Origin of the sequence: Paenibacillus antri, from assembly GCF_005765165.1 — a bacterium.
In the GTDB taxonomy this organism is placed as follows: Bacteria; Bacillota; Bacilli; order Paenibacillales; family YIM-B00363; genus Paenibacillus_AE; species Paenibacillus_AE antri.
The window spans coordinates 113088-157097 of sequence record NZ_VCIW01000021.1; the positions used below are offsets into that span (position 1 = coordinate 113088).

Annotated in this window: 37 protein-coding genes (1 of these 37 cut by a window edge); 31 read left to right on the plus strand and 6 right to left on the minus strand. The window is 62.2% G+C overall.

The window, feature by feature from the left end; all coding sequences use genetic code 11:
• The 5 genes from FE782_RS25490 to FE782_RS25510 form a co-directional block, all read left to right on the plus strand.
• Positions 1-1336, plus strand: the 3' portion of a protein-coding gene (locus tag FE782_RS25490; RefSeq protein WP_138197187.1) for a DUF4855 domain-containing protein. It extends 1142 nt beyond the left edge of the window; the window shows 1336 of its 2478 coding nt (coding positions 1143-2478); its start codon lies beyond the left edge, outside the window; its stop codon occupies positions 1334-1336.
• A gap of 48 nt (positions 1337-1384) precedes the next feature.
• Positions 1385-2695 carry an ABC transporter substrate-binding protein gene (locus FE782_RS25495; protein WP_138197188.1) on the plus strand — a complete coding sequence of 437 codons (1311 nt, stop codon included), beginning with the start codon at positions 1385-1387 and terminating at the stop codon, positions 2693-2695.
• Positions 2696-2774: 79 nt separating this feature from the next.
• Positions 2775-3698, plus strand: coding sequence for a carbohydrate ABC transporter permease (locus FE782_RS25500; RefSeq protein ID WP_138197189.1), 924 nt, complete (start codon positions 2775-2777; stop codon positions 3696-3698).
• Positions 3698-4534, plus strand: a complete 837-nt coding sequence (locus FE782_RS25505) for a carbohydrate ABC transporter permease (RefSeq protein ID WP_138197190.1) — start codon at positions 3698-3700, stop codon at positions 4532-4534. The genes FE782_RS25500 and FE782_RS25505 overlap by 1 nt, the downstream gene beginning before the upstream one ends.
• Before the next feature lie 27 nt (positions 4535-4561).
• Positions 4562-6484, plus strand: a complete 1923-nt coding sequence (locus FE782_RS25510) for a hypothetical protein (protein ID WP_138197191.1) — start codon at positions 4562-4564, stop codon at positions 6482-6484.
• A 123-nt stretch (positions 6485-6607) separates the two neighbouring features.
• On the opposite strand, the gene FE782_RS25515 is transcribed toward FE782_RS25510, so the two are convergent.
• Together FE782_RS25515 and FE782_RS25520 are read right to left on the minus strand one after the other, a co-directional pair.
• Positions 6608-7048 carry a bactofilin family protein gene (locus tag FE782_RS25515; RefSeq protein WP_138197192.1) on the minus strand — a complete coding sequence of 147 codons (441 nt, stop codon included), beginning with the start codon at positions 7046-7048 and terminating at the stop codon, positions 6608-6610.
• Between the two features lie 78 nt (positions 7049-7126).
• The gene (locus FE782_RS25520; RefSeq protein WP_138197193.1) at positions 7127-7720 is read right to left on the minus strand and encodes a thymidine kinase; all 594 of its coding nucleotides are present in this window, start codon (positions 7718-7720) and stop codon (positions 7127-7129) included.
• Between the two features lie 79 nt (positions 7721-7799).
• On the opposite strand from FE782_RS25520, the gene FE782_RS25525 reads away from it, so the two are divergent.
• The 14 genes from FE782_RS25525 to FE782_RS25595 all read left to right on the plus strand — a co-directional run bounded on the left by FE782_RS25525 (position 7800) and on the right by FE782_RS25595 (position 25044).
• A complete protein-coding gene (locus tag FE782_RS25525; RefSeq protein WP_138197194.1) occupies positions 7800-8666 on the plus strand; it encodes an AAC(3) family N-acetyltransferase in 867 nt (288 codons plus the stop codon).
• Between the two features lie 102 nt (positions 8667-8768).
• The gene (locus tag FE782_RS25530; RefSeq protein ID WP_138197195.1) at positions 8769-10919 is read left to right on the plus strand and encodes an Ig-like domain-containing protein; all 2151 of its coding nucleotides are present in this window, start codon (positions 8769-8771) and stop codon (positions 10917-10919) included.
• Positions 10920-11054: 135 nt separating this feature from the next.
• Positions 11055-11486 carry an RrF2 family transcriptional regulator gene (locus FE782_RS25535; RefSeq protein ID WP_138197196.1) on the plus strand — a complete coding sequence of 144 codons (432 nt, stop codon included), beginning with the start codon at positions 11055-11057 and terminating at the stop codon, positions 11484-11486.
• 101 nt (positions 11487-11587) lie between these two features.
• Positions 11588-11935 (plus strand): IDEAL domain-containing protein, encoded by a 348-nt coding sequence (locus tag FE782_RS25540; protein ID WP_158299546.1) that lies wholly within the window; start codon positions 11588-11590, stop codon positions 11933-11935.
• Positions 11936-11989: 54 nt separating this feature from the next.
• Entirely contained in the window at positions 11990-12307 is a 318-nt protein-coding gene (gene trxA / locus FE782_RS25545) for a thioredoxin (protein ID WP_138197198.1), read from the plus strand.
• A gap of 64 nt (positions 12308-12371) precedes the next feature.
• A complete protein-coding gene (locus FE782_RS25550) occupies positions 12372-13019 on the plus strand; it encodes a nitroreductase family protein (protein WP_138197199.1) in 648 nt (215 codons plus the stop codon).
• Between the two features lie 1554 nt (positions 13020-14573).
• Positions 14574-16019, plus strand: coding sequence for a PAS domain-containing sensor histidine kinase (locus FE782_RS25555; protein ID WP_138197200.1), 1446 nt, complete (start codon positions 14574-14576; stop codon positions 16017-16019).
• Complete coding sequence (locus FE782_RS32430; RefSeq protein WP_158299547.1) at positions 16016-17980, plus strand: methyl-accepting chemotaxis protein; 1965 nt, start codon at positions 16016-16018, stop codon at positions 17978-17980. Before FE782_RS25555 ends, FE782_RS32430 begins: the two co-directional genes overlap by 4 nt.
• Before the next feature lie 24 nt (positions 17981-18004).
• Positions 18005-19420 carry a chemotaxis protein CheW gene (locus FE782_RS25570; RefSeq protein WP_138197201.1) on the plus strand — a complete coding sequence of 472 codons (1416 nt, stop codon included), beginning with the start codon at positions 18005-18007 and terminating at the stop codon, positions 19418-19420.
• Positions 19421-19453: 33 nt separating this feature from the next.
• The gene (locus FE782_RS25575; RefSeq protein WP_158299548.1) at positions 19454-20512 is read left to right on the plus strand and encodes a protein-glutamate methylesterase/protein-glutamine glutaminase; all 1059 of its coding nucleotides are present in this window, start codon (positions 19454-19456) and stop codon (positions 20510-20512) included.
• The gene (locus FE782_RS25580; protein ID WP_138197203.1) at positions 20502-21095 is read left to right on the plus strand and encodes a HEAT repeat domain-containing protein; all 594 of its coding nucleotides are present in this window, start codon (positions 20502-20504) and stop codon (positions 21093-21095) included. The genes FE782_RS25575 and FE782_RS25580 overlap by 11 nt, the downstream gene beginning before the upstream one ends.
• Positions 21092-21922, plus strand: coding sequence for a CheR family methyltransferase (locus FE782_RS25585; protein WP_202914607.1), 831 nt, complete (start codon positions 21092-21094; stop codon positions 21920-21922). The genes FE782_RS25580 and FE782_RS25585 overlap by 4 nt, the downstream gene beginning before the upstream one ends.
• 6 nt (positions 21923-21928) lie before the next feature.
• Positions 21929-22318 carry a response regulator gene (locus FE782_RS25590; protein WP_138197204.1) on the plus strand — a complete coding sequence of 130 codons (390 nt, stop codon included), beginning with the start codon at positions 21929-21931 and terminating at the stop codon, positions 22316-22318.
• Complete coding sequence (locus tag FE782_RS25595) at positions 22315-25044, plus strand: chemotaxis protein CheA (RefSeq protein WP_138197205.1); 2730 nt, start codon at positions 22315-22317, stop codon at positions 25042-25044. The genes FE782_RS25590 and FE782_RS25595 overlap by 4 nt, the downstream gene beginning before the upstream one ends.
• A 729-nt stretch (positions 25045-25773) precedes the next feature.
• On the opposite strand, the gene FE782_RS25600 is transcribed toward FE782_RS25595, so the two are convergent.
• Genes FE782_RS25600 through FE782_RS25610 form a run of 3 tightly spaced genes read right to left on the minus strand, consistent with a single transcriptional unit; the run spans position 25774 to position 27757 of the window.
• Positions 25774-26466, minus strand: coding sequence for an LrgB family protein (locus FE782_RS25600; protein ID WP_138197206.1), 693 nt, complete (start codon positions 26464-26466; stop codon positions 25774-25776).
• Complete coding sequence (locus tag FE782_RS25605; protein WP_138197207.1) at positions 26463-26801, minus strand: CidA/LrgA family protein; 339 nt, start codon at positions 26799-26801, stop codon at positions 26463-26465. Before FE782_RS25605 ends, FE782_RS25600 begins: the two co-directional genes overlap by 4 nt.
• A gap of 56 nt (positions 26802-26857) precedes the next feature.
• On the minus strand, positions 26858-27757 hold the full coding sequence (locus tag FE782_RS25610) for a GNAT family N-acetyltransferase (protein ID WP_138197208.1): 900 nt from the start codon (positions 27755-27757) through the stop codon (positions 26858-26860).
• Between the two features lie 238 nt (positions 27758-27995).
• Between FE782_RS25610 and FE782_RS25615 the strand changes: the two genes are divergently transcribed.
• The 11 genes from FE782_RS25615 to FE782_RS25665 all read left to right on the plus strand — a co-directional run bounded on the left by FE782_RS25615 (position 27996) and on the right by FE782_RS25665 (position 42764).
• Positions 27996-28667, plus strand: coding sequence for an ABC transporter ATP-binding protein (locus FE782_RS25615; protein WP_138197209.1), 672 nt, complete (start codon positions 27996-27998; stop codon positions 28665-28667).
• On the plus strand, positions 28660-29697 hold the full coding sequence (locus FE782_RS25620; protein WP_158299549.1) for an efflux RND transporter periplasmic adaptor subunit: 1038 nt from the start codon (positions 28660-28662) through the stop codon (positions 29695-29697). The genes FE782_RS25615 and FE782_RS25620 overlap by 8 nt, the downstream gene beginning before the upstream one ends.
• Before the next feature lie 24 nt (positions 29698-29721).
• A complete protein-coding gene (locus FE782_RS25625) occupies positions 29722-32616 on the plus strand; it encodes an ABC transporter permease (protein ID WP_138197211.1) in 2895 nt (964 codons plus the stop codon).
• Between the two features lie 3 nt (positions 32617-32619).
• Entirely contained in the window at positions 32620-33507 is an 888-nt protein-coding gene (locus tag FE782_RS25630; RefSeq protein WP_138197212.1) for an ABC transporter ATP-binding protein, read from the plus strand.
• A 314-nt stretch (positions 33508-33821) separates the two neighbouring features.
• Complete coding sequence (locus FE782_RS25635; protein WP_158299550.1) at positions 33822-35495, plus strand: sensor histidine kinase; 1674 nt, start codon at positions 33822-33824, stop codon at positions 35493-35495.
• A 4-nt stretch (positions 35496-35499) separates the two neighbouring features.
• Positions 35500-36285, plus strand: coding sequence for a response regulator transcription factor (locus FE782_RS25640; protein WP_138197214.1), 786 nt, complete (start codon positions 35500-35502; stop codon positions 36283-36285).
• A 92-nt stretch (positions 36286-36377) separates the two neighbouring features.
• The gene (locus tag FE782_RS25645) at positions 36378-38051 is read left to right on the plus strand and encodes a type 2 periplasmic-binding domain-containing protein (RefSeq protein WP_138197215.1); all 1674 of its coding nucleotides are present in this window, start codon (positions 36378-36380) and stop codon (positions 38049-38051) included.
• Between the two features lie 87 nt (positions 38052-38138).
• The gene (locus tag FE782_RS25650; RefSeq protein WP_138197216.1) at positions 38139-39035 is read left to right on the plus strand and encodes an ABC transporter permease; all 897 of its coding nucleotides are present in this window, start codon (positions 38139-38141) and stop codon (positions 39033-39035) included.
• Positions 39036-39048: 13 nt separating this feature from the next.
• Positions 39049-39930 carry a carbohydrate ABC transporter permease gene (locus FE782_RS25655; protein WP_138197217.1) on the plus strand — a complete coding sequence of 294 codons (882 nt, stop codon included), beginning with the start codon at positions 39049-39051 and terminating at the stop codon, positions 39928-39930.
• Positions 39931-39973: 43 nt separating this feature from the next.
• On the plus strand, positions 39974-41653 hold the full coding sequence (locus FE782_RS25660; protein WP_138197218.1) for an alpha-L-rhamnosidase-related protein: 1680 nt from the start codon (positions 39974-39976) through the stop codon (positions 41651-41653).
• A gap of 34 nt (positions 41654-41687) precedes the next feature.
• Positions 41688-42764 carry an alpha/beta hydrolase family protein gene (locus FE782_RS25665; RefSeq protein ID WP_138197219.1) on the plus strand — a complete coding sequence of 359 codons (1077 nt, stop codon included), beginning with the start codon at positions 41688-41690 and terminating at the stop codon, positions 42762-42764.
• A 105-nt stretch (positions 42765-42869) separates the two neighbouring features.
• Here the strand turns inward: FE782_RS25665 and FE782_RS25670 are convergent, their stop codons facing one another.
• On the minus strand, positions 42870-43319 hold the full coding sequence (locus FE782_RS25670; RefSeq protein WP_138197220.1) for a MarR family winged helix-turn-helix transcriptional regulator: 450 nt from the start codon (positions 43317-43319) through the stop codon (positions 42870-42872).
• Between the two features lie 179 nt (positions 43320-43498).
• Here FE782_RS25670 and FE782_RS25675 point away from each other — a divergent pair, with 179 nt between their 5' ends.
• On the plus strand, positions 43499-43876 hold the full coding sequence (locus FE782_RS25675) for a hypothetical protein (RefSeq protein ID WP_138197221.1): 378 nt from the start codon (positions 43499-43501) through the stop codon (positions 43874-43876).
• Positions 43877-44010 lie beyond the last annotated feature (134 nt).

The following is a 44010-nucleotide window of genomic DNA, read 5'->3' on the forward strand; positions in this document are numbered from 1 at the left end:
CGAAGGCAGAGTGCTTGACGCGGAAGGGCGTCCGATCGCCGGCGCGACGGTGACCGGCGAAGACGGGTACGCCGCCGTGACCGACGCGGAGGGACGCTTCGCGGCGAACGATCGGTTCGCGATCCGGCAGACGTTCGCCGTCGCGAAAGACGGGTATCAGAGCCGGACGGTGCGGCTGCAGGCGTCGGAAGGAACGACGATCCGCAAGGATATCGCGTTGGCGCGCAGCGGCGGTCCGGTGCTCGAACGATACGCCGTCGAGGATTTCGAAGGAAGCTTCGACGTAGGCGGGAACGGGGTCGTGTCCCGGTCGTTCGAGGCGGCGCCGGAGTTCGTGTATGCGGGCGCTCAATCGCTTAAGGTCGGGTACCCGAGCGGCTGGGGACCGGTGCGCGCGTTCATCGATTCAAGCTCCGAGGCGTTGGCCGATTCGGACCGGCAATTCGCGAACTACGAGAACACCGATTGGAGCGGCTACGACGCGATATCCATGGAAGTGTACAACGCCACGAACGCGGAGCAGAAGCTCGATCTGGAGTTTATGTACGACCGGTACAGCTGGGGGTCTTCGAGGGTGAAGCAAGTCCTCCTCTCGCCCGGGCAATGGAACCATGTGGAGATTCCGCTGCGCGAGCTGCGGGAAGCGGGCGTTAACCTTAGTAATGTGATTCGGCTTTCTTTGCGCATGAGCGAATTCGCGACGGACGGAGCGACGATGTATTTCGACGACGTCGCGCTGCTGAAATACGAACGTCAGGATCAGCCGGCGGACACCTTCGCGGCGCTTCCGTCGGCGGTGCCGACGATGGACGTCGGCGCTCGTTGGACGCCGGTCGTGAAGGACCGGTCCGCGATCGACGCGCAAGGGAACCCCGCAATCGTCCCGGACGCCGTATTCGAATCATCCGATCCCTCGGTCGTCGAGGTGCGCCCGGACGGAACGCTGCATGCGCTCGCGCCGGGACGGGTTACGCTTCGGGCTTTCGCGAACGGCGTCGAAGCCGAGTCGACCGTAATCGAAGTGTCGGGACGGACGTTCCACGAACTGAAGGGCGGGCGCTCCAAGCTGTCGCCGGGCGAAGCGGCTCCGATCTCGCTTCGCAGCTTCTTCGATAACGGCTATCTGATCCCGTGGGAAGAAGCGACGTACCGCTGGTCCGTCGATGGGAACGCAGTCTCCCTAAGCGACAAGCTGCGGCCCGACGGTACCGTCGTCGCGAACGAGAAGACGTTGGTCGGCGTTCGGAACGGTAGCGCGAAGGTGTCCGTCACGATCGAATACAACGGCAAGTCGGAGACGTTCGAGCGTCTAATCGTCGTGACGCCGAACCCGTAAACCGCACCGACAGAGCACGACCAAATTCTTATTAAAGGGTGATCGCGAATGCAACGAAACATGACAAAACCGTTCAAATTAGGCCGCGCCGCTTCGGCGCTGCTGCTCGCGTCGGCGCTGGGCGTCTCGGCTTGCTCCGACGCGACCTCGTCGAAGGAAACCGTGGAAATTCAATTTTGGAACCCGTTCACGGGCGACACCGCGGCGGTCGTCGACGACATCGTGGAGAAGTACAATGCGAGCCAGACGAACATATCCGTCAAGTCGCTCAGCAATCAAGACCCGCAGAAGCAATTGACGGCAATATCCGGCGGCAACGCGCCGGACTTGGTCATTACGTACTGGAACAACGTCGGCCCTTGGTCCGAAGCGGGAGCCGTGCAAAACCTGGAAGCTCTCGTGCAGTCTTCGGATTTCGACGCGTCTCGGATCATTCCGGCCGCGCTCGACCGCATGAAGGTGGACGGGGAAATTCACGGCTTCCCGATCTCCATGAGCATGGCCAACAAGCTGTTCTACAATAAGAAGGCGTTCGCCGACGCCGGTCTCGCGGCGGCGCCGGAGACGCTGGAGCAGATGTTCGAGTACGCGAAGCGGCTCACGAAGAAGGACGACGCCGGCAACATCACGCAGATCGGATTCATTCCGGACTATCCGTGGATCGACAACGTCTTCTGGCCGATTATCTTCGGCGGCTCTTGGGACGACGGCAACGGGAAGCTGACCGCGAACCAGAAGGCCAACGTCGACTCGATCGCGTACCAGGCGTTGTATTATCAGGAATTCGGCGTGGATGGCATCAATAAATTCAAGTCCGGCATGGGACAGATGAATACGCCGCAAGATCCGATCATCACCGGCGATTTGGCGATGATGATCGGTTGGGAGAACTGGTACAACGACAAGCGCGGCGAGAACGGCGAAATCGGCGTCGCTCCGTTCCCGTATCCGGAAGCTCGGCCGGAGTTGAAACAGTCCGGCATGGTCAGTCCGGTGGCGATGTTCATTCCGGCGAAGTCGAAGCACCAAGAGGAAGCATGGGAATTCATGCAATACCTGCTGTCCGAGGAGGTGCAGATCGAGTATGCGATCCGAAACAAGACGATTCCGGTGCTGCTCGGCGCGCTGGACAATCCGGAACTGACGGAGAACGAGTCGACGGCGTCGCTGAAGGAATTTTTCGAAAGCGCGAAGAGCCCGAACCTGAACGGCTTCCCGAACAGCATCTATATTAACGAATACTTGCAAGCGTTGAACGAGGAGACGGAGAAGGCGATCAAAGGGCAAATCTCGGCCCAAGAAGCGATGGATGCGGTCGTCGCGAAGATGCAGCCGAAGGCGGACGCCGCGAAGAAATAAAAGAGCGGGCGGCAGCGGAAACGGACGGGCGGCTGCTCGCCGTTTCCGCTCGGTCCGCAAGGATAGGGAGGTGACGACGATGACCGGCAATGCCATCGGGATCCGAAAGCGCGAACGGAAGCGGCTCCTCGTCGGATTGTGCTTTATCAGCCCTTGGCTGATCGGATTGATTCTTTTTCAACTGTACCCGATATTGTCTTCTTTCTATTACAGCATGACGAATTTCAACCTGTTCCAGCCGCCCGAGTGGGTCGGATTCGGCAATTACGCGGAGATGGTTCGGGACGAGAAGGTATGGCTTTCCCTGTACAATACGTTGTTCATGGCCGTCTTCGGCCTGTTTCCCCACCTGGCGTTCGCTCTCGCGATCGCGCTGCTGCTGAACAAGAACGTTCGCGGGCAGTCCGTCTACCGGACGATCTACTTCCTGCCGACGCTGGTGCCGACGGTCGCGGCGACGCTGCTATGGATGTGGCTGTTGAACGCCCAATACGGGCTGATCAACGAGCTGCTGGGCCGAATCGGGCTGCCGCAGCCGGTCTGGCTGCTCGATCCGCTGTGGACGAAGCCGTCGCTGATCATGATGGGCTTCTGGGGAACGGGGACGACGACGATCATGTATTTGGCCGCGCTGCAAGAGGTTCCCAAGCTCTATTACGAAGCGGCGGAAATCGACGGCGCCAACGCCTGGCATAAATTCCGGCATATTACGCTGCCCGCGATTTCCCCGATGACGCTGTTCCATGTCATTATGGGGCTGATCGGCGCGCTGCAGCTGTTCACGCAAGGCTATGTCTTTACCGAAGGGAACGGGCAAGCGATGGGAGGACCCGAGAATTCGCTGCTCTTCTTCGCCATCTATTTGTACCAAACCGCGTTTTCCTTCTTGAAAATGGGGTATGCCTCCGCGATGGCGTGGCTGCTGTTCCTCCTCGTCTTCCTGCTGACGGTCGTCGTGTTCAAGACGTCGGCGAGATGGGTGTACTACGGAGGTGAACGCTGATGGCCGGAACCCGCGCCGAACGGCCGAAGCCGTTCGCCCATGCGATGCTTGTCCTGATCGGCGTCCTATTTTTGATGCCCTTCGTCTGGCTGCTGATCACGTCGCTGAAGACGGACGAAGAAATTTTCGTCGTCCCCGTCCGGTGGTGGCCGAGCGAACTGCAATGGACCAATTACGTCGAGGCCATTCAAGCGATCCCGTTCTTCCTTTACACGTTCAACACGGTTTGGATCGCGGCGTTATGCGTCGCGGGCGTCGCGGCGATCGCTCCGCTCGTCGCCTACGGCTTCGCAAGAATCGACTTCAAGGGCCGGAACCTATTGTTTTTAATTATGATGAGCACGTTGATGCTTCCGTTCCAAGTGACGATGATTCCGATTTACGTAAGCTTTAATAAGGTGAACCTTGTGGATTCGTATTGGCCGATCGTGCTGTCCTCGTGGTTCGGGACGGGGATGGCGTACTATATTTTCTTAATGAGGCAATTTTTCATGGGCATCCCGTACGAGCTGACCGAATCGGCCAAAATCGACGGGGCGTCGGAGTTTCGAATTTTCGCCGGAATCATGCTTCCGCTTTCGAAACCCGCGATCTTGACCGTGGGGCTGTTCACCTTCCTCGGCGCCTGGGGGGACTTCCAAGGACCGTTGATTTACTTGAACGACCCGGACAAGTGGACGCTCTCGATCGGCCTGAAGCAGTATATTCGCGAAAATACGGTCGCTTGGGGCCAGCTGATGGCGGCCTCCACCTTGTTCACGCTGCCGATCGTCGTTCTGTACTTCTTCGTGCAGAAGAAGTTCATCGAGGGCATCTCGATCACGGGCATGAAGTAAATGAGATTCAGGCGGGAGGTGTAGCCGATGCAAAACAGAAACGTAGCGATCATCACCGCGGAATCCAGCGATTTGTCGGAATTGATGCTGGCCTTCGATCCGGCGGCGACGCTCATCAAGCCGGGGGAGGTATCCCGGTACGACTTGGATCGCTTCGAAGCGATCGCTCTGCTGGGAGGCGTCTCGGAGAAACCGCTGCTGCTCGCCCCGGAAGAGAGAATTCTGGTGGAGAAAGAAATTCGGAAGGGCAAGCGCGTGTTCGCCGAATACGCGGCCAGTATCGGCCACATGTATGCGTCTCCGCCGCAGAGCACGCGGTTCGAGCGCTTGGTCTATTGCGCGGAGAGCCCCGGCATAGACGGATTGTCCTTAGGCGACGTGTTGGACGATCAGAGCGGCATGCGGATCAAGCCTCACGATATCGCGTGCTCGCACGGGAGACCGATCCTAACGTTCGCCTCGGTGAACGTCCACGGCTCCGCGGAAGTGACCGACGAGATGCTCGGCCGCATATCCGATCGGGCGCTGTGGTTCGAGGAGCCGGATCGGCTTCTGGTCTGTTCGTTCCGCTTATGCCGGTTCCGCAAGGCGAGGTTCGCGCCGCATCGAAAGGTCGCCGCGTTGATCTCGTACATCCTCGGATGGTTGTTTCGCGCGAAGGTCGACTTGGGGCCGATGCGCGCGGCTTATTCCTTCGTTCATGCGGACGGCGGCTCGGCGACGCTCGAGAGCAGAATCGCGCACAGCGTCGAGCGGGCGATGGCGTGGTTCGAAAAGTCGGGCGTGCTGCGCGACGAAGGCCGCGGCGGCGTGTGGGAGGGCATGGGGACGGAAATCGCGCCGGACGGGACGCAACGCGTCAGCGCGATCCGCCGCGTCGACTGCATCGGCGAAGCGGCCTTGCCGTACTTCCTGCACTATCTGCACGCCTCGAACGAGCGGGATTTGCTTGTTTCCGAGCGGCTTCACGATTACGTGTTCGATTATTTTCTGAATAAGGAACCGGGCGAGCTGTACGGCATGATGCGTTGGACGGAGGAAGCGTGGGGCGTCTGTTATCAGGACGATGTCGCGCGCGCGCTCATCCCGCATCTGCTGAAGTGCTTATACACCGGCTCCCGGTATCGGCTGAACGAGGCGGCGGACGCGCTTCGCTTCCTAGTCAAGACGACGGGAACCGACGGGACGCGGGTGTTCCGGACCGACAACCTCGCGCTTACCGAGGAGAAGCTTAGGGCGCTGCGAAGCGAGCCGGGACGGCTGCCTTCGGCGCACTACAACGGGTACTATTGGGCGGCTCTGTTTTTGGCTTACAAGCTTACGGGGGAGCGAACCTTCCTCGAGACCGGCGTGCGCGGCATGGAGACGCTGCTGGCCGTGTACCCGGATACCGTTCGAGAGCAGAGCCAGACGCAAGAATATTGCCGGCTCATTCTCCCGCTGGCCTGGATGTACTGGGCGACGGGGGAGGAACGGCACAAGGATTGGTTGTACCGGGTCGCGGAGGACCTGCAGTCGTTCAAGCATCCGTCCGGCGCCTACCTTGAATGGGACGAGGGATATCAAGCCGCGATGCGGCACGGGATGGGCGAGGGGGAGAGCTCCTTGCTGACCAAGAACGGCGATCCGGTCGCCGATCTGCTCTACTCGAACAATTGGCTGCCGATCGCGTATATGCAGGCGTACTTCGTCACGAAGGACGAGCGGTTTTTGCGCCGGTGGGAGGAGCATGCTGCCTTCCTCTCGTCCGCGCAGCTCGCCGGCGATAATCCGCAGATCGACGGGGCTTGGGCGCGGGCGTTCGACGTCGAGCTGCACGAAGTGTACGGCAATCCGGCGGACGCCGGCTGGGGACCGTGGGCGATCGAATCGGGGTGGACCGTGGCGGAGATCGCCTCCGGCTTGTTGATGGGTCTCCTGAAGCATCGGCTGCGGCCCGCTTACGAGTGAAGAAGAGCAAACAACATAGGGGATGTCTTCGAGTAGCGAACTACGTGAACTACGCGAGGACCGCCCTTTTTTTTTTGCAAAAAAATAGACCGCCCATTAAGGCGGTCATCCCATCGCATCGCGTCAGGCGGACGCTTGCTTCGCGTCTTGCCCTTTGTCCTTGCCGTGGTGCTTCTCCTTCTCCTTCGTCGGGCGGAGCTCGCCGCCCCGCGGCAAGTCCATGGCGCACTCGCCCTTGAAGACGGCGCCCTCGGAGACGTGCAGCGAACCCGCGTTGATGTTGCCGAGGACGCGCCCCTTGCTGGTGATCGTCATCTTGCCCTTCGCGATGACGCTGCCCTCGATCGTCCCGGCGTTGAATACGCTGCGGGCGGCGATGATGGAGCGTACGATGCCTTTCTCCCCGATGGTGACGTCACCCGAGCATTCGATGTCGCCGACGACGCTTCCTTCGATGCGCAGACTCGCCGTGGTCACGATCTTGCCCTCGACGATCGTGCCTTCGCCGATGAACGTGTCGGTGACGCTTACGTTGCCCGACGATGATTTGCGTTTGCCGAACATGGCCCGTCAACCCCTCTCCTGCGGATGGTCAGTCCACATCTACTATATGAGAGAGAGGGATCGTTTAGACGCGAATCGCTAGACGTTCGCGCCGGCTGCTTCGACGAAACGCGTGCGCGCTTCCTTATAACAGCGGCGGCATACCGGCAGATAGCTTTCGTTGCCGCCGATCTGAATTTGTTCGCCGTGGAAGACGGGGATGCCGTCTTTGTACCGCATGTTCATCAGCGCCTTCCGATTGCAGTACCAGCAGATCGTCTTAATCTCCTCGATCTTGTCGGCCCAAGAGAAGAGCGCCGTGCTGCCCGGGAACAGACGTCCCATGAAGTCGGCGCGCAGGCCGTAGCATAAGACGGGGATCTTCAACCGATCCACGATTTCGGTGAGCTGGAGCACTTGCGCCTCGGACAAAAACTGCGCTTCGTCCACGATGACGCAATCGGGCATCGCTTCGCAGGTCAACGCGACCATATCCGTGTCGTCGCCGACGATCGTCGCTTCCTTATGCAGTCCGATGCGGGATGTGACGACGCCCGTGCCGTACCGGGAGTCGATCGACGGAGTGAAGAGGAGCACGGACTTGCCTTGTTCCTCGTAATTGTGGGCCACGCGCAGCACTTCGATCGATTTGCCGCTGTTCATCGTGCCGTATCGGTAATACAATTGTGCCATGAGTGACTTCCTTTCGTCGCCTTCGCGCAAGTCTATTAATTATATCAAATAATTTCGAACAGAGGAGTTTTTACAGAAAATGTCCCGCGAACGAGAGCTTATCGAACGCACGCATCAAGCGTTGGGCCGCCCGGTCACGCGCTCGTCTTTAGTCGAAGATTTCCGTCGCCTCGGCGTCGAAGAGGGCATGACGCTCCTCGTCCATTCCGCGATGTCGACGGTCGGTTGGGTGGCCGGAGGCGCGCAGGCCGTCATCGAGGCGCTGCAGGGCGCGGTCGGCGAGACGGGCACGCTCGTCATGCCGACCCATACCGGCAATTTGTCCGACCCGTCCCGTTGGCAAAATCCGCCCGCCCCCGAGTCGTGGTGGGAGGCGATCCGCGCGGAGACGCCCGCCTTCGATCCGGACGTTACCCCGGTATACGGCATGGGCGTCATCCCGGAGACGTTCCGCCGGATGCCCGGCGTCCGCCGGAGCCGTCACCCGCAGTTATCGTTCGCCGCATGGGGATCGAAGGCGGAGGCGGTGCTCGCCGGCCACGGCGAGGACCCGGACCGCTTGGCCGAGCCGCTCGGGGACGCATCGCCGATCGGGCGGGTGTACGAGCTCGGCGGGTACGTGCTGCTGCTCGGCGTCGGCTACGAGAACAATACGTCGCTGCACCTGGCGGAATACCGGGCGAAGTACGGTCCGAAGGCCGTCGAAACGTGCCAAGCGCCCGTCCTCGCGAACGGCGAACGCCGCTGGGTCCGGTACGTCGACCTGGCGTTCGACACGGACGACTTTCCTCGCATCGGCGCGGAGTTCGAGCTCGACGCGGGGCTCGTCCGCATCGGCCGGGCGGGCATGGCGCCGGCGCGCCTTATGCCGCAGCGGCCGCTCGTCGATTACGCGACGAGCTGGATGGAGCGCCATCGGGGCGAAAATCCGGCGCCGAGCGCGTAACCTTTTTTCCTTCCTTGACGTCTTTAATAATTGGCAGGGTTTACCGATATTATAGGTAACCATTAACCAGCTAAAGAGAGAAGCAGGAGGAGAAACCGAGAGATGCCGTTCGTTCCAGCTCGACGCAGCAATCTATTCATTGCGCTGCTATTACTTATTACGTTGGTATCTGGGGTTCTCGCCCCCCCGGCGAATGCCGCCGAAGTCGTGACGGCTTTGGAAATCGAGAACGACGACGAGGTGCACTTGTACGTCGATCATGACACCGCGCAGCTGAAGGCGCTCGCGACGCTCGAAGGCGTCGCGACGAAGAAGGACGTCACGGCGACGGCGGTCTGGGCGACGACGAGCGCGACGATCGTCAAGGTAGACAAGGGGAAGCTGACGCCGGTAGGCGCCGGCTCCGCCAAGGTGACGGCGAAATACGAAGGCAAGACGGTGGCCGTGAACGTGAAGGTCGACTTCTTGTACGACGCCGTTCGGCTGAGCGCGGACGGAACGGTCGCCGTCGAGCTGCAGGATCAGCCGCTCAGCCTGACGGCGAGCGCGGTCGAAAGCGACGGTACGTTGTTCGACGTGACGACCGCGGCGGTCTGGTCGTCCAGCGACCAGGCGGTGGCGACGGTCGACGACGGCAAGGTGCAGCTGCTGAAGAAGGGCACGACGACGATCACGGCGAAATACAAGGGCCGCAGCGACTCCGTTACGTACACGGTCGCTTCGCCGTATAAGGCGCTGAACCTTGAGTACGATGGCGAATACGAGTTTACGGTCGGACAAGCTCCCGCCCAGTTGGACGCGATCGCCACGCTGACGAACGATCTGAGCGAGAGGGTGAACGATAAGGCCGTCTGGTCGTCCTCGAATTCGGCGGTCGTCTCCGTCGACGACGGGAAGCTGACGTTCAAGGGAGCGGGGGTCGCCGAGATTCAGGCGTCGCGTTACGGGTTGACCGCCAAGGTCAACGTCGTGGTGCGCCTGCCGTACCAAGCGTTGATGCTGACGCCGTCGAAGCCGGTTCATATGTTCCTCTCGGACGAGCCGGTGCAGGTGGAAGCTCATGTCGCGAACGACTTCGACACGAAGCTCGAAGTGACCGGCGAAGCGGAATGGACGACGTCGAATCCGCTCGTCGTTTCCGTCGACGACGGCCGGTTGAAGCCAAGAGGCGCCGGCGCTGCGGAAGTCGTCGCGACGTATAAGGGGCTGCAGAAGAAGATCGACGTGACGGTCATGCCGGTCGTGAACGGGCTGCATCTCGATGAAACCGAGATGACGCTGTTCAAGGGCGAAGTCGCGGCGCTGCCCGACGTCTACGGCGAAGACTTGAACGGCACGGAATATTCGTTCGCGGACATCGCCGAGTGGACGTCAAGCGACGAGGCCGTCGTCGTCGTCGAGAACGGCAAGCTGAAGGCGAAGAAGCCGGGCGTCGCGACCGTCTCCATGACGATTCGCGGGGAGACGGACGCGCTGGAGGTGACGGTGCGGGAGAAGGCGCTCGCGCTGCTGCCGCAGACGTCCGCGTACTCGCTCGTCAGAGGCGAGACGACGTCGCTGCCGAAGGTGACGGCGCTGCTCGAGGACGGAACGGAGCTCGATATTTCGGGGGCTATCGAATGGACGACGTCCTCGCCGAACTTGCTGGTCGCGGGAACGACGATGAAGGCGCTGCTGAACTCGAAGGTGACGCTGACGGGATCGTACTTGAACAAGAAGGTTACGATTCCGGTGACGATCGAGGACAAGATGACGAACGTCGTCGTCGAACCGACGGCGGTGACGCTGAACCCGAAGCGCAGCCAGACGATCAAGGTGACCGGCAAGGATTCGACGGGCAAGACGGTGACGTTGACCCGCAGCATCGTCTGGACGTCTTCGAATCCGGCGGCCGCGACCGTGAGCGGCTCGACCGTTCGCGGCGTCGCGGAGGGAGCCGCGACGTTGACCGCGACGTACCAAGGGCAGTCGCTCGCCGTCAGCGTGGCGGTCGAGCCGCGGCTCGAGAAGGTCGTCCTCTCCGAGAAGTCCGCGAAGCTCGCGGTCGGCGGATCGACGACGTTCGCGTTGACCGCGTATTACGACAACGGCGCGACGAAGGACGTCACGCATCTGGCGACGTGGACGTCGTCCAACGTCTCGGTCGCGTCCGTCGCGTCCGGCAAGGCGACGGGCCTTAAGAAGGGCAGCGTCTCCGTGAAGGCGAAATTCGACAACAAGACGGCGACCGCGCGCGTAACGGTCTCCCAATAGAGCGATCCGGAATCCCGGCGTCTTGCGACGTCGGGATTTTCCTTTTTCCCGGGCGAGCGCCCTTGACAGAATCAACTGTAATTAATAAAATAACAGTAGTAAGACGCCGACGACAAGACGAGGAGACATGGAACGATGAACAGCGAATTCACGATCGCGGTACACAGTCTCGTCTTCCTTGCGTACACGCCGGACCATATGGCGACGAGCGAGAAGCTCGCGTGCAACGTCGCGACGCATCCCGCGAGGGTGCGCAAGGTGATGGGCTGCCTGCGCAACCGGGGATACGTCGTCACGAAGGAAGGTCTCGGCGGAGGATATTCGCTCGACTGCGATCCGGATGCCGTCACGTTGGCCGAGATTTATCGGGTCATGTGTCCGGGCTCGCTGAAGCCGTCATGGACCTCGGGCAACCCCGAGGAGAAGTGTATGGTCGCGGGCAACATGCAATGCGTCATGGATCGGATTTTCGCGGACGCGGAGCGGCACTTGGAGGCTTACTTCGAGGGGCTGACGATCGGCGACGTGCTAAGGTCGATCCGGGATTCGCAGAAGACGAAGGGATAGGACGGAATGGGGATGCGACTTCTTGCGGAAGACGGCGCCCTTTTCCGAGATAACTGTCACAGGTTTGGTTACAAATTAGATTCATGCGAGGAGGAAGAGACATGTCGGAGCAGCTTAAGCAAGCGAGACTGGCGGAGGGCGATTGGGTCGCGGGGACGTCGGTGAACGACGAACGGATCCGGGGGTATGTACGCAGCTGCGACCCGTTGGACGGAATCGTAACGGTCGCCGTCGTCGAGTCGGATCGCGCGGAGTCGGTCGGGAAGACGGTGTATGCGAAGGAGGCGCAGCTGAAGCGGCTGCCGGACGACGTGGCGTCCGACCCCGAAGCGCTGCGCGAGCTGATCGACCTGGCGCTGTCGGCGCGGGACGAGGCTTGGTTTTACGAGCTGACGGCGGAGCTGATCGCGCTGACGGCGGTGCGAGGGATGTCCGCGGCGCCGGCGTAAAGACGGCGAACCGCGTTAATTATATACATTATCTATAGGGTAGGAGGGTTTTCTATGTCGTTGCAACAAGTGACGGATCAAACCTGGGGCGAGGTCGTCGGTCGAGACGGATTGGTATTGGTGGATTTCTGGGCGCCTTGGTGCGGACCGTGCCGGATGATCGCCCCGGTGCTCGAAGAAATGGCCGCGGAGGCGGGCGACAAGCTGACCGTCGCGAAGCTGAACGTGGACGATAATCCGGAGTCGGCCGCGGCGAACGGCGTCATGAGCATTCCGACGCTGAAGCTGTTCAAGAACGGCGTCGAGGTGGATATGATCGTAGGCTTCCGAGACAAGACGCAGCTGAAGCAGTGGGTCGAACAACATATCTAATAGAAACAAGAGAACAATAGAGACGAATTAGAGACGGATCAAGCGGAGAGGAATGGGAGAACTTATGGAACCGACTGTAATCGAAAAAGCCCCGCGCACGCCGGAGACGATCCGCGTGATGGAGGAACGGCATTCGGTGCGCGCATACGAGCCGGGAATCGCGATGCCGAGGGAGGACCTCGACGCGATTCTACGCGCGGCCGGGACGGCGCCGTCGTCGTGGAACCTGCAGCCGTGGAAGTTTCTCGCGATCGAGGACGCGGCGCTTCGCGAGAAGCTGCTGCCGATCGCGAACCATCAGCGGCAGGTCGTGGAGAGCTCGGCGGTCGTCGCCGTGCTCGGCGATCTGGAGGGGCACCGCAACGCGGAGCTCGTGTACGGCGAGCGCGTCAAGTCCGGCGCGATGAGCGCGGAGATCAAGGATACGCTCGTCGGGCAGGTGGAGCGCGCCTACGGGAGCGGCACGTTCGCCCGGGACGAGGCGTTCCTGAACGGCGGCTTCGCCGCGATGCAGCTCATGTTGGCCGCCAAGGCGCTCGGGTACGAGACGTGCCCGATGGGCGGGTTCCGCAAGGACGCGTTCATCGAGGCGTTCCGCGTTCCGGAGCGGTACGTTCCGTTGCTGCTGATCTCGATCGGCAAGCCGGCGAAGGCGGCGCACCCGTCGACGCGGTTTCCGTTGGAGGAGACGGTCGTGCGGGATACGTTTTAAGTTTGAGAGGAGGGGGGCGGAAGCCCTCCTTTTTTTGTGAACGCCTAGCTCTACCGCTGCCCGTCGGACACCGATTTTTGCGGTGGCTATTGCACCGCCGTGGTGCACTTTTCGCACCATACCGGTGCAATATGTGCACCACCGTGCAGCATTGCAGCCGTTCCGCCGAGCATGCGGACACCGATTCCGCGGCGGTTGCACCGCCGAGGTGCACTCTTCGCACCATACCGGTGCAATATGTGCACCACCGTGCAGCATTGCAGCCGTTCCGCCGAGCATGCGGACACCGATTCCGCGGCTATTGCACCGCCGTGGTGCACTTTTCGCACCATACCGGTGCAATATGTGCACTATCGTGCAGCATTGCAGCCGTTCCGCCGAGCATGCGGTCACCGATTCCGCGGCTATTGCACCGCCGTGGTACACTCTTCGCACCATATCGGTGCAATATGTGCACCGCCGTGCAACAGTGCAGCCGTTCCCCCGTGCCAACGGACACCGATTCCGCGGCTATTGCACCGCCGTGGTGCACTTTTCGCACCATACCGGTGCAATATGTGCACCACCGTGCAGCATTGCAGCCGTTCCGCCGTGCCAACGGACACCGATTCCGCGGCTATTGCACCGCCGTGGTGCACTCTTCACACCATGCCGGTGCAATATGTGCACCACCGTGCAGCATTGCAGCCGTTCCCCCGAGCCAACGGACACCATTTCCGCGGCTATTGCACCGCCGTGCAACAGTGCAGCCGTTCCCCCGTGCCAACGGACACCGATTCCGCGGCTATTGCACCGCCGTGGTACACTCTTCGCACCATACCGGTGCAATATGTGCACCACCGTGCAGCATTGCAGCCGTTCCCCCGAGCCAACGGACACCATTTCCGCGGCTATTGCACCGCCGTGGTGCACTCTTCGCACCATACCGGTGCAGTATGTGCACCACCGTGCAGCATTGCAGCCGTTCCGCCGAGCATGCGGATACCGATTTCGCGGCTATTGCACCGCCGTGGTGCACTTTTCGCACCATACCGGTGCAATATGTGCACCACCGTGCAGCATTGCAGCCGTTCCGCCGAGCATGCGGACACCGATTCCGCGGCGGTTGCACCGCCGTGGTGCACTCTTCGCACCATGCCGGTGCAACATGTGCACCGCCGTGCAACATTGCAGCCGTTCCGCCGCACCTCTGCGCCGCCGCCTCGACGCCCCCGCAGACCCGATCATCCGGCACGATCCGCCGCACCGCGCCGCGATTCCGTCGGCAATCGACGGCACGGTCGCGCGAACGACACACGAACCGTCAAGCCCGCCTTCCATAATCTTCAAATCCGGTCGAATTGACCATAAAAACCGCACATCCGATGTCGCCTCCGCCCCGAATTCGATCAATGTTCAAAAAATATTTAAGGCATCCGACAGCATCCGACAAAAGCATACAGGACCCGACGTTGTTCTTCGTTTACACAATTTATTGATATCTCTATACTTTGAAAAGTGGTCGAAGGAATACCTATATTTTTACATATATTTACATCCGGTGGAGATCAATTAATGGATAGTCTAGACGATTGCAGCGAAGAACGCCCCTACCCCTTCGGGCCGATCCACGAGTGGCTGCCCGACGTCAGCGTCGCGGAGAACGGACGGATGATCGTCGTCTCGCGAAGCATGAGGGAGTTATTCGGCTATGGGGATCGCGAGTTAATCGGCGAACGGATCGAACGTTTGTTCGGACCTGATTCCCTAGAACGCTTATCGGGTTCGGACGAACGACCCTTCCGCCTTCAGTCGAAGGCATACCGCAAAAATAAAACGACGATTCACGTCGATCTGCACGCGTCTACGGTTCACCGCGGCAACAGCGTATACCTCGTCATCCGCGCCATGGAGGACATCACGCCCCCGAAGGCGGAGGAGACGAGCGTCGCGATCATCGAGGAACGGTTCCGGTCGGCGTTTCATTTCGCGGCCGTCGGCATGGCGTTGGTGACCGTGCAGGGCGTCCTGCAGGAGATGAACTACGCGTTCTGCGAAATTATCGGACTTCCGGCGCAGGCGTCGGGAGAGTTGAATATCAAGTCGTTCTTGTACCCGGAAGACGTGGACAGCTATCTGGAAGGCTGCACGAGGCTCTTGATCGGCGAGACGCAGTCGTGCGAGATGGAGAAGCGATTCCTCCACGTCTCGGGCCGCCTCGTCTGGGGAGCGCTGTGCATCACGTTGGTTCGAGACGTCGACGGGCGCCCGCTGAACTATATCATTCAACTCCAAGACATTACGCAAAAGAAGGAAACGGAAGAGCTGCTCCGCAAATCCGACAAGCTAACCATCGTCGGTCAGCTGGCCGCCGGCGTCGCGCACGAAGTCCGCAATCCGTTGACCGTTCTGAAGGGCTTCGCCCAAATTCTGCGTTCGGGGGACAGGGGGAACCGCTACTTCGAGCTGATGCTCTCCGAGGTGGAGCGCATCGAATCGATCATCGGGGAGTTTCTGATGCTGGCCAAGCCCCAGATGGTGAAGTTCTACGAAGCGGACTTGAACGTGCTGACGAGCGAAGTCGCGAGCTTGATGGAGACGAAAGCGATCATGAGCGGCGTCCAAATCCACATGCGGCAGCCGTCCGGTCCGAATCCGATTTTGTGCGACGCGAACCAGATCAAGCAGATGCTGGTGAACCTGATGCAGAACGCGATCGAATCGATGACGAACGGCGGCCGGCTGCGCGTCGGGCTGGCCCGGAAGGACCCGTCCGCCGTGACGCTGACCGTGGAAGACGACGGGTGCGGCATTCCCGAGGATCGGCTGTCGAAGCTCGGGGAGCCGTTCTACTCCAGCAAGGAGAAGGGGACGGGGCTCGGCCTTATGATCAGCTATCAGATCATTCAGAAGCACCGCGGCCGCGTGAAAGTAACGAGCAGAGTGAATGAAGGCACGACCTTCGAGATCGTGTTTCCGATATCCGAAAAATCAACGTTACTGGAGGTTCGTCAACCATGAATGAGAAGAAGACGCTGCTGTCGCCGCCCACGTATTCGAGAATCGCGCAGAACGAAGCGCCGCCGAGAGAGGCGAAGGAGTCCCGGATCGAACCGGCGGACGGCATCGACTCTGCGGCGGGCAAGCGGCTGCAGGAGCAGCGGCAGCGGGCGAGGACGTTCGCGAAATACCAGCAGCTGTCGGAACGGCTGGCCGCGGCGTCGCAGCAGCTGTCCGCAGGCGTCGAGGAATCGCAGTCGGCGATGCAAGAGCTGCGCCAAGCGATGGAGCAGCTCGTGACGGGCGCGGAAGAATCGAGCGCCGCATGCGAGGAAAGCTCGGCCTCCATTACGAAGATCATGGATAATATGAACGCGATCTCCCATAACGTGACGCTGTCGATGAACCGGAGCTTAACGATTCAGCAGATCGTCGCGGGTTCGTCCTCCGACATTCATCGGCTCGTCGAAGGCGTAACGCTCTCCGCGGCCAAGAGCTCCGATTCGGCGCGCGCGATCGGCCGGCTGGAGCGGCAGGCGCAGGAGATCGGCGACATTATCGGCACGGTCGTACATCTGGCGGACCAGACGAATTTGCTCGCGCTGAACGCGGCGATCGAAGCGGCGCGAGCCGGGGAGCACGGCGCAGGCTTCGCGATCGTGGCGGACGAGGTGCGCGCGCTGGCGGAAGTGTCCGAGAAGTCCGCGAACGATATTCGGGGACTCGTCGCGAACATTCAAACGGAGGTCGCTCCGATCGCGGCGTCGATCAAGGAGGCGGAACGCGTCGCGCTGCAGGAGGCGGACAACGGCCGCGGCGTCATCCGATCGCTGGCGACCGTGAGCGGGAAGATCGAACTGTTCGTTCAGAGCGTGAAGGAAATGAACGGGGAATCGCTCGTCCTGCGGACCGGCATTCGCGATTTCGAAAACGGGGCGAGGGTCATCGCGCAAGCGTCCGAGGAGCAGGCGACGGGCGCCGCTCAAGCGCTCCAGGCGATTCTTCAGCAATCGAGGGCGCTGCAGGACATCAATCACAGCGCCCTGGAGCTTTCGGATCTGACGGAGGATTTGCGTTCGAGCAAGAACGTGGCGCGTTCGGCCGAGACGTTGGCCGCGGCGGCGGAGGAGCTGTCCGCCTCGATCACGGAAGCGGGACAGTCGGCGCAGCAGATCATGTACGCGATCAACGGCATGGACCGGAGCTCGGAGATGCAGTCCGTGGCGACGGAGCAATCCGCGGCGGCGGTCACGCAGCTCGAGCAGATGACGAAGAAGGTGGCCGGCCTCGCCGCGTCGTCCGAGACGTATCTCGCCGAGGTGGCGAGCCTGTACGACGCGGGGAAGCGGCAAACCGACGCCATGATCGAAAATATCGCGGAAGGCCTCCAGGCTATGGAGGACAATCTGGACAAGCTGGTTCGCCTCGACGGTCAATTCCGCAGCATCGACAAGATCGTGAACGCGATCGACCGCGTCGGCATCCAGACGAATATGCTGGCGGTCAACGGCGCGATCGAAGCGGCCGGCGCCGGGAAATTCGGCCGAGGCTTCGCCGTCGTGGCGGCGGACATTCGTTCGCTGGCCGTCGAGACGGCGGGCCATGCGGAGAACATCAAGGACCTCATCCGCGATACGCAGTCGCAGGTGTCGACCGTGCTGCGGGAGCTGCAAGTGTCCAAGGAGACGACGAAGGCCGAGGTCGAAAAGGCGAAGCGCATCTTGACCGATTCGCTCCGCATCGAAGAGGATTTGCGCCATATGCAGAACATGATCGCCGATAACGCGGGACGTTTGAACGAGATGGAATTCGCCATCAACGAATCCAAGCGGGCGGTCGATCAGATCGCGGTCACGTCCGCGGAATCCGCGGCGGCGAGCAAGCAGGCGGCGCACGCCGGGCAAGAGCAAAACATCGGCATTAACGAGCTGGCTCGGGCGATCGAGGAAATCGCGAGCATGGCGGACGATATCTACTTGTAACGCGTCGGAAAGAAGGGGTAAGCCATGATGGAGACGACATCGGTCAGACAGCTCGTGACGTTCGCGTTGGACGGAGACGTCTATGCGGTCGGCATCGAATCGGTTGCATTCGTCGTCGCCGCGGGCGCCGCGACGCGGGTGCCTCTCGCCGACTCGTTCATCGACGGGCTCGCGAACGTTCGCGGCGCGCTTATGCCCGTCGTGGACGGCGTCCGCTGGGCGAGCGGGGCGCCCCGCGCCCATGGGGCGGCGGGCAAGATCGTCGTGCTGCGGCAGCGGACGAGCGACGTCGGCCTCGCGGTCGACCGCATGCTGGGCGTCGCCGAGGCGCGCGAGCGGGAGATCGCTCCGCTGTCGTCGGGGGAAGCCGACATCTATGAAGGATTATATATGCGGGAGGATACGGCGGTCCGCATCTTCCGCGTGCAGGCTCTATTCGACGCGCTGAAGTCGCGCAAGCCCGCCGTCGCCGAGTCGGCGTCATTGGCGCCGAGCGTACGCGCGCTCCGGTCCGGCGAGCGGGACGACGAAGCGGCGCCGCAACAACGCCGGATGCTCCGTTTCGAGACGAACGGGGAACAGTACGGACTCGACATGGGCGGAGTGCGCGACATTCTGCCGATGCCGGAGAAGATCGTCGGCGTGCAGGGGCTGCCGTCGTATGCGATGGGCACGGGCGTATATCGGAACGGGACGGCGATGCCGATCGTTCATCTCGGCGCGCTGCTGCTCGGCGGCGCCGCCTCGAAGCCGCGGCGCGTCGTCTGCGCCGAGGTCGCGACGCCGAACGGCCGGGAGATCGTCGGTCTTGCCGTCGACTGGGTGCACGACCTGCAGGCGCCGCGGGAGGATGCCGCCGCTCGCTTCGCACCGTCTTTGGAATCGTACTCGGAGATGGTTCGGGGCGTGACGTACGCCTCGTCGGGGGCGCCGATGTTCGTCTTGGACGAGGAGCGGCTGCTCGGGGAGGGCGGCGCGGTAAGCCGGCTCCTGCCTTCGCAGGCGGTCCGCCGCGCGTCCGCCGCCGAATCGGCCGAGGAGGCGCCGGAGGGCGGCGCGTCGGACAACGGCCGCTTATACGTATTCTTCCAGGCGTGCGGTCAGGAATACGGCATGCCGGCCGGCGACGTCAAGGAGGTACGGCGGCTGACGCGGTTGACGCCGGTTCCGCACGCGCCGGCCGGCATCGTCGGCGTGGCGAACGTGCGCGGCCGCATCTTGACGGTCGTCGGCGCGCAGGCCGCGCTGGAGCTGGGCGGCGAGCGGGAGCGGACGGCGCATCTCATCGTCGCGGAGAAGGACGGCGCCGAGCGCGGCATCGCCGTGCCCCGGGTGACGCGGGTCGTCCGCATCCCGCCGGACCAAACCAAGCAAGGCTTCTACCATTGCAGCCGCGACCGGAAGCTCGTTCCGCTGGTCGCCCCGTCTGCGTTCCGGTAGCGGCATACATCTTAGCGAATCAGGATGGTATCTATGGGCAACCGAATTAAAGTGCTGATCGTGGACGATTCCGCCTTGATGCGGCAGCAGCTTACGCTTCTGTTGTCCAAGCATCCCTGCATCGAAGTGATCGGCTCGGCGCGGGATGGCAGAGAAGGGGTCGAAAAGGCGATCCGCCTACAGCCCGACGTCGTGACGATGGACATTCACATGCCGACGATGGACGGCATCACGGCGCTGCAGTACGTGATGGAAATCGCGCCGCGCCCCGTCATCATCTTGTCGGCGTATTCCCGCAAGGGGGCGCTCGTGACGTTCGAGGCGCTCGAGCTGGGCGCGTTCGACTACGTGACGAAGCCGGAGGTCATGGGCGCCGCCGAGATGCGGAAGACGGTCGACCTGCTCGTCGAGCGGATCGTCGCCGCCGCATCCGGCTCGAGCCGGACGCGCAAGCGCCCGGACGACGAGTACGCGGAGGAAGCGGAAGAGCGGGGGGAGCCGTTCCGGAAGGCGATCGTGATCGGCGCTTCCACGGGCGGTCCGAGAGCGGTGGAGGACGTCGTCCGCCATCTGCCGCCGGACTTGCCGGCGCCCGTCTTCCTCGTGCAGCATATGCCGCCGCTGTTTACGAGCTCGTTCGCGGAGCGGCTGAACGAGAAGTATCCGATCAAGACGGTGGAGGGCGCGCACCGGATGCCCGTCGAGCCGGGCACCGTGTACGTCGCGCCCGGAGGCAAGCATATGACGGTGGAGAAGGTGCTCGGCAAACGTCAATACCGCATCGCGGTCGGCGCCCTGCCGAAGGAGACGGTATTCAAGCCTTCCGTGGACGTGACGATGATGTCGCTGCTCGAGCGGCTCCCCGCGTCGAAGCTGATCGGGGTGCTGCTGACGGGCATCGGCTCGGACGGCGCGCAGGCGATGGTGGAAATCAAGAAGCGCGGCGGCTTCACGATCGCGGAAGCCGAAGAGACGGCGGTCGTATACGGCATGCCGCGGGCCGCGGCGGAGATGGGCGGCGCCAGCGTCGTCCTGCCGTACTCGCAGATCGGCAGGTTCATTGTGGGCGAGGTGATGAGGGATGGATCTTAAGCAATTTCGGTTTTACTGCCAGGCGGGCAACCTCGGCATGATTCGAGAGGTGCTGGCGGACTTGTCCGCGGCGAGTCGGGAGGAGTATTTGCGCAGCGTGCTTCAGCTGCCGCTTCGCTCCGACGTGCTGGAATACTTGGGCTCCGAGGTGACGCGCCTCTCCGGCGAGCAGGGTACGGCGATTCTTGTCGAGCTGTTATATTCCGAGGAGGCCGCCGCCCGCAATTTGGCGATCGAGCTGTTTCCGGCGTTCGGCATCGCCTCGCTGCGGGTGCTGCAATCGCATGCGTGCGACATGGACCCGGACGTTCGGCTGTTCGTCGTGCAGGCGATGCAGCATCTTCCATATAAGGACGAGGTCGTACGGACGCTCGCCAAGCAGCTTTCGGTGGAACGAGAACCGAACGTGCTGGTCGCCATCGTCGAGGCCATCGGGGATATGGGCGCGGGTCCGGCGGAAGCGGAGGCGATCGTCGGCGCGATGGAGGCGTACGATCATCCGTACGTTCGGTTCGTCGGCGAGCGGGCGCTGCTTCGACTCGGTTGGGGGCGGCCTGCCGCGGCCGGCGGGGAACGGCTATGAACGCGACCTTGTCGCTCGAACAGTTTCGTCGTCTGCGGGATTTCATCTATGAAAAGACGGGCATCTATTTTCCCGACAGCAAGCTGTACTTCATGGAACGGCGGCTGCACCAGCGAATGGAAGCGCTCGATATCTACGATCTCAATATGTATTATTCGATGCTTCGCTACGAGAATAACGGCGGAGAGCTGCAGGCGTTCATCGAGCTGCTGACGGTGAACGAAACGTACTTTTTCCGAGAGTTCAATCAACTGAAGTGCTTCGCCGAGGAAGTGCTGCCGGAGATCGTTCGGCGGGAGCGGGGACCGTTGACGTTCTGGTCGGCGGGCTGTTCGACGGGAGAAGAGGCGTATACGCTCGCCATCATTCTCAGCGAGATGCTCGGTCCGGAAAATCTGGCCCGCTGCAAAATCGTCGCCACGGACATCGACAACAAAGTGCTGGCGTTCGCGCGGAAGGGCTGCTACGGCGATCGCTCGACGCGGCATCTGCCGGCGCCGTATTTGGAACGGTATTTCGAAAAGGGCGGGTTCGAGCTCCGCGTGAAGGACGAATTGCGGAGCCTCGTGGAATTTCGGCGAATGAATTTAATCGATCCCGACGAGATGCGCGACATTCGGGATGTGGACGTCATTTTCTGTAGGAACGTATTGATTTATTTCGACGACCAGTCGAGGCGGCAAGTGGCGCTGGACTTCTACCAGTCTATCAAGGCGGGCGGTTACGTGTTCCTCGGACATTCGGAATCGATGAGCCGCATTACGTCGATCTTCCAGCTATGCAGATTCCAAAATGCAATCATCTATCAAAAACAGCCGGCGAGGTGAAGCGAGATGCGACGGGGGAAGGTATTGATCGTAGAGGACTCCGCGGCGACCCGGGACTACTACAAGGAATATTTGCAGCGGCGCGGCTTCGCGGTCGACGAGGCGTATAACGGCTTGGAAGCGTTGGAAAAGTTCGCCGTCGGACGATACGACGCCGCGATCGTGGACATTAACATGCCGAAGATGGACGGCTATCAGTTCATTCGGGAGCTGCGCGGCGGGGAACGCAGCTACACGATCCCGATCGCCGTCGTCTCGAGCGAGAGCAAGCCGTCCGACCAGCAGCTCGCGTATCAGGCCGGCGCCAACGCGTACCTCGTCAAGCCCGTGAAGCCGGATCGGCTCGAGGCGCTCATTCGGCTGTTCGGCATCGAACCGGAAGGAGCGAGCGTATGAGCGGGAATGGGAAGGCGTCGTTTTTGAGAGAGGCGGACGAGCTGTTGAACGCGATCGGCGATCATATTCTCGCGCTCGAGCGCCGGCCGGACGACAAGGAGAACGTCGACCACGTCTTTCGCGCGGCGCATACGTTGAAGGGCTCCGCGAACCTGTACGATTATAGCGGCATCGCGATCCTCACGCATCTGCTCGAGAGCGTGCTGGACGATCTGCGCAACGGGACGCGGGTCGCGGACGCGGCGCTGATCGATATATTGCTCGAGAGCTTCGATCAAGTGCGGTCGCTGGCGGAGCGCATTCGGGACGGGGAGGACGATCCGCAGTCGGAGCCGGAGCTGCTGCATCGGCTCGGGCGATTTCTGTCGATCCGGGATCGGGAGGAGCCTCGGGCGGCGTTGTTTTCCCAGCGGGCGACGGATTGGGCCGCGGCGGCGCGCGATTTCATGGAGGGGACGAAGGACGCGGACGCATTCGCGCACTTCCTGCCGACGCTCTCGGCCGCGGACGCCGCGGCGGCGCAGCTGACCCGGTACCAGGTTCGGCAGGCGAAGGCGGCCGCCGCGGAGCTCGCGGAGGCTTCGGCGCTGCGCTTCGACGATACGGAGCTGCCCGCGCTGCTGGAGAGCGCCGCGGCGAAGTTCGGCCGCATGTCCGAGAAGGCGCAAGGCCGGCCGGCGCTTCTCTTATTCATGCAGTTCGTCGTCGTTTGCACGCTGCTGGAGGCTTACGCTCGCAAAGCGGACGCGACCTCGCCGCATCCGCATTGGTGGTCCGACGTATGCGACGCGGTGCGCGACGGCGCCGAATCGTGGGCGAACGGGACGGCGCCGGAGCGGTTCTCCGACGTCGTGTTGGACGTCTGGGAGCTGTGCAAGCCGCGCGAGGCCGCGAAGCAAGAGTTCGGCACGCTGCTCGCGCCCGCGGCGTTCGAGAGCCCGTTCGAAGGCGAGGAGGAGGAGGGGCGACCGCCCGCTCCCCCGGGCGCGTCGAGCGCCGACGCTTTGTTCGAAGCGCCGCCGCGCCGCCGATCGGCGGCGGATGCTTCGCTCCCGGATCTTGCCCCGCCGGCCGGCAGGCTGGTCGTCGAGCAGCTGCATTTCTTGGCGCCTAAGGGCAGGCCAATGATCGAGCGCTGGGAGTTGGCCCGGGAGCTGCTTCGCCGGTGCGCCGAGGCGCTCGGGGACGACGGCTTGCTCGCGCTCGCCGCGATGCAGGCTCCGGATTTGACGGCGCTGAACGAACGAGCGAACCGGTATTTGGACGGGCCGGCGAAGGCGGAGAAGGGGGCGTCGGCTGCGGCTTCGACATCGCGCGCGGCGGGCGCCGCAGGGCGGTGGACGCCGGAGGAAGGCCGCGCGGGCAAGGAAGCCGCGGCCTCCGCTGCGGCGCGGCCGACCGCGGCTTCGTCGACGGCGCCGGGCACGGCGACCGCTTCGGCAACGGCTTCAGCAACGGTTACGGCTTCGGCTTCGGCTCCGGCTCCGGCTCCGGCGGACGCGGACCAAATCATCCGCGTGGAGACGGGGAAGGTCGAGCGGTTGATGGAGCTGATCGGCGAGCTCGCGGTGGCGCGGAACGCGTTCCCGTTCATGATCGGGAAGCTGCGCCAACCGAACGACGCCGCGGCCGTCGCGGCCGAGCTCAAGGAGAAGTACGCCGTGCTCGACCGGATTACGCGGGATTTGCAGGACGCGATCGTCGACATTCGCATGCTGCCGGTATCGTTCGTATTCAATAAATTTCATCGGTTCGTGAGGGATATGGCCCGCCAGTCCGGCAAGCGCATCCGGCTTGCGTTCGAAGGCGAAGAGACGACGCTGGATAAGACGCTGGTCGAAGCCATATCCGATCCGCTCATCCACCTGATCCGCAACGCCATCGATCACGGCATCGAGCCGTCGGAAGCGCGGGCGAGGGCCGGGAAGCCGACGGAAGGGCTGCTGCGCATCTCCGCGTTCCGCGAAGGGAACCGGGTCGTGCTCGAAGTGTACGACGACGGCGCCGGCGTGGATACGGACCGGATCGCCGACAAGCTGCGCGAGACGGGCGAATTGCCCGAGGACCGCATCGCCGCGATGACGCAACAGGAGCTGGTCGCGTACGTCTTCCGGACGGGCCTCTCTACGGCGGAGGAAGTGACGACGCTCTCGGGCCGGGGCGTCGGGATGGACGCCGTGAAGAAGGCGATCCATCGGCTGCAAGGGGATGTCGGCATCCGCAGCGAGCGGGGCGCGGGCACGACGGTTCGCATCGAATTGCCGCTCACGCTGTCGATGACGCATATTCTGCAAGTGTCCGTCGGCGGCAGCGCGTACGGCATTCCGCTCGAGCAGATCGAGGAGACGCTGCGCGTATCCGCGGGCGACGTTCGGACGATGCAGGGCGAGCCGGTCGTCATCCTGCGGGATACGGTCTACCCGGTCGTGGATTTGCGGACGTATTTATCGTTGCCGGAACCGGAAGACGGGACGGGAGCGGCTGCGGCCGCGAAGGCGGGAGACTCCTCCTCGTACCTCGTCATTCTCGGCAACGGCGTCGCGCTGCGCGTCGACGGACTCGCGGGGCAGCAGGAGGTCGTGGTGAAGCCGCCGGAGGATTGCTTCAAGCATCTTTCGTATTTGGCCGGGGCGTCGATCCTCGGCGACGGTACGGTGCTGTTGATTTTGAACGGCAACGCGATCCGCTTCGAGCCGCGCAAAGAGACGGTCGAAGCGACGGGATAACGGATTGCGCAGCGCCGCGATGCGGGAGGAGGAGCCTTCCGGTCGCGGCGCTGCGTTATTTTTGGGTGTTCCGGGTGGGTGGGTGTCTCTTTTTCTACTCCTTGTCCTCGGTTTCCCTTCGCTCAGCTTGGGCGTTCGCGAAACGTAACTGCAAAACTGCAGGTATTCCACCGGACATTAGCCGCTCCGAGCAAGATAACTGCAAAGATGCAGGCGTCTTGCCAGCATGTTCCGGAAATTGCTGAAAACAACTGCATTGTTGCAGGCATTCGGGCCAATTCGGTTGGTTTTTGAGAAAACAACTGCATTCGTGCAGTCCATTCGGCCAACGGCTACCCTTTCGCGCGGTCCCCGCATACCTTTACCGCCCCCACGACAAATGTAAGGTTGGACGGCACCATACAGACCTCCGCGGCGACCGATAGCCCCACGGCGACTTGGCACCTGACAGCTTGCCGCACAGCCCTCACACCAACTCAGAGCCCCGCAAAAACTCACAGCCCCCTCGGACCATCGCAGCCCCCACACCAATTCACAGCCCGGCAAAAACTCGATGCCTGACAGCGCCGCGCAGCACCTCGCAGCAACCGGGCACTTCGCAGCAACTCGGAACGTTTTCGCGGTCCTGGCTGAGCGAAGGGAAGTCGAGGAGAAGGAGCCGCGGAACAAAACAAAACCCCGCCGGTCGGCGAATGGCCGGACAGCGGGGCAAACTTAGGGAGCCGCGGCTTACAGCAGCCAAGAGAGCGGCACCATCAGCAGCGAGATGACGATGCCCGCGATGCCCATAGCCAGCCCGGAATAGCTGCCGGCCTCCTCGGAGTCGCGCAGCAGCCGCGACGTGCCGATGCCGTGCGCGGCGGTGCCGACGGCCAGGCCGAGCGGCACGTCGCCGTCGATGCGGAACAGGCGCAGCAGCGCGGGGCCGAACATGCTGCCGGCGATGCCGGTCAGCACGGTCAGCACGGCGGACAGCTCGCCGGGGCCGCCGAGGTAGCGGGCGAGCTCGATCGAGATCGCCGAGGTGGCCGACTTCGGCAGCGAGGCGATCAACAGGTCGCGGCTGCCCCCGAGCAGTGCGACGAGCAGCCAGGCGCTGCCGATGCCCGCCGCGCTGCCGACCGTCACGGAAGCGAGAATAAGCCCGAGCCGCCTCCGAATTTCGCTCCTCCGCTTGTACAGAGGGACGGCCAACGCGACGGTGGCGGGTCCGAGGAAGAAGGACAGCAGGTCGCCGCCTTCGGAATACGTCGCGTAAGGAATGTCCGCCGCCAGCAGCAGCGCCATCATGCCGCCCGACGTGACGATCAGCGGATGAAGCCAGGGCCGGCGGGCGTTCCAACGGAGCGACAAGACGTAGAGGCCGACGGTGACGGCGACGGCGAACACCGGCGTCGACGCCCATTCCCGAAGCGCGGTCATCGCGTTCCCCCCGGCCACAGCTTCGCCGTCAAGGCGGTCAGGACGATGACGATCGCAGGGCCGAGCAGCAGCGAAGCGACGATCGCGGCCCATTCCGCTTGGATGAGCGGAAGGAAGACGATCGTCCCGACGACGATCGGCGCGAAGAAGAGCATCATATGCTTCAGCAGGAAGGAAGCGGACGCTTCCACCCATTCGAGCTTCACCCATCCGAGGCCGAGCGCCGCCAGCAGCAGCAAGAGTCCGATGACGTTGCCGGGGAGCGGCACGCCGGCGAGCCGTTCGAGGGCGGTGCCCGCCAGGTGGAACAGGAGAAGGATCGCGATACCGCGCATGTCGAGCGTTGCCTCCTAGTTACGTAACAAGTTGCCTTATATTGTATCAAGGAAGCTTAGAAGCGTAAACGCATATGGACAAGGGCGTACTTATCCTCGAAGCCGGCCGACGCGAGCGCGGCGCGCAGCGCCGGCTGAGACGCCGGAGCGGCGAAGACGGTCCGGCGACGAGTCGAGCCGGCCGCGTCGCCCCCGGAGAAGACGGCGCCGAGCAGGCGACGCGTCGCGCCGGCGGCCGCTTCGTCGGACAGCGCAGGGTCGACGGCGCATTGCAGCAGCGTCGTCGCCGCCGGCGAGCGCCGCCGAAGCGCATATCCGACGGGGCGCCCGGCGGCGTCCTCGGCGACGAGCGCTTCGCCCGTCTTCGCCGATTGGCGCATCGTCTGCCACGGCGGCGTCTCCGGCGCGAACCGCAGCCCTTCGAGCGCCGATGGGGGACGCCGCTCGATTCGGTAGGTCGACCCGGAGGGGATCTCGGCCGAATCGAGGCCGAAATCGACCGCCCCCGCCGCCTCCATCCCGTGCAGCGTATCGAATCGCTCGTAGCCGAACCGGCGGTACAATCGCTGAGCGCCTTCGTTCTGGACGAACGCCTCGAGCAGCGCGGCGGCGACGCCTTGCTCCCGGTACGTCTCCATCGCCTTCTCCAGAAGAGCGGCTCCCACTCCGCGTCCGCGGAAGTCGGGATGCACCGCGGTTCCGCCGTTCCAGGCGATCCGCTCGCCGTCGACCGTCCGCACGGCGTTCAGCAGAAACCCGATCGGCGCCTCGCGCCCGTCCGCGAACGCGAGGAAGGACAGCTCGGGATGCAGGTCTTCGTTGCCGAGCTTCGCGGCGGCGAAGGAGGGGACATCCATCGCGATCGGGACGTAATAATCGGAGAAGCATTCGTTCCAAGCGGCGACGACGCGGGATAACGGAACGTCGGCCAATCGTTCCAACCGGAGTTGGGTCATAAGAGAGCCTCCTCAAAAGATAAAAGTTCTATGATGATCGAACTCTGTTAAGTTAGTGGGAGCATATTCCATCCGTGGAGGATTGTCAACGGTTTTTCTTCTCCGATTTCCGAGAAGTTTTTCGGTAAAAATCATCATTCCTCCCCGGGCGAACTGCGTGTAGAATGAAGAGGATGGAACTATGTAAAGGTTTACATACTTATTTATCACATACCATGGCGGAGGGGATTCCCGTACTATGGGCGATATGATTCGCGCGCGGGGGGTTACGCGGGTGTTCGGGCGCGGCGGTTCGGCCGTGCACGCGCTGCGGGGCGTCGACCTGACGGTGCCTGCCGGCAAGCTGGTCGCGCTGCGGGGACGGTCCGGCTCGGGCAAGACGACGCTCATCAATCTGCTCGGCACGCTCGACCGGCCGACGGACGGAATGATCGAGCTGGACGGCGTCGACACGACGCGGCTGACGGATCGGCAGCGGGACGAATTGCGGCGGACTCGGATCGGACTCATTTTCCAATCGTATGCATTGGTTCCTTACATGTCGGGGCTCGAAAACGTCGAGTTCGGCCTTCGGCTGTCGGGGGTGACGCCGTCGGCTTCCCGAGACCTTGCAGAGAAAGCGCTGTCATTGGTGGGGCTGAAGAAAAGGATGCATCACCGCCCTTTCGAGCTGTCCGGCGGCGAGCAGCAGCGCGTGGCCGTCGCCCGCGCGATCGCGCATCGACCGAAGCTGGTGCTCGCGGACGAGCCGACCGCCGAGTTGGACAGCCGCACGGGACTGTCGATCGTCGGACTGTTCCGGGAGCTCGTAGAGAACGAAGGTCTTTCGATCGTCATGACGACGCACGACCCGGCGATGATGGAAATCGTCGATCACGTGTATGCATTGGAGGATGGGGTCATTGTTTAATCCAGGGAACATGCGCAATCGACGGGCGTGGCTGCTGCCGTTGGCGGGAACGGCGTTGGCCGTCGCCCTTAGCGGCTGCTCGCTGCTACCGAAGGAAGAGGAATCGCTGGCGCCCCCGCTCGTGAAGCCGAGCGAAGACAGCGTGCAGACGGCCGTGGCGAAGCGCGGCGAAATCGTGAAGTACGTGCGGGGGGTCGGCGCTTTCGAATCGACGGCGATCGTCTATCATGCGCTTAAGGAGCCGGGGGCGATCGTGGAGTCGATGGAGGTGAAGGCGGGCGACGTCGTGAAGCGAGGCGACGTCCTCGTCCAGTTCCAGGTGGGCGATCTCGACTTGGCCGTGCAGGAGCAGGAGCTCGCGGTCATGTACGCGGAGAGGAGCTACCGGGAAGCGACGGCGTCGGGCGACGAGGAGCTGACGGACATTCGTCGGCTCGAGTTGAACATCGCGAAAACCCGGCTCGAGAAGACGCGGACGCGGCTCGCCAGTCTGCAGCTGACCGCGGAATCGGACGGCGTCGTCGTCTACGCGGAGAAGCTGGAGCGGAACGAAAAGGTGGACGACGGGCGCACGCTCGTCTCGGTCGCCGACCCGTCGGAGCTGCGGCTGACGTACGAGGCGGCGAATCGTTCGGCGCTCGCGGGCGTCAAACCCGGCATGCCGGTCGAGATCGATTTCAAGGGCGTATCGCTTGCGGGCACGGTCGCGCAGACGCCGGATTCGGCGCCGGCGACGCTCAATCCGCAGTTGTCGGACATGTACTCCAGAACGCTGTACGTTACGCTCGACCAGGTGCCGGAGGGGGCGGCGATGGGCGAGCTGGCCGACATCCGCATCGCGACGGAACGGAGCGACGACACGATCATCATCCCGCGCGGCGCGCTTCGAAGCTACTTCGGCCGCACGTACGTCCAAGTCATCGAAGGGGAGAGCCGCAAGGAGTTCGACGTCGAGAAGGGCGTGGAGACGTCCACCGAGGTGGAGATCGTGAAGGGGCTTGCCGAAGGGGCCGTCGTCATTTTGCAATAAGCCGAAGGTAGAGGGTGTAGACGAATGATTCAGATGGTGCTTCGCAAAATGGCGAACAACCGGTGGCTGCAGCTGTGTCTGCTCGCCGGGTTGGTCGTGACCGTGGCGCTGGTCAGCAGCATTCCGGTTTATACCGATGCCGTGCTGCAGCGCATGCTGGTCAAGGATTTGGAGCTGCTGCAGACGGACGATAACGTCTATCCCGGCTCGCTCTGGTCCCGCGTATACGTGAGGGACGAAGACGACCCCGCGAAGGCGGTACGGTCGATCGCCGCGATCGATGCGTATGCGACCGAAGCGGGCGAGCGGCTGCCCGTCCCCGTGGTGCATTACGTGCGGGAGCGGGAGAGCGTGCAATTCGCCGCCGTGCCCGCCGCCGAAGGCGGCGCGGACCCGACGGTCGACCGCTTCGCGAAGCTCGGCGCCATCGAGGGGCTCGAGACGAACGCGAAGCTGGTCGACGGGCGCTGGCCGGACCCGGCGGCCGCCGCGAACGGCGTGTACGAAGCGGTCGTCTTCGGGAACGCGCTGAACAAGCTGCGCATGGTGCTCGGCAACGAGTTCCATATGGTCCTTCGGAACCAGCCGGGGCCGGTGACGGCCGACGGCAAGCCGATCGTCGTGAAGGCGGTCGGCGTCGTCGAGCAGGCGAGCGAACGGGATTTGTTTATTTACGGCGGGAATACGGCCCGCTACGACAACGTCTTCCTGCTCCCGTTCGACACGTACGTCGCGTCGTTCGGCGGCGCCGATCAGCCGCTGCGTCCGCTGACGGCGACGTGGTATTACGCGGTCGACCATACGGAGCTCACGCTCGACAACGTGAGGCAATACATGCGCGTCGGCGCCGATCTGGAGCGATTCATGACGCCGCTGTTCGAGACGCACGCGGTGAACAACGCCGCGGGTACGACGATCGTCTCGTACTTCGATCGCGAGGAGCAGCTCCGGAAGCTGTTGTGGGCGCTGAACGTCCCCGTGCTCATCATGCTCGGCGTCTTCCTGTTCATGGTATCGAATCTGCTCGTCAACCGGCAGAAGACGGAAATCTCCGTCCTGCGCAGCCGCGGCGCGAGCCGATTGCAGATCGTGCTGTCGTACGCGACGGAGGGCGTCATTCTCGGGGCGGTCGCGCTGGCCGTCGGCCCGCCGCTGGCGCTCGGGCTGACGACGTGGCTCGGCGCGTCGAACGGCTTTCTTACGTTCGTGCAGCGCGCGGCGCTCGACGTCCGGCTTGACGCCGAGGTATATCGATACGCGTCGTACGCGGTCGGCGCTTCGTTCCTGATGACGATGATCCCGGCGGCGATCGCCGCGCGCGCCACGATCGTCGAACGCAAGCGCGAGCAGTCTCGGGCGTCGAAGCGTCCGCTCTGGCAGACGATCGGGCTCGATCTGATCTTGATCGCCGTGTCGCTGTACGTCTACAGCGACTTCGAACGGCAGATGAGCCGCGCGGTATCGCTCGGCGCCGCCGGACAGCAGGTCGCCGTCGATCCGCTCCTCTTCTTCGTGCCCGCGCTGTTCATGGCCGGCTTCGGCTTGCTGCTGCTGCGCATCTATCCGTGGGGGATCCGGCTGCTGTATTGGAGCGGGCGGAAGTGGTGGCCGCCGTCGCTCTTTTCCATCCTGCTCGATATCGGCCGCGGCGGCGCCCGCTACCATTACCTGATGATCTTCCTCGTCCTGACGGTCGGCATCGGGATGTACAGCGCCAGCGCCGCGCGAACGATGAACCAGAATTTAGAAGATTCGATTCGTTACGCGATCGGGGCGGACTTGCGGCTGACGACGCGCTGGGAAAACAACGCCCCGCCGCCGACGATGGGCGGAGCGCCGGTCCCGCAAGCGGCGAGCGCCGACGAGGCGCCGCCGATCGTCCAGTACATCGAGCCGCCGTTCGCTCCGTACGAGTCGCTGCCGGGCGTGGAGAGCGTCGCCAAGGTGTTCGTCAAGAAGGACGCCTTCATGGAGAGCCAGACGACGAACGGCGCGGTGCAGCTGTACGGCATCGAGACGGACCGGTTCGGGAGGACGGCCTGGTTCCGGAACGGGCTGCTGCAGCATCACTTCAACGAGTACTTGAACTTGATCGCGGAGACGCCGTCCGCCGTGCTCGTCTCGCGGACGCTCGCGGAGCAACGCTCGGTCGGCGTCGGCGATACGCTCAGCGTGCGGTGGGGCAGCCGGGAGCCCGCGTTGTTCACCGTGTACGGCGTCGTCGATTACTTCCCGAGCTTCTCGCCGCTGCCGGAGAAGGACGCGCCCGTCATGACCGACGGTACGCCGGTCGCGCCGATGATGATCGTCGGCAACCTGTCGTATATCCAAAACCGGATCGCGCTCGAGCCTTACGAGGTATGGATGAAGCTGGAGCCGGACGCCTCTCGGCAAGAGGTGTTCGACGCCATTCGGGAGCGCGGCTTGCCGATCATGAACGCGAACGATACGCGCGAGCGTCTCCTTCGGATGAAGAACGACCCGTACCAGCTGTCGATCAACGGCGTCATGACGCTCGGCTTCCTCATCTCCGTGCTGATCAGCTTTATCGGATTTTTGCTGTATTGGATCTTGTCCATGCAAGGGCGGGCGATGCAATTCGGCTTGTTCCGCGCGATCGGGATGTCGTTCCGGAGCCTGCTCGGTCTGCTGGCCGTGGAGCAGCTGCTCACGACCGCCGCGGCGCTCGTCTTCGGCATCGGCACGGGGGTGCTCGCCTGTCGGTTGTTCGTGCCGCTGTTCCGCCTTGCGTTCGAGCCGTCCGCGCAAGTGCCGCCGTTCCGCGTCTTGATCGAAGCGGCGGATATGATCGGACTCGGCGCGCTCGTCTGCGTGATGATCCTGGCAGGCTTCGCTGCCCTCGGCTGGATCGTATCCCGCATCCAGATGCACCAAGCGCTGAAGCTCGGGGAGGATTAACCGATGATTGTGTGCGAGGATTTGGTTAAAATTTACAAGAGCGCCGATCTCGAAGTGTTCGCGCTCCAAGGGCTCGACTTGCGCGTGGAGCAGGGGGAGCTGATGGCGATCATCGGCAACAGCGGCAGCGGCAAGTCGACGCTGCTGAACATGCTGGGCGGGCTGGATCGGCCGTCGGCCGGGAGGCTTACCGTGAACGGCGTCGACCTGCTGAAGTGCTCGGAGAAGGAGCTCATCCGCTATAAGCGGGAGAGCGTCGGCTTCGTCTGGCAGAACAACGCGCGCAACCTGATCCCGTATTTGACGGCGCTGCAGAACGTCGAGCTGCCGATGCTGCTGAAGGGCCGCAAGCGCAGGCTTCGCGCCCTCGAGCTGCTCGAGGCGGTCGGCCTCGGCCACCGGGTGAACAACAAGCTGCAGCAGCTGTCCGGCGGGGAGCAGCAGCGCGTGGCGATCGCCATCGCGCTCGCCAACGAGCCGCGGCTCGTGCTGGCGGACGAACCGACCGGCTCGGTGGACAGCAAGATGGCGGACCAAATTCTCGACCTGTTCCGCCTCGTCAACCGCGAATACGGCGTCACGGTCGTCATCGTCACGCACGACCCGATGCTCGCGAAGAAGGTCGATCGGGTCGTCGCGATCCGAGACGGGAAGACGTCGTCGGAGATGATTCGCCGCACGAGCTACGCCGAAGAACTGGCGTCGCTGAAGGGCGAATCCGCGGCCGCCGCCGAGGAAGAGGCGACGCACGAGGAATTCGCGGTCATGGACCGGGCGGGGCGGCTTCAAATCCCGGAGGCTTATCTGGAGCAAGCCGGCTTGAAGTCGTCGCCCCGGGTGCGGGTGAAGATCCAAGACGGCGCGATCGTGCTGACGCCGCCGGAGGAGTGAAAGTGTCGAAGAATGTTTGCGGGTCGCCGTTGAGGCGGCCTTTTTTTCATTTCGCGGACGGCGAACGGTTTGGGAACAAGGGTCAGCGTGCGGAACGAAAGGAACCTGAAGCGGGGAGCGAGTGAGAAGACGTGTAGGTTGTCGTCGGGCGTTGGCGGCGTGAACCATGGTTTTTCTTTACAACCCATAATCCAGTAATTATAGTTATACGAAATATAATGACGCATGGGCATGAATCGGGGGAGGGTGCGATGCTGTCAATTGGGAAAGCGCTTACGGAAAATCGGACCTGGCGCCGAAAAGGGGGGCGGGGCATGAAACATCAAGTGTTCGTGAAGCTGCTGGTCGGCTTCTTGTTGGTCGCCGTCCCGATGGAGGCGATCGCCCTCGCGACGAGTTGGTACGGCGCAAAGGTCGTTCTGGAGGAGACGAATCAGTCGATGGAGGAGAAGTTGTATTTCTTCGCCAGCTTCCTCGAGGAGGAGCTCTCCAACGTAAATCAGATGCTCGTCTCCGTCAGCATGGACACGGACTTAATGGAATACGCCTTGCAGCGGAGCGACGAATTTTCGTATCCGAACGTCATTACGTTCGACCGCCTCACGAGCAAACTGAAAATTTTGCAGTTTTCCAGCGAGTATATCGTGGACGTCTTTATGCTGCTGCCGCAGTCGAACGAGGTCGTAAGCGTGATGAACGGGTTTAAGCATATTCAGGAAAAGGAACGCGCCTACTCGCGGAAAATGCAGGACAGCGAGACGAACCGCTTTCTGCACGAGGACAAGCTCGTGTATTTCAGCGACAACGGCGACTTCGTCTTGGGCGTGGAAATTTCCCAGGCGCATATCGTCGAGTCGCTGCGATCGCATCAAGGGAACGCGGAGTATCACGTATTCATCAAGGACCGACTGCAAGACGCGGTGCTGTCCCCCCGGAAGCTGACCGCGGACGAACAGGCGACGATCGAGCGGATCGGTCGCGACCCCGGCGCCATGGACGACCTCGTCGTGCAGGAGACCGAGTCGAAGGACAGGCTGTTCAGGATCGGCTTTTACGCTTCGAAGGCGGAGGTGCTCGGGCCGTTTCATTCGCTGCGGACGTGGTTTTGGGCGCTGACCTGCTTCGCCGTCTTCGTCATTGTGCTGTTTTCGCTGTTCATTAATCAGCAAATTCAAGCGCCGCTTGCGCTCATCGTCAGGTCCATGAAAGAGGTCGAGCGCGGGAAGTACGGCGGGCGGCTCGCGCTTCGGAAGAACGACGAGTTCGGTTACGTGTATAAGCAGTTCAACCGGATGGCGGAGCAGCTGCAGACGTTGATCCAGGAAGGGCTCGAGCGGAAAATTCAATTCCAACGCGCGCAGCTGCGCAGCCTGCAGTCGCAAATCAATCCGCATTTCCTATACAACTGCTTCTACAACGGGTACCGGATGGCGAAGTCCGGCCAAACCGACAACGTCGCGAAACTGTGCAAATTCCTTGGCGATTACTTCCGTTTCGTCACGTATTCGAATGACAAGGACGTGCCGCTCTCCGACGAGCTCAAATACACGACGACGTATCTCGAAATTCAGAAGATCCGGTTTTCGGACCGTCTGAGTTTCGACATCGATTGCCGCGTGGACGCGAGCGCGTACTTGGTGCCGGGGCTCGTGCTGCAGCCGCTGGTCGAGAATGCGTTAATCCATGGGTTGGAGCAGCGGGAAGGAGCGACGCGGATCGAGGTGCGGATCGTCGAGGAGGGCGAGGCGATTCGAGCGGAGGTGTCGGACGACGGTCCGGGCATCGACGAGGCGCAGCTGCACCGCATTCGCGAGCTGCTCCGACAGACGGAGAATGAGACGGAACATTTCGGCTTATGGAATATTGAATGGCGGCTTCGCTATCGGTTCGGGGAAGACGGCATGCTGTCGATCGGTCCCCGCACGGACGGGGCGGGCACTCTCGTCTCGTTCGTCTTCCCGAAAGTCGCAGCAAGGAGAGGAGCATAATCGTATGTACCACTTATTGATCGTAGACGATGAGGCGAACATCGCCGAAGGATTGGCCGACCTGTTTCGAAGAGCGGGGCTCCCGCTCGAGCGTATCGAGACCGCGTATTCGGCGTCGCAAGCGTTGGAGCGCTGCCAAGTCGAGCCCGTCGACATCGTCATCTCCGACATTCGCATGCCCGGCATGAGCGGGCTCGAACTGCTCGAACGCATGCGCGAGACGTGGCGGCATGCAATCGTCATTTTCCTGACCGGGTACGCCGATTTCGAATACGCCAAGCGCGCGCTGCGAGGCCAAGCGTTCGATTATTTGCTGAAGCCCGCGGACGACGAAGACGTCGTCGCGGCGGTCGAGCGGGCGATCGCCGCGCACGACGAGGAGATGCGGCCGACCGCCGTCCGGGATGCGACGAAGCCGGAGCGGGAGAAGCCGGCCCTCCCGAAACGGGCTACGGACGATGCGTTCCTCCAGGGACTTCAGGCGTTCATCGCGGCGAATCTCGATCGGGATTTGTCGCTCGAGACGCTGGCGGGGAGATTTTACGTCAATCCTTCGTACTTGTCGCGCATCTTCCATCAGCAGGCGGGGGAGCAGCTCAGTCAATACATCGAGCGGAGGAAGATGGAAGCCGCGAAGTCGCTGCTCGCGGATGCGCGGCTCAAGGTGTACGAAGTAGCGGTGCGGGTCGGGTACCGCAATCCGAATTATTTCGCGAAGGTGTACCGCAAGTCGTTCGGGGTGTCGCCGCACGAATATCGCATGCAAATCGGCGTCGAGCAAGATCGGTAAAGATTTTGTCCGAAAGTAAATACATTGTTCTACTCGGGGAATGCAAGCGCTTTCTATAATGAGAGAGGAACAGAGAACGAGGAGGGGTTACGTTGAACAAGTGGGCAGCAGGAAGTTTAAGCGTCGTTCTTCTCGGCACGGTCCTCTCGGCTTGCGCCGATCCGACCGCGACGCAAGAGGAAACCGCGCAGCAAGGAAGCACCGAACCGGCCGCGCCAGCGGCTTCGGCTCCGCCGGATCCGTATAAGAAATTCGATCCGCCGATCGCGATGTCGACGCTCTACGCCATCGACGAGTCGAACGCGTTCCCGGAAGGCGAGGATCCGGAGAACAATCCGATGCATCAGCTGTTCTTGGACGAGATGGGCATCGACGTCAAAGCGAAAATCGTGACGACGCCGAGCTCGCGGGAAGAGAAGCTTCAGCTTGCCATCACGAGCCGGGACATTCCAGACTTCGCGATCGTGAATCAGTCGAAGCTGAATCAGCTCATCCGCGGCGACATGGCGGAGGATCTGACGGATGTGTACGAGAAATACGCCTCCGACAATTTGCGCGAAGTGCTCGAGCAGAACGGCAAGAAGTTGTTCGAACCGGCGATGCGCGACGGGAAAATTTACGCGCTGCCGGCGCCGACGACGATTTACGACTACACGCCGGTACTGTGGGTGCGCAAGGACTGGCGGGAAAAGCTGGGGCTGCCCGAGCCGACGACGATGGAGCAAGTGTTCGACATGGCGGAGAAGTTCACGACCGACGATCCGGACGGCAACGGGAAGAACGATACGCTCGGTTTATACCTCAACAAAGACTTGAACGGCGTAAACTTTATCTTGAACGCGTTCGGCGTCTACCCGGACACGAATAACACGAACGCGAACATGTGGATCAAGGACGCGCAGGGCAATTATTTCAGCGGCTCGACCGATCCGAACGCGAAGCCGGTCTTCGAGCGGTTGGCGAAGCTGTACGCGATGGGGGGCATCGACCGGGAGTTCGCGATCAAGGATGCGGCGAAGGCGAACGAATTGATCGCCTCGAACCAGATCGGCATTTACTTCGGGCAGTTTTTCTCCCCGCTCTGGCCTTTGATCGACTCGAAGAAAAACAACCCGTCGGCGGAATGGGAAGCGTTCTCCGTTCCCGCCGCGGAAGGGAAAGGTCCTTACGTCCCGGGCGTGCCGCATAACGCCTACGGCTGGGTATACGTGAAGGAAGGGTTCGAGCATCCGGAAGCGCTCGTCACGATGATGAACTACATCTCCGACGGGTACGGCGCGCCGTGGCTCGTGGAGGACGGCCCGACTACGTTCCAGCAGACGTACGAGAAAGTGGCGAGCGATCCGAAATACGCGAACAAAGGCTTGAACAACTGGATGCCGCTGCAAATCGCCGGAAACATCAACTGGGGCCCGGTGTTCAAAGAAGCGTTCGACTCCGGCGACAAGGAAGGGCCGGCCGCGAAGCGGGCCGACTACCTGCGCATGTTCCAAGAGGGCATCGACGGCTGGGGCTGGAAGAAGACGTATCTGGAAGGGTACATGAAGACGGAATACGATCAAGTGCGCTACTCCGACTACAGCGGACCGCCGACCGATACGCTAACCAAGACGGAGTCGATTCTCAACAAAGAAAAGCTCGAGGCGTACATCGCCTTCATTATGGGGGCGCGCGAGATCGAGTCGTTCGACGAATTCGTCGCGACGTACAACAAGCTCGGCGGCAGCAAAATCGCCGATGAGATGAAGGCTTACGATAACGAGTAACGCGCGGGCGTTCCGGGGCGACGACGACTCGACGTTCGCCCCCTCCTCTTCCCCGTTCGAAAGAAGAAAGCAGGTGAATCGACGAACATGAGAGGCGCAAAGCTGGGAAAGACGTGGCAGCTGCACGGCATGATGCTGCCGGGCGTCGCGTTGGTATTGGTGTTCATGTATTTGCCGCTGCCGGGCATCGTGCTCGCGTTCAAGGACTTCATCCCGTCCCGGGGCATCTTCGGGTCGGAATGGGTCGGTCTCGAGACGTTCGAGTACATGATGTATTTGCCCGATTCGCTGCAGGTGTTTTGGAACACGCTGAAAATCGCGTTCCTTAAGATCGTATTTAACTTCCCGGTACCGATCTTGGTCGCCGTGCTGCTGAACGAAGTGCGCAAAGCGGCCTTCAAGCGAACCGTGCAGACGATGATCTACCTGCCGCATTTCCTGTCGTGGGTTATTTTGTCGGGCATCTTCATCGACTTGTTTTCCCAGACGGGCATCGTGAATCAAGCGCTCGGGTGGTTCGGCGCGAAGCCGATCTTCTTCATGGGCGATCCGGGGCACTTCATACGCATGTTGGTCGCTACCGACGTGTGGAAAAACTTCGGGTACTCTACGATCATCTACTTGGCCGCGATTACGGGCATCGACGAGTCGCTGTACGAATCGGCGGTGATCGACGGCGCGAACCGGTTCAAACAAGTGCTGCATATCACGCTTCCGAGTCTCGGACCGATCATCTTGCTCGTCCTGACGCTCAGTCTGGGCGGCATCTTGGATGCGGGATTCGACCAAGTGTTCAATATGTACAATCCGCTCGTCTGGTCGACGGCCGACATTATCGACACGTACGTGTACCGTCTGGCCATCGTCGACGCGAACTACAGCTTGGGCACGGCGATCGGTCTGCTCAAGTCCGTCGTCGGCTTCATCCTGATCGTGACCAGCTACCTGCTTGCGAGAAAATATTCCGACTACACGATCTTCTAAGGAGGTGACGGTCATGCCTACGACGACGCGCTCCGCAGGCGGTATCGCTTTCCAAATCGCCAATCACGCGTTCCTCGCGATCGCCGCGGCGCTCTGTCTGTTCCCGGTGCTGCACATCGTCGCCGTATCGTTCAGCGGGGCGGGGCCGGCCGCGGCGAACGCCGTCGTATTATGGCCGGTCGAGTTTACGGTATCGTCTTACGCCTCGTTGTTCTCTAGGGCGCCGTTCCTGGACGCGTTCGGCGTCTCCGCCGTGCGCGTGGCGATCGGCGTCGCGCTCAATACGGCGCTGACGCTGCTGATGGGCTATCCGCTGTCGAAGACGCGGCGGGAGTTCCCCGGGCGTAACCTGTACATGTGGCTGCTCGTGTTCGTCATGCTGTTCAACGCCGGCCTCGTGCCCAACTACTTGCTTATTAAGTCGCTGGGCCTCATCGATTCGATGTGGGCGCTCGTGCTGCCGTCGGCGGTGCCGATTTTCAACGTCATCTTAGTCATGAATTTTATGAAGATGCTCCCGCGCGAAATCGAAGAAGCGGCGTTCATGGACGGCGCGTCGTATTGGGTGTGCTGGCGGACGCTGATTTTGCCGCTGTCGAAGCCCGTCATCGCGACGATCGTTTTATTCAGCTTCGTCATGCATTGGAACGCTTGGTACGACGGGCTCATCTACATGAACGACAACGGGAAGTATCCGCTGCAGACGTACTTGTACACCGTCATTCAGGACCGCGACGTCGCGACGATCGAACAAGCGAACGATTCGGCGACGGTCAACGGCGTCACGCTGAAGGCGGCGCAAATTTTCCTCGCGATGATTCCGATTTTGTTCCTATACCCGTTCTTGCAAAAATATTTTACGAAAGGGATCGTGTTAGGCGCGGTGAAAGGCTGACCTGCGCCGACGACGATGCCGATTCTCGAAACGAGGGATACCGATGCATCAAGCGTTCGAAACGATTCGTTGGGAGAAAGACCCGAGAACTCGGGCGTATGTCGACCCGACCCGCATCGTCTGGAAGTCGGAAGAGCCCGGCGCATTGGAAAACGAAGACGTGCTGCTGGCCGGATTGGACGGACAGTCGTCGCTGTCCGCGGTCCATCCGTTCATCCTGCGAAATCAAGGCTCCCCCGCCGGCATTGTGCTCGACTTCGGCGTCGAGCTGCACGGCGGCGTGCAAATTTGCGTCTGGCAAGGCGACCACCCGGAGCGGGTCGCGAAACTTCGCGTGCGGTTCGGCGAATCCGTCATGGAGGCGATGAGCGACATCGGCGGGGAGCGCAACGCGACGAACGCGCACGCGATGCGGGACGCGGTGATCGAGGTTCCGTACCTCGGGGCGACGGAGTTCGGCAACAGCGGCTTCCGCTTCGTGCGAATCGATCTTGTAGACGAGAACCGGTACCTCGAGCTGCGCAGCGTTCGCGCGGTGTTTCTGTATCGGGAGCTCGAATACAAGGGCAACTTCCGGTGCAGCGACCCGCTGTTGAACGAAATTTGGACGACAGGCGCGTACACCGTCCATCTGAATATGCAGGACTACCTCTGGGACGGCATCAAACGGGACCGGCTCGTCTGGACCGGCGACATGCACCCGGAGACGTCGACGATTCAAGCCGTGTTCGGCGATCACGACATTGTGCCGAGGAGCCTCGATTTCAAGCGCGACCGGTATCCGCTGCCGCAGTGGATGACGATGCCGACGTATTCGATCTGGTGGCTGCTCATTCATCACGATTGGTATATGCAGAACGGCGACTTCGCGTATCTTGCGGAGCAGCGGGCCTATTTGACCGGGTTGCTGCGCCAGCTGACGGAGGTCGTCGGGGAGGACGGTTCGATCGACATTCCGTTCCCGTTCCTCGATTGGCCGTCGTCCTCGAATCCCGTGGGCGTTAAAGCCGGCGTACACGCGTTGTTCGTCTGGGCGTTCGAGATCGGCGCGAAGCTGTGCCGGCTGCTCGGCGAAGAGGAGACGGCCCGGCTGTGCGATGCGTACGAGACGAAGCTGCGGGGGTTCGTTCCCCCGCACAACGGCAGCAAGCAGGCGGCCGCGCTGCTCGCGCTGACAGGGCTAATGGATCCGGCCCTGGCGAACGAGACGGTCATCGCGCCGCAAGCGCCGAAAGGGTACTCGACCTTCTATGGGTATTACATTCTGAAGGCGCGAGGCGCCGCCGGGGACGTGACGGGCGCGCTGCAGAGCATCCGGGAATACTGGGGCGGCATGCTGTCGCTCGGCGCGACGACGTTCTGGGAAGACTTCGACATCGACTGGCTCGACCATGCGGCGCGCATCGACGAAGTGACGCCCGAAGGGAAGGTCGACGTCCACGGGACGTACGGCGGCTATTGCTATCAGGGCTACCGCCACAGCTTCTGCCACGGGTGGGCGTCCGGCCCGACGGCATGGCTTGCGGAATATGTCTTAGGCGTACGCGTCGAAGAACCGGGCTGCCGCACGATTCGCGTCGCGCCGGACTTGGGCGACCTGGACTGGGCGGAGGGGACGTACCCGACCCCGCACGGCATCGTGCGCATTCGGCACGAGAGGCGCGAGGACGGCTCCGTCGCGACGTCCGTAGAAGCGCCGGAAGGCGTGACGATCATCCGATAGACGACTTCCCGATCGAGAGGAGCGGTTCTCCGTTATGACGACGCAATATCCGATCCGAACGTACTACCCCGTCACCGACCGTATGTCGACGCTGTTCCGGAAGGAAGCCCGGCGGATGGGCTGGAACGGCGGGACGTTACGCGAGCTGGAAGCGTGGCGCGCCGACGTCAAGGCGCGGCTGCGGGAGGTGTTGGCGCTGGATCGGTTCGAGTCTTGTCCGTTGGAGCCGCGACGGCTGGAGTCCGAGACGCTGGACGGGTACCGGCGGGAGAAGTGGATCATTCAGACCGAGCAGGGCGTGTGGATGCCGTTCTTTCTTCTCCTGCCGGAGGGGCTGCGGCCCGGCGAACGCCGTCCGGCGTTCGTGAACCCGCACGGACATCTGGCGGGCAAATATTACACGGCCGGCGTAGAGGAAATTCCGTTCATCCGCGACAAGCTGAACGGCAAGCCGCCGTTCGCCGTCGAGCTCGCGCGCCAAGGGTACGTCGTGTTTTGCCCGGATGCGAGAGGGGCGGGCGAGCGGCGGGAGTGGATGAAGCAATCGGACAGCGAGCCGGACTTCCTGGGCAATACGTGCACGCCCATCAGCCAAATGGCGATCAGTCTCGGCTATACGCTCGCGGGGATGATGACGTGGGACCTGATGCGGCTGCTCGACTACATCGAGACGCGCGGCGACTGCGACGCCGGCCGGGTCGGCTGCGGCGGCATGTCGGGCGGCGGCATGCAGACGTTGTGGCTCGCGGCGATGGACGACAGAGTGTCCTGCGCCGTCGTCAGCGGCTACTTCTATGGTTTCCACGATTCTCTTCTCGTGTTATCGCACAACTGCGGATGCAACTTCGTGCCGAACCTATGGAAGTATGTAGACATGGGCGACATCGGCGCGCTGATCGCGCCGCGTCCGCTCTTGATCGAGACGGGCGTCCGCGATCCGCTTAACGGGAACGACGGCATGGCGAACGTCTTCCCGCAGACGGACATCGCGCGCGGCGCTTACGCGGCGTGCGAAGCGAAAGACCGGCTCGTCCATCACGTGTTTGACGGCGGCCACGAATGGAACGGGGAGAAGACGACCGCGTTCGTCGACCGTTGGCTGCCGTTCTGACCGTGCAAGACAAGAAAACCCTTGATTCGAAGCGGCCGAGGAGCCGTCTTCGCGTCAAGGGTTTTGCGCTGACCGGAAGCGGGGACTTCGCCCGCTTCGAACCGCCTACAGCAGCCGGTCGGCCTCGATGCCGAGCTTCTTCAGCAGTTCGATCGCCTGAAGCTTCTCGTCCTCGGACAAGCCGGATACCGCGCGGTGCAGCGCCGAGGCATGCTTCGGGAAGATCGACTCCATGAGCCGATTTCCCTCTTCGGTCACCTCCGCGTACGTGACGCGGCGGTCCTCGGCGCAGTTGCGCCTCCGGACATAGCCCGCCTTTTCCAACTTATCGACCGTATACGTGACGCCGCCGCTCAAGATCAGCAGCCGGGAGCCGATCTGTTGGAGCGGAATCGGACCTTTATGATACAGCAGCTCCAATACGGCGAATTCCGTAGGATTCAAGCCGTACGTCTTAATATCTCGAGTAGAGTGCTCGGAGACGCTGCGGAACGCGCGATTGAGCACGCGGAACAACCGGAGCGACCGCTCGAACTGTTGATCCATCTCGTCCATGCACAATCCTCCTCCGGATGAACCGTTTACATACCATCATAGGTAACGAACGGCGCCGCGTCAAATGGGAATCGGGGGAGAACCGGGAAGAATCGGTAAATTTTCATGGTGAAACGCTTCGAACCGGGACATACTGAATGGTATCGCAAACTCCCCGTTCGAAAGGATGGAATCACCCTATGCGCGAGCCGACGATCCGGCTGCAATTCCGCAATCATGAAGCGGCGTACGAGGCGTTCGAGACGCTGCAGGAGCTTGGGTACCGGCCGGAGCTTGCATCCGACGACTGCGGCCCCGAGCTCGACATTCATATCGAAAACAACGACGTTCAATCCGCGCTCGAAATCGCGCACGAGTTCGGCGGCCACCTGCTCGAGCGCGGCGCCGAGCGGCCGGAGCGGATCGACTTCGATCCGGACGACGTTTCCATCCCGGCGCACGCGGTGACGGAGGATTTCTCCGAGCGCTACATGAGCGGCGCGAGCGACGACTTCCTCGGCGACGAATACGACGTCGTGCGCGAGATGCAGGAAGGTTACCGCGACAGCGTGCACTGAGCCGCGGGCCGCAAACGAGAAAGGCCGCTCCCTCAAAATTGAACTGTGACCCGTAAGATGGACACTTTGAAAAAAGTGACCCTCTTACGGGTCATTTGTGTTTTAATCAGACTACACGAGGATGCGGGGCTGAC

What these genes read in the sequence shown, in the direction of transcription:
- FE782_RS25495 (WP_138197188.1), top strand. Translation starts at nt 1,385, where the DNA reads ATGCAACGAAACATGACAAAACCGTTCAAATTAGGCCGCGCCGCTTCG.
- FE782_RS25500 (WP_138197189.1), top strand. Translation starts at nt 2,775, where the DNA reads ATGACCGGCAATGCCATCGGGATCCGAAAGCGCGAACGGAAGCGGCTC.
- FE782_RS25505 (WP_138197190.1), top strand. Translation starts at nt 3,698, where the DNA reads ATGGCCGGAACCCGCGCCGAACGGCCGAAGCCGTTCGCCCATGCGATG.
- FE782_RS25510 (WP_138197191.1), top strand. Translation starts at nt 4,562, where the DNA reads ATGCAAAACAGAAACGTAGCGATCATCACCGCGGAATCCAGCGATTTG.
- FE782_RS25515 (WP_138197192.1), bottom strand. Translation starts at nt 7,048, where the DNA reads ATGTTCGGCAAACGCAAATCATCGTCGGGCAACGTAAGCGTCACCGAC.
- FE782_RS25520 (WP_138197193.1), bottom strand. Translation starts at nt 7,720, where the DNA reads ATGGCACAATTGTATTACCGATACGGCACGATGAACAGCGGCAAATCG.
- FE782_RS25525 (WP_138197194.1), top strand. Translation starts at nt 7,800, where the DNA reads ATGTCCCGCGAACGAGAGCTTATCGAACGCACGCATCAAGCGTTGGGC.
- FE782_RS25530 (WP_138197195.1), top strand. Translation starts at nt 8,769, where the DNA reads ATGCCGTTCGTTCCAGCTCGACGCAGCAATCTATTCATTGCGCTGCTA.
- FE782_RS25535 (WP_138197196.1), top strand. Translation starts at nt 11,055, where the DNA reads ATGAACAGCGAATTCACGATCGCGGTACACAGTCTCGTCTTCCTTGCG.
- FE782_RS25540 (WP_158299546.1), top strand. Translation starts at nt 11,588, where the DNA reads ATGTCGGAGCAGCTTAAGCAAGCGAGACTGGCGGAGGGCGATTGGGTC.
- trxA (WP_138197198.1), top strand. Translation starts at nt 11,990, where the DNA reads ATGTCGTTGCAACAAGTGACGGATCAAACCTGGGGCGAGGTCGTCGGT.
- FE782_RS25550 (WP_138197199.1), top strand. Translation starts at nt 12,372, where the DNA reads ATGGAACCGACTGTAATCGAAAAAGCCCCGCGCACGCCGGAGACGATC.
- FE782_RS25555 (WP_138197200.1), top strand. Translation starts at nt 14,574, where the DNA reads ATGGATAGTCTAGACGATTGCAGCGAAGAACGCCCCTACCCCTTCGGG.
- FE782_RS32430 (WP_158299547.1), top strand. Translation starts at nt 16,016, where the DNA reads ATGAATGAGAAGAAGACGCTGCTGTCGCCGCCCACGTATTCGAGAATC.
- FE782_RS25570 (WP_138197201.1), top strand. Translation starts at nt 18,005, where the DNA reads ATGATGGAGACGACATCGGTCAGACAGCTCGTGACGTTCGCGTTGGAC.
- FE782_RS25575 (WP_158299548.1), top strand. Translation starts at nt 19,454, where the DNA reads ATGGGCAACCGAATTAAAGTGCTGATCGTGGACGATTCCGCCTTGATG.
- FE782_RS25580 (WP_138197203.1), top strand. Translation starts at nt 20,502, where the DNA reads ATGGATCTTAAGCAATTTCGGTTTTACTGCCAGGCGGGCAACCTCGGC.
- FE782_RS25585 (WP_202914607.1), top strand. Translation starts at nt 21,092, where the DNA reads ATGAACGCGACCTTGTCGCTCGAACAGTTTCGTCGTCTGCGGGATTTC.
- FE782_RS25590 (WP_138197204.1), top strand. Translation starts at nt 21,929, where the DNA reads ATGCGACGGGGGAAGGTATTGATCGTAGAGGACTCCGCGGCGACCCGG.
- FE782_RS25595 (WP_138197205.1), top strand. Translation starts at nt 22,315, where the DNA reads ATGAGCGGGAATGGGAAGGCGTCGTTTTTGAGAGAGGCGGACGAGCTG.
- FE782_RS25600 (WP_138197206.1), bottom strand. Translation starts at nt 26,466, where the DNA reads ATGACCGCGCTTCGGGAATGGGCGTCGACGCCGGTGTTCGCCGTCGCC.
- FE782_RS25605 (WP_138197207.1), bottom strand. Translation starts at nt 26,801, where the DNA reads ATGCGCGGTATCGCGATCCTTCTCCTGTTCCACCTGGCGGGCACCGCC.
- FE782_RS25610 (WP_138197208.1), bottom strand. Translation starts at nt 27,757, where the DNA reads ATGACCCAACTCCGGTTGGAACGATTGGCCGACGTTCCGTTATCCCGC.
- FE782_RS25615 (WP_138197209.1), top strand. Translation starts at nt 27,996, where the DNA reads ATGGGCGATATGATTCGCGCGCGGGGGGTTACGCGGGTGTTCGGGCGC.
- FE782_RS25625 (WP_138197211.1), top strand. Translation starts at nt 29,722, where the DNA reads ATGATTCAGATGGTGCTTCGCAAAATGGCGAACAACCGGTGGCTGCAG.
- FE782_RS25630 (WP_138197212.1), top strand. Translation starts at nt 32,620, where the DNA reads ATGATTGTGTGCGAGGATTTGGTTAAAATTTACAAGAGCGCCGATCTC.
- FE782_RS25635 (WP_158299550.1), top strand. Translation starts at nt 33,822, where the DNA reads ATGAAACATCAAGTGTTCGTGAAGCTGCTGGTCGGCTTCTTGTTGGTC.
- FE782_RS25640 (WP_138197214.1), top strand. Translation starts at nt 35,500, where the DNA reads ATGTACCACTTATTGATCGTAGACGATGAGGCGAACATCGCCGAAGGA.
- FE782_RS25650 (WP_138197216.1), top strand. Translation starts at nt 38,139, where the DNA reads ATGAGAGGCGCAAAGCTGGGAAAGACGTGGCAGCTGCACGGCATGATG.
- FE782_RS25655 (WP_138197217.1), top strand. Translation starts at nt 39,049, where the DNA reads ATGCCTACGACGACGCGCTCCGCAGGCGGTATCGCTTTCCAAATCGCC.
- FE782_RS25660 (WP_138197218.1), top strand. Translation starts at nt 39,974, where the DNA reads ATGCATCAAGCGTTCGAAACGATTCGTTGGGAGAAAGACCCGAGAACT.
- FE782_RS25665 (WP_138197219.1), top strand. Translation starts at nt 41,688, where the DNA reads ATGACGACGCAATATCCGATCCGAACGTACTACCCCGTCACCGACCGT.
- FE782_RS25670 (WP_138197220.1), bottom strand. Translation starts at nt 43,319, where the DNA reads ATGGACGAGATGGATCAACAGTTCGAGCGGTCGCTCCGGTTGTTCCGC.
- FE782_RS25675 (WP_138197221.1), top strand. Translation starts at nt 43,499, where the DNA reads ATGCGCGAGCCGACGATCCGGCTGCAATTCCGCAATCATGAAGCGGCG.